Genomic DNA, 54,607 nt, shown 5'->3' with positions numbered 1-54,607 from the left:
GGCCGGCGGGCGCCAGTCGTGCTCGCGCCAGGAATCCTCAAGCAAAGTGTCGGCCGGTTTCGAAGCCGCGGTCGCCGACAGTGCTTCTGCCACGATATTTTCGCGCTCGAATTCCGACCCGCTCATTTCATTCCTCTCACAAAGGCTAAGGGCCTCACCGCATCGTCGGCGCACCATGGACGCTTGCGGCACCCACCGGGCCACCGCTCGTCCGCCGCGAGCCGCAATTTCTTAAATTCAGGCCTGGGCGTTCAACGTCCCTGAGGAACGGCCTTGCCTGCACTGCCCTGACGCTCGTGGCGCCACGGTTTCGTTGCAATCCCCATGCCGGGAAAGCTCCGCAATTGAGACAGTGATACTGTCCTAACTTCGACCATGCCAAATTTTTATCTATCACACAAGCGCGTGAAAGTCCTCGCCCGCATGCGGATTGGCGGCTCGCGGCCGGGGAAAAGCCGCCAGTAGGGCTTTGCGGCAGCAGTGCGCCCCGATCCGGCCCAAGGACTGCCGGATTTCGTAACGAAATTGGCCGCGGGCCGGCAGGCGAGAGAGCGAAATGCTCCCGGTCGGGCCTGGTGGCTGCGGGCTTACAGGAGCTTTCAATAATGAAGTTGTTCACGGGATCTTTGGCGGCGGGATTGATCCTTCTGGCTGCAGGCGCGCAGGCGCAGGTGCCCGGGCCTGATGGACGCTCGCTATACAGGGCGGCGTCGGATTTCGAGGCCCCCTATGCGGTGGCGCCGCAGCCGGCTCCCGGGCCGTATTACGAGCCCGGACCGCGCTACGGCTATGGTCCCGGCCCCGGCCTGTTGCCGTCGACGGAGGTCTATTCCGTGTTGCGCGACAATGGTTTCTCGCCGCTCGGTATCCCGAGGCTCCGCGGCTTTGTCTACACGATCGCGGCGATCGACCGCGGCGGCGAGGGGGGACGGCTGGTGATCGACGCGCGGAACGGCCGGATCATCCGCTTCGTGCCACGCTACGGCATGGGTGACGATTTCTATGAAGAGCATAGTGCGCTGCCTGGAACTCCAGGAGTTCCGCCGCCGCTTGCTCGTGCGACAGTCACGCCGGCCCATGTCCAGGCGGCGCCGGCCAACGTCCAGGCCGAGCCGCGGCCGAAGCCGGCCCCCAAGGTTGCGAGCCGCACGGTGCCGGTGCCGAAGGCCAGCCCGATCGCAGCCAAGCCTGCGGCGGCTCCGGTGCAGCAGCAGGCCACGGCACCCGTGCCGAAGCCGACCGAAGTTCAGGCCGCGGCTTCGCCGACGACGACGGGATCGGTTCCAGCCAAGCCTGCGCCGAAGATTGCGCCGACGCAGGAGATGCCGAAGGCACAGGGGCTGGAGTAGACTAACAATCGCGACGTCATTCCGGGATGGTCCGAAGGACCAGACCCGGAATCTCGAGATTTCACGCTTCGCGTGCCCCGGAATGACGTGCAAGACACAGCAACAAAAAAACGCCCCTGCCTTGCCGGGGCGTTTCCGTTGCGACGGCTATTCATGCTGACCGGCAGCGGCCAGGATCAGGTCGGCGACCTTGTCAGCTTGCGAGACCAATGACAGGTGGCCGGCGTCCAACTCGACCGTCGTCGCGTTCATGCGCTTGGCCAGAAACCGCTCGAGGTCGGGATTAATGGTGTAGTCCTGCTTCGATACTGCGTACCAGCTCGGCTTGCTGTGCCAGGCGGCTGCGGTGGTGCGGCCGGCGAAAATGGAAGCCGCCGTCGGCCACTGCACGGCGTAGAGGACTTCCGCCGTCTTGTGGTCGACGCCATTGGCGAAATATTTCAGGAAAGCGTCCTCGGAAAGTTTGGTGAAGCCGTCATGCTCCTGAACGCCGGCGCGCGCCGGCCCCGCTGGAAATTTCTGCGACAGCGCGACGAAATCCTCGCCTGCGTCGGGCGCGCGCGCCGCGATATAGACCAGCCCCGTGACCTTCGGATCGGTCCCGACTTCGCTGATGACGGTGCCGCCCCAGGAATGCGCCACCAGCACGGTCGGGCCGTCCTGCTGCGCCAGCGCGCGGCGCGTGGCAGCGACCGAATCTGCCAGCGAGGTCAGCGGATTCTGGACCGCGGTGACATGAAGTCCCGCTGCCTGCAGCCGCGGAATGACTTCCGACCAGCTCGATCCGTCAGCCCATGCGCCGTGAACCAGCACGACGTTTTTCACCTTGACCGGTGCGGCGGCCTGCGCCGGCGTGGCGAGTGCGCCGAACGAGCCTGCAAACACACTGGCGGCGAGCGCCGCAACGATCTGTAACTTCGTCATCGATCTCTCCTGGTTTGATATCTCTGTTGAAGTGCGGGGTGCGAAAGTGAGTACGTCGCCGAACTGCAAATGTTACGCGTCTCCGAGCCACCGGTGCCGGTGCGCGCGATGAAATAGTCGTTGCAGGGGCGAACATCATTTAAATTCGCTGTTAATCAGCGGATCGCGCCGTCTCTGTCATGAGCGCAAAAAAACGCCCCGGTCTCCCGGGGCGTTTTCACGTTCGGCCAATATCAGCCGAAATTCTCACTGCTTAAGCGGCGACGGAAGCGTCGACCACCTGCGGAGCCTGTGCGCCGGAGTTGATCGGAATGCTGCGCGGCTTCTTGGCCTCCGGGATCTCGCGGACGAGATCGACGTGGAGCAGGCCGTTCTCGAGCGAGGCGTTCTTCACCTGCACGAAATCGGCAAGCTGGAAGATGCGCTCGAAGGCGCGCGCCGCGATGCCGCGATAGAGCACTTCGGATTTGTCGTTGCCGTTCTCATTGGCCGACTTCTCGCCCTTGATCGTCAGCGTGTTTTCCTTCGCGACGATCGAAAGCTCGCCTTGCGCGAAGCCGGAGACCGCAACGCTGATGCGATAGGCGTTCTCGCCGGTGCGCTCGATGTTGTAGGGCGGATAACCGGGGCTGCCGTCCGAGGTCACCTGATCCAGCAGGTTGAAGAAGCGGTCGAAGCCGACGGTGGAACGATAAAACGGGGTGAGGTCGTAGGTACGCATTAGGGTAGTCCTCCATTGAGCGACTGTTTCAATTAACCCGCCCGCCATCGGGCCGGGCCGTAGTCTCGTGCAGCCTTAGTTTTTGGAGCCGTGGGTTTCGGTTCCGAAACACTGGTAGCGGCCTGCACAGAAGTGATATGGGAGGGGTGAAACGACGTTCAAGAGGGGCGAAACGGGCCCCTTTTTTGCGCCCCCGCCTTGAATTCCAGACCTTTTCACCTAGCCGGTTCCTTCGCATGACGCTCGTCTCGATCCCCGCCAATCCGGTTCCGGAGGATGTCGTCTCGGGCACCATCAAGACGCCCGACGGCGCGGAATTGCGGTTCGCGCGCTGGGCGCCGCCGGCCGGGCGCAAGGGCACCGTCTGCGTCTTCACCGGGCGCAGCGAGCCGATCGAAAAATATTTCGAGACGGTGCGCGACTTGCGGGACCGCGGTTTTGCGGTGGCGATGATCGACTGGCGAGGACAGGGGCATTCCTCGCGCCGCCTGCGCGACCCTCGCAAGGGCTATGTCCGCGATTTCTCCGATTATGAGGTCGATGTCGAAACCTTCGTGCAGCAGGTGGTGCTGCCGGATTGCCCGCCGCCGTTCTTCGCGCTGGCGCATTCGATGGGCGGCGCGGTCATGCTGCGGGTCGCGCATGCGGGAAAGCGCTGGTTCGACCGCATGGTGCTGTCGGCGCCGATGATCGACCTGCCGGGACGCAGGACCTCGTTCCCGACGCGGGCGCTGCTTCGGACCATGCGGTTGATGGGGCAGGGCGGCCGCTACGTGCCCGGCGGCAGCGATGCGCTGACCGGAACGGAATCCTTCATCAACAACCCCTTCACCAGCGATCCCGTGCGCTACGCCCGCAACGCTGCGATCCTGGAAGAAGACCCGACGCTGGGCCTCGGTTCGCCGACGGTGGCCTGGGCCGATACCGCGTTCAGGGCGATGCATACTTTTCGCGGGATGAACTACCCGTCCGAAATCCGCCAGCCGATCCTGATGCTGGCCGCCAGCAACGACAGCATCGTTTCAACGGCCGCGATCGAGGAATTCGCCTATCACCTGCGCGCCGGCTCGCATCTGGTGATCGCAGGCTCCAAGCACGAGATCCTGCAGGAGCAGGATCGCTATCGCTCGCAGTTCTGGGCGGCGTTCGACGCCTTCGTGCCGGGCACGCCGCTGTTCAAGTAGTGCTCAGCGCGAGGCCGGCTTGGGCAGCCGTGCTGTGATCCGTTCCGGCAATCGCCGCTCGACGAACAGTGTCCTGACTTCGGCGACGCTGAGATAGCGCGCCTCGCCTTCGCCCTTGCCGAGGATTTTCAACAGCACCGGCCATTCGCCTTTCATCAGGATCGGGTAGTACCAGCGCGCCGCATCGCCGTCGCGCTTGATATTGGCTGCCATGAAGGTTTCGATCTCCTTCGCCGTCAGCCCGGTCTCGATGCCCCCGGCGGGGTCCTTGCAGTCCTTGCCGAAGGTGGCGAGGCGGTCGATTTGCTCTTCGTGGACCTTGGCCGCGGCATCGAGAATGCGCGAGCCGCCACCGTGCTTGTCGAGCGGGCCGTCGCGCAGTTGATCGAGCACGGCGCCCGAGGTCGCGCTCTTGAATACGCGCCCCGGCCCGAGGCCGTTGGCGATGACGGCGACCATCCAGGTTGCTATCCGCACCTTCTTTTTACCAAAGCCGGTTTGTCCGCTCGCGTCCCCGACGATTTCGGAGAGCTGCGGGAGCGGCACGACGTCGCCGCCGACATAGCCGTTGGCGACCAGCGCGCGCAAAAACGGGCAAGGGTTATTGGGTGAAACGGGAAGCTGCCCGGCGAGCGCAGTGCCCGGGGCGGAGGCAATGGGATGATCCGACATGGTTCAAATCCTCAAAGGCGCCGAATATGAAAAAGGGCCTGTCCCCCGTGCGGATGACAGTTCTGAAAAGGAAATTCGGCGGCGCGCTACTTCAGGGTGTGGGCAAGTCTTGGCGGGATTTGGCGTCGTGTCAACCGACCGCCTTACACTCTCGTTCAGGAATCGGCGGCAAGCTTCGGAGAGGATTCGACGAGAGTCAGTTTGCTGAAGGGGACGCCGGCTTTCATAAGGCCGTCGCGGTAGTGGGCGACGTCGGCCGCCGACTTCCAGTGAAAGTTCCGCAAGTGCCGGTCGACGGTCAGGCTTGGATAGTTGCTCAGCAAGACCTCGGTTGCACTTGCCGCTTCCGCGGTTCGTCCCGATTGCGCGAGGGCTGCCGCCCGTACCGCCAGCGCCTGGAGATGGTTGGGATTCACATAAAGCTGCTCGCGCGCCCAGGACAGCGACGCGTCATATTGGCCGAGCAAATAATGGCTGAACGCGTTCACGGCCGCCCATTGATAGCGGGGATCGTTGCTGCCGCTTTGCGCCGCCATCGTAAACAGTTCGATCGCGTGCCGGTGTTCGCCGGACACCAGATGACACACGCCAAGCACGCCGCGGGCGCCCATGTCGTATGGATTGAGTGAGACCGCACGCTTGGCGGCATCCATCGCCGCCTCGTAGTGCCCTTCCGCCGCGTGCACATAGGCGAGGATCTGAAACGCAAAGGACGAACGAGGATCGAGCCGGACGCTGCTCTCCGCGAGGGTCATCACCGAATCCCAGACTTCGCGCGTGCCCTTGATCCAGCCGAGCTGGATGCCCTGGGCCTGGACGGTGGCGAGATAGGCGCGCGCGATCGACAGCGTCGGATCGAGCGTGATGGCTTCCTTGAACAGCCCGATCGAGGTTTCGACGTCGTCCTTGGTCTGCAAATAATAGTAGGACAGCCCCTTGAGGAAACGATCCCATGCGGTGATGTCGTTCGACGAGGAACGCGGCGGGGCGGAGGCTTCCGCCCGGTAGATTTCGGCTGCGATCGCCGCCGACAGGCTGGTGGTGAGTTCGTCCTGCATCGCGAACAGGTCGCCCATGTCGCGGTCGAACCGGCCGGTCCATAATTGCTCGCCGGTTTCGGGCGCGATCAACTCGGCGGTGACGCGGATCTTGCTCGCCGCGCGGCGCACCGAGCCCTGGATCAGGTAGGTGGCATCGATCTCGCGCGCGATCAGGCGCGTGCTCACGTTCTTGCCCTTGAACGGGAAGGTCGAGTTCCGGGCCAGCACCCGATAGAACGATTGCAGCGAGAGCGCGTGGATCAGGTCCTCGGTCAGCCCGTCGGAAAAATACTCGTCCGCGCTTTCGCTCAAATTCGCGAATGGGAGCACGCCCACGATCGCGGTGCGATATTGGGCAGGCAGGTTTGTGACCGACGTCTCAGACGCGGCCTTGCGCGCGGGGCCGGCGGCGTCAGTGCCACCGGGCTGCCAGCTCCAGACGTGGATCGGTTCCTCGATGTTCTTGAACCGGTAGGGACCGGCATCGACGAAGGTGACGCTGAGGCGCTTGCCCGCCTCATGGCAGGCCTTGCCCGAAACCGCCACGCCGCCGGGGGCGGCGACCGATTCGAGGCGGACGGCAATGTTGACGTCATCACCGAACACCTCGTCCTCGTCGGCCATCACGTCGCCCATGTGAATGCCCATGCGGAACTGCATGGAGCGATCGGCGGGCAGGTGTTCGTTTCGTTCGGCCATCACCATCTGCATGGCGACCGCAGCTTCGATGGCGCCAACGATGGAAGGAAACTCCAGGAGGAAGCCGTCGCCGGTGTTCTTCACCAGGCGGCCGCCGTGATTGAGGATGATCGGGTAGATCGCGCTTCGATGGGCCTTGAACGTGGCGTGCGTCCCCGCTTCGTCGGCCCCCATCATTCGGGAATAGCCGGCGACGTCAGCGCAGACGATGGCTGCCAGGCGTCTCTCCATATCCCCTTATATCCCCAACGGCGCCGGAATTGGCAGGATAACCACTACGCGGTCGGCCAACCAATTCCAATGTTTATAAAATATGCGCAATCTGGTGGAAGGCCGATTTGATCATGATAGTACTGCAATCCTTCCGGATTGGCATTGGTCTCAGGTGCAAGGGAACCCGTTAACGATGGTAAGTGCGCTCGGCATTCACGAACTCTGGCTGTTCATCCTCTCCGGGTTGTTGCTCAACATCACCCCGGGGCCGGACACGGCCTACATCATTGGCCGCAGCATCCAGTTCGGATGGCGAGGCGGAGCGGCGGCGGTGACCGGGATCTGCACCGGCTGCCTCGTTCACGTGTTCGGTGCCTCGATCGGCTTGTCGGCACTGTTAATGGCGTCATCCGCAGCCTTTACTGTCCTGAAATGGGCGGGCGCCGCCTACTTGCTGTTTACGGGCGTGCAGATGCTGCTGTCGCGCTCGCGTCCGCTGGCGGAAGCAGCAGCCACAGGCAATGGCTCGGCAGGCAACGAGACGTCGCTTGCCCGCGTGTTCTGGCAGGGCGCCCTGACCAATGTGCTCAATCCGAAGGTGGCGCTGTTCTTTCTGGCGTTCCTGCCGCAATTCGTGGCGGCGGAGTCTTCCCACAAGACGGTGGCCTTCCTGGTGCTCGGCCTGATCTTCATCACCACCGGCATGTTGTGGTGCTTCGGCATCGCCGCCTTCGCAGCCAGGGCCGCCGGCCGTATCCGGCAATCGACCACCGCGATAGCCTGGGTCAACCGCGCGCTCGGCGGGCTGTTCGTCTATCTTGGTATCCGCGTGGCGATGCTGGAGGCGCGTTGAGGCCCGATTCGCCTATCTGGCGAATTCCCTGGCGAGAAATGAGCGGGTCTCCGGCACGGCTTCCGGGAAAGCTACGACATCAACTTCGCCAGCGCATTGGTGGCGAGGTAGAGGCCGAGCACAATCATGCCGATCTGGAACCAGCGCCGGAAGATCTCCGGCTGGAGCCGCGTCCGCACCGCCTGTCCGATAAACATGCCGGCAAAGGACGCCGCCATGGCGACCGCGCCGGGCAGTGCGGTTGCACCCGTCAGCAGGCCGGCGCCGGTGAGGTTGAGACCAAGCGCCAGGGTCGCGACGGTGAAGAACACGCCCAATGCCTGGATCAGCTCTTCCTTCTCCATGCCGATCGCCTGCAGGAACGGCACGGATGGAATGACCTGAACGCCGGTCGCCGCAGAAATCATGCCGGTGATCACTCCGACGATGCCGCCGACCCATTTTTCGTTTTGGCGGGCGACGGTGAAATCGAATTTGCACAGGCCGATGATGGCATTGATCGCCAGCAACAGGCCGAGCGCGATGGTGGTGTAGCGCGCATAGGGGCCGGTCAGCGACGTCGCGTTCAGCCAGATGCCGGCGGCTGTTCCGGCCAGCAACGGCCATAGCCGTCGGAAAATGTCGCGCAAGTAAGGGCCACCGAAGGTTTGCCAGATGTTGGTGACGATCGCCGGGACGATGACGATGGCGATCGCCTGGGCCGGCGGCATCGACACCGCGAGCAGTCCCATCGACACCGTCGGCAGGCCGAGCCCGAGTGCGCCTTTCACGAAGCCCGCGAGCAGGAAGGTGGCGGTGACGAGGAGAAGCAGGGAATCGAACATGCGGGGGAGATTGACCTATCGGCGTAATCGGCACAATCTGGAGGTTACGGAGGCAGCCTTCGGAGAAAGCGAAGGCATGGGCCTCTCCCGTCATTGCGAGGAGCGTAAGCGACGAAGCAATCCACCTCTCTGCCTGCCGCGCGATGGATTGCTTCGCTTCGCTCGCAATGACGGCTTAGCTGCGGCGGCTATGCCCAAGGAATCCCGATGCGTTTCGATCTGGTCGATCTTCAGCTCTTCGTTGCAGTGGCGGAGACGCGCAGCATCACCAACGGCGCGGCAAAGGTTCACCTTGCACTGGCCTCGGCGAGCGAGCGGATCAAGGGACTGGAAGAAGCGCTTGGCGTTGCGCTGCTGACGCGCGGTCGTCGCGGCGTCGAGCTGACGCCGGCCGGCGAAAGCCTGCTCGATCACGCGAGAATAGTGCTCCACAATGTCGAGGCAATGCGCGGCGATCTCTTAGCCTTTGCCCGTGGCGCAAAGGCCACCGTCCGCTTCCTCGCCAATACATCGGGACTTTCGGAATATCTGCCGAAGGCACTGGCTGCCTTTCTGGCTGCGCATCCTCACATTTCGATCGACGTGGAGGAGCGCGAAAGCGCGGAAATCGCCCGCGCCATCGTCACCGGTTCCGTCGATCTGGGGCTCGCCGCCGAGCACGCGCTGCCTGATAATATCGAGCGGACGCCGTTCAGCGAAGATCGGCTGGTGCTGGTTGCCGGGCGGGACGACGAGCTGGCGAACCGGCGGCAGGTCGATTTCAGCGAAGTGGTGCAGCGCGATTTCGTCGGTCTGATCAGCTCGATCGCGCTGCACACTCATATCAGCGGACACGCGGCGCGTCTCGGCGCGCGTCTGCGCTTTCGCGCGCGGTTGAACAGTTTCGATGCGATCGGCCAGATGGTCGCCGCCGGCATTGGAATCGGCGTGATGCCTGAAGTTGCGGCGAAACGATGTGCGCGATCGATGAAGATCAATGTCATCAGGATCAGGGATTCCTGGGCCAACCGGAAGCTCGTGATCTGCGCGCGGAGTTTTCGGTCGCTGCCCAGGCCCGCGCAGCAACTGGCGGACCACCTCCGCAAATCTGCGCCACGTTGAACATGTGAGGAGAGCGAATGCCGAGGTCTGGGAAGCCCTGCGGTTTCACCTGGCCGAAGCAAGGCCGGCGGCCTTGATGACGCGCGCCCATTTTTGGGTCTCGCTTCCGATGTAGTTGCGGAAATGCCCCGGCGTGTCGCCGGCGACCGTCAAACCCTGATCGGCAAGCTTTTGCCTCACCTGCGGATCGTTCATCGCCTCGTTGGCGAGACGGTTCAGGGTGTTGACGATCGCCTCAGACGTTCCGGCCGGCGCGAGCATGCCGTACCAGTTTTCGATCAGGAGATCGGGCATGCCGACCTCCGCGGTGGTCGGCACGTCGGGCGAGGTGGGCGCGCGTTTCGGCGCGCCGAGCGCTATCGGGCGCAGGCTGCCCGCCTTGATGTGCGGCAACAGCACCGGCAGATCGAGGAACGCCATCTGCACCTGCTGGCCGAGCAGGTCGTTGATGGCGGGTGCGGCGCCGCGGTAGGGCACGTGCACGATGTCGATACTGGCGGTCAGCTTGAGCAGTTCACCGGCAAGATGCGGCATGCCGCCGACGCCGGCGGATGCGAAATTAAGTTTGCCGGGCTGTGCCCTGGCGAGCGCGATCAGTTCCTTCATGTCGCCGGCGGGCACGTTGCTGGCGACGACAAGCATTTCCGGCACCGTCGTCACCAGCGTGACGGGTGCGAAATCCCTCGCCACGTCGTAGGGCACCTTTTCCATCGTCGGGTTGATGACCAGTGCGCTCGCGCTCACGATTCCGATCGTGTAGCCGTCGGGGGCCGCCTTGGCGATCGCGTCGGTGCCGAGCACGCCGGCCTGACCGCCACGATTGTCGATCACAACCGGCTGCTTGGCGATTTCCGACATGCGCTGGCCGACCACGCGCGCGATGATGTCGTTGGGCCCGCCGGCCGGGAATGGCACGATCAGCTTGATCGGTTTTGCGGGGAAATCCTGCGCTGCCGCCAGCGCCGGCAGCAGCACGGACAATCCGATGAGAAGCACGCGAAGAGCCTTCATGGAAGCCTCCGGTCACTTGTCGTGGCCGGGCCAATCCCGGCTGTTCAGTCTTTAAGTGCAGCCATCGTCAGGGATGCGGTCGTCCGTGTCGTAATGCTCACTTCGTCGTCACGACTCCCGCGTCCTTGATCACCTTCGTCCACTTCCTGGTTTCGCTGTCGATAAAGCCGCGGAAATGTTCCGGCGAGTCGCCAACCAGCGTTGCGCCCTGGGCTGCAAGCTTTTCCTTCACGGTCGGGTCGCGCATCGCTTCGGTCGTGATCTTGTGCAGGTGAGCGATGATCGCCGGTGGCGTGGCGGCGGGCGCCACCATGCCATACCAGTTCTCGATGATCATGCCGGGCATGCCGGCCTCGGCGGTGGTCGGTACTTCCGGCGCCGTCGGCGCCCGCTCGGGCGCGCCAACGGCGATCGGCCGCAGCGCACCCGCCTTGATCTGTGGCAGCAGCACCGGCAGGTCGAGGAACGTCATCTGCACCTGCTGTCCCAGCAGGTCGTTCACCGCCGGCGCGGCGCCGCGATAGGGCACGTGCACGATGTCGATATTGGCCGTCAGCTTGAACAATTCGCCCGCCAGATGCGGCAGGCTGCCGGGACCGGACGAGGCGAAATTCAGTTTCCCCGGTTGCGCCTTGGCAAGCGCGATCAGTTCTTTCATGTCCTTGGCGGGGACGTTGGTTGCGACCACCAGCATCTCGGGCACGGTGGCGACCAGCGTCACCGGCGCGAAATCCTTCAGCGTGTCGTAGGCGACCTTTTCCATGCTCGGGCTGATGGCGAGTGCGCCCGCGCTGGAGATCGCGATGGTGTAGCCGTCGGGCGGGGCTTTTGCGACCGCGTCGGTGCCGAGCACGCCGCCCTGACCGCCGCGGTTGTCGATCAGCACAGGCTGCTTGGCAATTTCGGACATGCGCTGGCCGATGACGCGCGCGATGATGTCGTTGGGGCCGCCGGCGGGGAACGGGACGATCAGCTTGATCGGTTTTGCGGGGAAATCCTGCGCCGAGGCCGAGGTTGGTAACAATAAGACTGGCAACGATACGGGCGATAATAGCAGCGTCAGTCCAGCAAGCAGCCTACTCAGCAGTCTCATAAATGCCCCCCGATGGCGCATCTGTCGTGCGCGTTGGCTGCCATCGTACGCAATGAACAGCGCGATGCAAGGTCCCGTCGGTTGCAGCGGGAGCTAGAGCATCGATCCTGATAGAATCAGAACCGAAGCTCTAGATTCTTGTTTTGACGCGTTTTCTTCACGCGAACCGGTATCCACTTCGCTCGAAAACGCTATAGCTGCGTCAGGCAGCAGCTCGTCCGTATGCGCGAGCTACGCGGCTGTATTCTAGCTGTTGAGCAATTTCAGCGTGGCCTCGTGCACGCGGGCGTCGCCGGCGGCGACGATGCGGCCGCCGCTCTGGGCGGGCTTGCCTTCCCAGTTGGTGACGATGCCGCCGGCGCCGGTGACGATCGGGATCAGGGCCGCGATGTCGTAGGGCTTGAGTTCGGTCTCGACCACGAGGTCGAGATGGCCCGCCGCCAGCATGCAGTAGGAGTAGCAGTCGCCGCCATAGCGCGACAGTTTTACTGCACTCTCGACCCGGCCGAAGATTTCGCGGTCGGCCGCGTTCATCAATAGAGGACTCGTGGTGAAAGAAGTCGCCTCCTTCAGCGAGGCGCAGCGGCGCACGGTCAGCCGCCGTTCGCCTGACGGCCCGGAATAATGTGCCGAGCCGCTGTCGCCGGAAAAGCGCTCGCCGATATAGGGCTGATGCATCATGCCGAACACCGGTGTGCCCTTGTGCAACAGCGCGATCAGGGTGCCCCAGATCGGAAATCCCGCGATGAAGGATTTGGTGCCGTCGATCGGATCGAGCACCCAGACATAGTCGGCGTCCTCGCGCTCGTTGCCGAACTCCTCGCCGACGATGCCGTGCTGGGGAAAATTCGCCTTGATCAGGCGTCGCATCACCGCTTCAGCGGCGCGGTCGGCCTCGGTGACCGGGTCGAAATCGCTGGCGCTCTTGTTGTCGATCGAGAGCGAGGTCCGGAAGAACGGCAGGATGGTCTCGCCCGAAGCCGTGGCAAGGCGCCCGATAAACGCTGTGAAATCGATGACCGTCACGGCTGTCCCTTACCGCAATAGAAATGTCGGCCTATTGCCTATCCCAATCCGGGCGGCGGCGCACGACCAACGCTGCGTTATTCCCACCCGTCTTTGAGGGCTGACTTTCGAATCGGCTTTCGAACGGGCTTCGTTTAGGCGTGGATTTTTGGTTAGCCCGGCCATCACAAAGTTGCGAGTTTTGGCATACCAGCACTGCAGTGAACACGGAACTGGTCGCGCTTAACACGTAGGTCTTTGATATTACTTCATTAATTTAAGATGCCGTCGGTGTTGCCGATTCGCCAGACTGGACCCTGTTTGCAACGAAATGGATCCGAAAACTCTTGCCTTTTGTGCAGCGCGGTCGCATATTGTTGCGGTGCGGTAGCGCCTCGCGCTATCGCTGCCCTCCTTGGGCGTTTCCTCCCTAGACTTGGGCCGCTTGTTCATTCAAGCGGCCCTTTTTTCTTTTTGGGCAGAGACGTCATTCCGGACGCCGCGCAGCGGCGATCCGGAATCTCGAGATTCCGGGTCTGGTCCTTCGGACCATCCCGGAATGACGATCCAATCTTTACTCCGCCGCCGCCTGGAACGGGCCGAGATCGCCGAGCGGCACTTGCGCCAGTGCGTCCGCCAGCGCAGCGAAATCGGCGGCTACCTGCGCAAAGCGCGGGCTGCGCTCGCGGCGCCGCTCGTCCATGTAGATCGCGCGGTTGAGTTCGAGCTGCACGGTGTGCAGGCCGCTGGCCGGGTTGCCGTAGTGCTCGGTGATGAAGCCGCCGGCATAGGGCTTGTTGCGCCCGATCGAATAGCCGAGCTTGCTCATGACCTCCTCGACAACGTCGGGCAACAGGCTCGCGCAACTGGTGCCGTAGCGGTCGCCGATGACGATATCGGGCCGCCGCGGCTCGTCGCGGGACACGCCAACCGACGGCATCGAATGGCAATCCACCAGGATCACCGTGCCGAACGCCTGATGGGCCTTGTTGATCAGCCGCCGCAGCGCCCGGTGATAGGGCTTGTAGAGCGCTTCGATCCGCCCCAGCGCCTCGTCGACGGAAAGCCGCTCGCGATAGATTTCCTGCCCGTCGCCGACCACGCGCGGGATCGTGCCGAGGCCGCCGGCGACGCGCATTGAGCGGGAATTGGCGAAGCTCGGCAGGCGCCCGGTGAACATCCGCGGATCGAGCTCATAGGGCTCGCGGTTCACATCGACATAGGAGCGGGGGAAATTGACCCGCACGGTCGGAAAACCCCGCTCGCAGAGGCCGCCGATCAGTTCGTCCATGAACGAATCCTCGGAGCGGCGCAGCGCCGCAAGGTCGATCCGGGAAGCGTTGAGGAATGCCCGGGGATAGACCGAGCCGGAATGGGGGGAGTTGAAGATGATCGGCGCCCGCCAGCTCGCCGGCTCCACGATCTCGAACGGGGGCGACAGCTCGCCATCAAACTGGGTCATCGTCGGGCGCCGTCCCTTGAATGTCCGCATTCCCTTCCGCCGCGATCGATCAAGCAACCGATTCTGCGTGAAGGACAGGGTTTTGTAAGGATGCATTGTCCGTAATCGTAATCATTCTGCCAAGCGAAAAAAGCCGTCATGCTCTCAGAAGGTGTCGCAATTGCCCGAAAAGCGCCGCCTTGATCGCTCCTGATGCGCGCCGCTAAAAAAATAGCTCTGCCTGCTACCGCCAAGAAGCCGTTACCTTTCACCCGAAATTTACCCTCTATCGGGCTTAGTGAGCGGAATGATCCTCCAAGCCGGGTTCGACGACTGACCGCCATGCACAAGATCCTCCTTGCCGAAGACGACAACGACATGCGCCGCTTTCTGGTCAAGGCGCTCGAAAACGCCGGGTTTCAGGTCTCGCCCCACGATAACGGCATGTCGGCCTATCAGCGGCTGCGTGAGGAGCCGTTCGAGATGCTGCTGACCGATATCGTGATGCCCGAAATGGACGGTATCGAGCTGGCGCGCCGCGCCTCGGAACTCGACCCCGACATCAAGATCATGTTCATCACCGGCTTTGCCGCCGTGGCGCTCAATTCCGATTCGGAAGCACCCAAGAACGCCAAGGTGCTGGCCAAGCCGGTTCACCTCCGCGAATTGGTCAGCGAAGTGAACAAGATGCTGGCGGCCTGATTCGGCGGCCATTCCGCGCGAAATCACCTCAGAAATTACTTCCAAGCGTCCTTGCGGGGGCGCTTTGGAGCCGATATACGGACCCCACCCAATACGAATAAAGCTGGAGCGGGATGACTGGTCGTCCCATTCTAGGGCACGTAGCTCAGCGGGAGAGCACTACCTTGACATGGTAGGGGTCACAGGTTCGATCCCTGTCGTGCCCACCAGCCTTCGCTTGCTTCGCAAGCTACGGCTCGGCAAGCCAGCCTCTGTTCCATCGTAGCGAAGCAAGCGAAGGCTGCCTCGCCGAAGCCATTGGCGAAGGCGGGCTCATGCCGCAAGCTACGTTCAGAATGATCATTTAGATCGCTCGCCAACCTCACGCCGGCAATCCCGCCTTGAGCAATCCCGCCTCGTGGCGCGCGCGGTCGGCCGCCTGCTTGTAGTGCTGGGTGGCGAGATAGGTGGCCACCGAGAAACCGGGCTCGAGTTTCACGACCTCGGCGGCATGTGCGGCGGCCGCAACGCCGTCGCCCATCTGCGCGAAGATGGCGGCGAGGAAGGCGTGATGGGTGAAGTCCGGCCGCGTGATCCGCGCGAACGCCTCGGCGGCCTCGGCAAATTTCTCCGCGCAATAATATGCGCGCCCGAGGTGGTTCCAGAAGCGTTCGGGGTGGAACGGGTTGAGGCGCATCGCCTTCCTGATCCAGTCGATGCCTTCTTCCGGCCGTCCCACCCAGGTCAGAAACTCGCCCTGCTGCACCACGACCAGATCGTAGTTCGGGTTGAGTGCGAGCGCCCGCTCCTGGTGATAGGCCGCCCTGTCGTGATCGTCGCGCGTCAGGTTGACCGCGGCGAGGATGCGATGAACGTCGCTGTCATTGTCATCGAGCGCCAGCGCCAGCTGCAACTCGGCCGCCACCTGCCGGAACCTGGCATCGCGATCTTCGCACCATCCGTAGACCCAGGTCTGACCCAGCACGCACGCCTTCCAGGCATGGGCGTGCGCATAGTTCGGATCGAGCGCGATGGCGCGGTCGAGCAGGATCTGCGCCTCCGCATTGTCCTCCCGCCGCGAGCGGTGGTGCAGCACCCTGGCGGCGAGCACGCATTCATAGGCCGCCATGTTGTCCGGTCGCTGGCGCTTCGCGCGTTCCTGCGTGGCGGCCTCGACGCGGCCGGGAAGCGTACTGACGATGGCGCCGGTCACCTCGTCCTGGATCGCGAAGATATCCTCGAGTTTGCGGTCGTAGCGTTCCGCCCAGACATGCCGGTCGGTTTGCGCGTCGATCAGCTGCACGGTGACGCGGACGCGATCGCCGACCTTGCGCACGCTGCCTTCGAGGACGTATTCGACGTCGAGCTCGCGCGCGACCTCCTGCACCTTCACCGCCTTGCCCTTGTGCACGAAAGCGGAGTTGCGCGAGATGATGAGCAGATCGTGGAATCGCGACAGCTCGGTGATGATGTCCTCGGTGAGGCCGTCGGCAAAGAATTCCTGTTCCGGATCGCCGCTCATATTGACGAGCGGCAGCACGACGATGGACGGTTTTCGGGTCGTGCTCGTCGCGGTCGCGCCGGCTTTGCCGCTCATCATGCGAGCCTCGGCGGCATCCTGCTCCAAGCGCACCCGAAAGACGTGGATCGGGCGGGTGATGTTCTTGACGCTCTGGTTGCCGAGATCCTCAAAGGCGATGTCGCCAAGCCGGTCGCCGACCTGATCGCGCACCGCGGCCGAGACGCAGATCCCGCCCGGATCGGCGAGCACTTCGAGACGCGCCGCGACGTTGACGCCATCGCCGAAGATATCGTTCTCCTCGATGATCACGTCGCCCAGATTGATGCCGATGCGGAACTGGATCCATCGCGCCGGCGACACATCGGCATTGCGCCGCGCCATCCGGCGCTGCACCTCTGCAGCGCACGACACCGCGTCCACGACGCTGTGAAACTCCACCAGCATGCCGTCGCCGGTGGTCTTGATGATGCGGCCCCGGTTCTTGGCAATCGAGGGATCGATGAGCTCAAGGCGATGGGTTTTGAGGCGTGCGAGTGTCCCCGCCTCGTCGACCTCCATCAGCCGGCTGTAGCCGACCATGTCGGCGGCAAGGATCGCAGCGAGCCTTCGCTCGGGTCCGGGCGCGTCCATTTTCGCCTCGCTGACAGGCAGTCTAGCAGATCTGCCGCGCCGGCCCAAGGTGAGCAGGTGTCGCCGGCTGGCAGCATCGGGAGTACCCACTCCAAATTGCAGTGATTGGGTCAGGACAGGTGAAGGTGGCGCGATTGCGGCGCGCCGAGGAGGTGGATGCTAGTTCCTCAGCGTGTGACTTATCCGGGTCACCACGCCGTCCCATTGGCGCTTCTCGGCGGCGGGATAATTGATCATCACGCAGTTCATGGCGCCGTTGCCGCGGTTGCAGCGGTTGTACCAGATGCGGTCCTTGCGGATGCTGGAGACGACAAAGAAGTCCGGCGTAATGCGCTTGTAGATGATGCCGGCCGGCGGGTTTTGCTTGGCGAGGAACGTGGCAGGCGAATCGTTCTCGGGATTGGGAACGGACTGCACCGTCAGGTCAGCGCGGCGGTCTTCGGTGAAAAACCGTCGCCCTGTTCCGCCTTCAGGCGGTCCGGCATCGCTGGTGAAGATCGAGACCGGCATCTCGACGCTGGTCCCGGTGCTCGCGATCACATATGGCCGCCACTCCGTATTGGCGGCGATGGCGAGCGTTGGAACGAAGCTCAAGGCGACGAGAGCAGCGTAAAAGTGCGGCGCAGGCATGAAACGATCTCCGGTTCGATTCGAGACAATCGAATCCATCGAGGTTCGTTCCAGCTTGCGGACATTTCTAGGGCGCAGCCGCGTCCGCGATATGCTTCCCCGCGATATACCCAAACGTCAGCGCGGGGCCGAGCGTGATGCCGGCGCCGGGATAGTTGCCGCCCATGATGCTCGCCATGTCGTTGCCGGCGGCATAGAGGCCGGCGATGGGCCGGCCGTGTTCGTCCAGTGCCCGCGCATGCGCGTCGGTTTTGATGCCGGCATAGGTGCCGAGATCGCCGATCACCAGCTTGATCGCATAGAACGGCCCGTCCTTGATCGGCGCGACGCAGGGGTTCGGGCCGTGCAGCGCATCGCCCTGGTAGCGGTTATAGGCGCGCGATCCCTTGCCGAATGATGGATCGCGTCCCTCCGCCGCTGACGCGTTGAACTCGGCGATGGTTGCCTCGAGCCCGTGTCTGTCGATGCCGGTGCGGTCGGCGAGTTCGGCGAGCGTGGTGCCGCGCTTGAGATAGCCGGTGGCGAGATGATGGCGCAGCGGCATCGGAAACGGCGGCACGCATCCGAGGCCGTATTTTCGCAAGGCGTGGTGATCGCAGAGGAGAAACGCCGTGATCTCCTCGCCGGGCTTCGCCGCCTTCGCCATCGCCTGCACGAAGTCGTGGTAGGAGTTGCCTTCATTGGCGAAGCGCTTGCCGTCGCGCATCACGGCGATGACGCCAGGTTTGGCGCGGTCGATGAAATGGGGCATCACGCCCTTGCTGCCATCCTTGCGCTCGGTGATCGACACCGGCACCCAGGCCGCGGCATTCGGCAGCGTATCCTCGATGCGACCGCCCGCGGTCTCCGCCAGTCGCAAACCGTCGCCAGTATTGCCGACGGGACCGGGGGAGAAATGCTCGGTGCCGCCTGGGGCGTGCGGGAACATCGCCTTACGCCGTGCGACGTCGTGCGGGAAGCCGCCGCAGGCCAGCACCACGCCGCGCCTCGCATTGACGCGGATCAGCTTGCCATGGCGTTCGACGACCGCACCGCGCACCGCGCCATCCTCGACGATCAGTTCATGCACCGGCGACGACAGCCACAGCGGTATCTTCAACTCAAACGCGGATTTTGCGAGACGCCCCGCCAGTGCATTGCCGTTGGTCAGCGTCATGCCGCGGCCATGGCGCATCACGTCCATCGCATGCTTTGACAGGCGCTTTGCCACGTAAATCGCCGAGGTCAACGATTTGGTCGCGCGCATGAAATGCACGATGTCCTTGCCGGAGCCCAGCATCATGCCGAACACCGTGAGTTCGGGCAGGGGGCTGCCGATATCCCTGATATGCTCGCCGAGTTCGCGGCCGTCGAAAGGCCGCGCCACCATCGAGCGGCCGCCCTGCGCGCCGCCGGGCGCTTCGGCGTGATAATCCGGAAAAGTCAGCGGCATGTCGAAGCGTACGGCCGTCTTGGTCGTGAAGAAATCGACGGCCTTCGGTCCTTCGCTCAGGAACGCGTCGACGCGTGCGGCATCAAAGCTGTTGCCGGCCTCATGCCGCAGATAGGTCTTTGCCTGGTCTGGACTCTCCTCGATGCCCCACGCTTTCGCCAGCGACGTGCCGGGAATCCACAGCCAGCCGCCGGAGCGCGCGGTGGTGCCGCCAAAGCGCGGCTCCTTCTCGACGACGAGGACATTGAGGCCGTGGTGCCCGGCCGTGACCGCCGCCGACAGGCCGCCGCATCCCGAGCCGACCACCAGCGCATCGCATTCGTAAGTTTCTTGTTCGTTGCCTGCCACGCGATACGTCCCTGTCTATTTTTCGGCGGACATTTGGAGGTGATCGGTTTCGTCTGTCAATCGCGGGTTCCTTCCTTCTCCCACAAGGGGAGAAGGGAAGAGGCAACGTGCCGTAGCGAACGATGCGCTCAATTCCCCGTCTCGAACGAACACATCGCGCCGCCGCCGGTCTTCTGTCTGATCTCGGCTGGATCCAGCGTGCAGTTCAGTTTCGAAAGGCTTTCGTACACGGACCCTGCGGCGCCATCCGATGGCACGCCGGCCATGGCTTCGGTCGCGAAGATCTCGCTGGCGCGCCGTCCGGTGATGGTCTGCTTGGCGCCCTTGAAGGTCAGTTCGCAGGAGCGCGCGGTGATGTCGACATTGCTGACGCGGCAGACGATCTTGTCCGCGGTGACCGAAATCTTCTTGGCGTAGCGCACGCCCGACTGCCCGACGAACAGCGCCGAGACAGCTTCGCGTTCATCCGAGGTCAATAGCGGTGAATAGAGCGCGACTACGCCGGCCAGCGCCAGCGCGGCCTGTCCGTTGGCCGTTGCAGGGGCGGCCGATGCACTGGACGCGCCGCATGCGAGAAGCGAGATGGCGAGAACCGCCAGCCTGCCGAATTTGATCTTCATTTCATCCCCCAATCGCGGCCGCCCGTTGCGCGGACATTTGGATAGGGATGGCTTTGTCTGTCAATCGCGAGGAGGTTTTCCTTCTCCCACAAGGGAGAAGGGAAACCGCTGTGCAACTTGGGCAGGGCCGCCCCTCAAGTTATGCGCTTGCGCAGCCACGGCATCGGCGGCACAGTTGCGGGCGCGGCGCGAAGACCGCCAAGAAATCGGCAAGAAACAGCATCCGAGGAACCTCCATGGCGGCCACGCGGATCGACTGCGATATCCATCCCGCGGTGGGCGGCACCCGCACCACGCTGCTGCCCTATCTCGACGACCACTGGAAGGAACAGGTGGTCAGCCGCGCCATCGACGGCCTCGATCTCAACTCCTATCCGCCCAACATGCCGTTCACCGGTCGCGCCGACTGGCGGCCGGCCAATGGCAAGCCGGGCAGCGACCTCAAGATGGTGCAGCGCGGCGCGTTCGACCAGCTCGGTTCAAGCCACGCGATCTGCAATGTCGTCTACGGCGCGCAGGCCGTATTCGATTCCTATATGGCGGCCGGCTTCTGCAAGGCGATCAACGACTGGATCGCGGCCGAATGGCTTTCGAAGGATCCGCGGTTGAGCGCGTCGATTGTCGTGCCGATACAAGCACCGGATCTCGCGGTGGAGGAAATCGAGCGCAGGGCCGGCGACAATCGCTTCGTCTCCGTGCTGGTGCTGGCGCAGGGCGAGACGCTGCTCGGACGCCGGCATTACTGGCCGGTCTGGCAGGCGGCCGCGAAGCACAAATTGCCGGTCGCGATCCATGCCGGCAGCGCCTATCGCACCGCGCCGAGCTCGATCGGCTGGCCGTCCTATCGCTACGAATATTATCTAGCCGAAGCGCAGGCGTTCCAGGCCCAGCTATTGAGCCTGATCTATGAGGGCGTGTTCGGCAAATTTCCCGATCTGAAGGTCGTGCTGATGGAGTCGGGCGTGAGCTGGCTGCCGGCCTTCATGTGGCGCGCCAACAAGACCTGGCGCGGCGTGCGCGTCGAGGTGCCCTGGGTTGAGCGTGAGCCGGCCGCGATCATTCGCGACCATGTCCGCGTCACCATGCAGCCGTTCGATGGTCCGCCGGATGCCGCAGGCGTCGCCGACGTCATCGAGCAGATCGGCTCCGACAAGATGTTCCTGTTCGCGTCGGACTATCCGCATTGGCAGTTCGACGGCGACGACCCGATGCCGCCGCATCTGCCTGCCAGCATCGCCTCGCGCATGTGCGCCGACAATCCGCTTGAGACCTTTCCGCGGCTGAAGCTCGCTGCATAGTTTTGCAAGGAGGATCGCATGAGTGACGTCATCGACCGCCCCATTCTCGCCGAGGAAGTCGCGGCCCAAAGCCGGCTGCGCATCATCGATTGCGACGTGCATCCGAGCATCCGCGCGCATGCTGATATCGAGCAGTTCTTGCCAAAACGCTGGCAGGAGCATTTGCGCACCTATGGCAGCCATTTGCGCACGCCCTATATCGGCACCACGCCCTATCCGCGCTCCTCGCCCTTGATCGCGCGGCGCGACGCCTGGCCGCCGACCGGTGGGCCTCCGGGCTCCGATCTCGATTTCATGCGCAAGCAGCATCTCGATCCCCTTGATATCGAGTACGGCATCCTGCAGGTGCTCGATCTCTTCATCTTCTCGCAGCAGAACCTGGAATTCGGCGCCGCGATCCAGCGCGCCATCAACGACTGGCAGCTCGCATTCTGGTCCGATCGCGACCCGCGGCTGAAGGCCTCGATCCTCGCCGGGCAGGACGACACGACGTTCGCGATCGCCGAGATCGAGCGCTGCGCGAAAATCGGCCGCTATGTGCAGATCAACGTCTGCCCGCGTGCCAACGAGCCGCTCGGCCGCCGCCGCTACTGGCCGATCTATGCCCGCGCGCAGGAATTGGGTTTGCCGCTCGGCATCCATGTCGGCGGCTATGGCGGGCATGCGCCGACCGGCGGCGGCTGGCCGTCCTATTATGTCGAGGAGCACCAGTCGAACGCGCACACCATGGCGGCGCAGCTGACGAGCCTCGTGCTCGAAGGCGTGCCCGAGCGCTTCCCGAACCTGAAGATCGTGTTCATCGAGGGCGGCTTTGGCTGGATCCCGTCCGCCACCTGGCGCATGGACCGGCACTTCGACGCGTTCCGCAGCGAGGTTCCGCACCTGAAGCGCCGCCCTTCGGAATATGTGAAGCAGCAGTTCTGGTTCACGACGCAGCCGATCGACGAGCCGGATGAGGCAAAGCATCTGCGCTCGCTGATCGAATGGGTCGGCGCCGATCGCCTGCTGTTCTCGTCGGATTATCCGCACTGGGATTTCGACGATCCGCGTTACGCCTTCAAGACGCCGCTGACGGAGACCGAGCGCCGAAAGATCTTCAACGGCAATGCGCGTGCGCTCTACAAGCTCTGACAGGATCACATGGCCCGCCACATCGTCGCCCGCACGTCAGACATTCCCCTCGGTGGCAACAAGGTGTTCGGCGTCGAGGGCCGCGACATCGTCGTGTTCCATGTCAACGGCGAGTTCTTCGCGCTGCTCAATCGCTGTCCGCACGAGGGCGCGCCGCTGGAGAAAGCCGCCTGCGTGGCGCGGCTGACCTCGCCGGAGCCGGGTGTCTACCAGCGCTCGCGCGTCGGCGAGTTGTTGCGCTGTCCGTGGCACGGTTGGGAATTCGACATGCGCAACGGGCAGTCGTATTTCGATCCGAAGCGGGTGAAGGTGCGTTCGTATCCGGTCGCGGTCGAAAGCGGCGAGGAGTTGCAGAAGGGGCCATACGTGGCCGAGACGTTCCCGGTGCGCGTCGAGGACAGCTACGTGATCGTAGAGGTGTAGTCCGTAGGGTGGGCAAAGGCGCATTTGCGCCGTGCCCACCGTTGAACACTCCGCTCGTAATGGTGGGCACGCTTCGCTTTGCCCACCCTACGACTGAACTCCTTTAGCGGGACGTGATATGACCCATCGCATGTTGTGCCGGCCGCCCTTGAAGGTTCTCGCCTGGCTCGTCGGGTTGCTGTGTCTGTCGGCGACGGGTGCCGACGTCGCGCATGCCTGCACGTGCGATTCAATCTCTCCCGCCCAGGGTTTTGCACGCACCCAATACGTCTTCACCGGCAAGGTGCTGGAAGTGAAGGACCACACCTGGACCGTGGATGTCGATCGCGTCTGGAAGGGCGCCGACAAACTGGCTTCCCGTGTCAGGCTGCTGGACGTCTACAAGGACATGGATTGCGAATTTTACTTCGAGCCGGGCCGCGCCTACCTCTTCTTCGCGATCGTGGCGAAGAGCAGCCGCTATGTGTTCTATCAACCCGAGGTCTGCAACTTGACCAGCGCATTGCGCTCGAAGCGCGCCGCCGGCCCGAACGGCCAGGTCTGGCTTGAAGATTTGATCGTGGAGAATTACGGCCCCGGCGAGCCGCCGAGAGCCGAAGATCCCTGGAAACGCCTGCAGGATCACGACCGCGATACTCGAGACTGACCGTTATCTTCTGTAGGGTGGGCAAAGGCGCACTTGCGCCGTGCCCACCATCTTTCCGCGTCCTCGGCTTGAATGGTGGGCACGCTGGCGCTTTGCCCACCCTGCAACTCTAATCAAACTTCCCGGTCAGCCCATCGACCATCGCGCGCACGATGGCTGCGATCTCTTCGCGCAACGCCTCGACCGGCACCGCGATCAGTTTCTGTTCGAGGCCGAGCAGCACCATGCCATGCACCGCGGAGAACAGGCTGCGCGCCGTGACGCCGAGTTCGGCCGGCGTTCGCGTTGGAAACAGTTCGGCGAGCGGGTGATAGATGTGGCGGAACAGATTCATCTGCTCGCTGATCGCCCATTCCGGCACCGGCTTGCCCGGCGCCATCCGGTGTTCGAACAGCGCGCGCCACAGTTCGAGATTTTCGGCGGCGAAGTCGCAATAGGCGACGGCGATGCGCACCAGCGTTTCGCGAGGCGAGGCGGGGCCGTCGCCTTCGGCCGATGTGAGCGCGGCGTCGAGCCGCGCCAGCGTGCGCGATCCGACCCGCAGGATCAGTTCGTCCACGTCCTCGACGAGGTTGTAGACCGCGCCGTTGGCGACGCCGATGTCCCGGGCCAGATCGCGGGTTTTTAGGCCGGCCAATCCCCCTGCGGCAATCCGTTGCTCCCCCGCCAGAATCAGGGATTCTCGATTAATGGCTCGTCTTTCCAATGCTTTAGACATTTTTCACCTGCTTTGAGCGATGCTCAAAATAATTCTTGAGCAATGCTCAAGATGTGCTACAAGTAGCTCATGAGCAGTGCTCATAACACAGGGAGCTACCGATGTTCAAAACTGTTTTGACGCTTTTCCGGGGCAGCGTGGCTGTCGCGGGGGAAGAATTGGAGGACCGCGCGGCGCTGCTCATTCTCGATCAGCAGATGCGCGACGCAGCCGCCGCCGTCGAACGATCCAAGCGCTCGCTGGCGCTGGCGATCGCAGGCGACCAGCAGGAAGGCCGTCGCCTCGACGCCACCAATGCCCGGATCGCCGATCTCGAAGTTCGCGCCACCGCCGCCCTCGATGGCGGAAGGGAAGATCTCGCCCGCGAGGCGGCGCAGGCGATCGCCAATCTCGAAGCCGATCGTGATGCCGCGATGACCGCGCGGACGCTGTTCGCGACTGAAATCGCGCGCATGAAGCGCCAGGTCAGCACTGCCGAGGCGCGGATCACCGAGCTCGAGCGCGGCCGTCGCATCGCCCGTGCGGCCGAAGCCGTTCGCAATCTTCGCAGGGGCGGCATCGAAGCGGCACGTCCTTACGAATCCACGCTGCCGGAAGCGGAGAACACGCTCAAGCGCCTGCGCGAACGACAGATCGAAGCCCAGGCCGCCGCCGACGCCCTGGTCGAACTCGACGCCGCCAGCGGTCCGCTGGCGACCGCCGAAAAGCTCGCCGAACAGGGCTTTGGTCCTCGGCTCAAATCAACCGCGGACGACGTGCTCGCGCGGCTGAACGCCAAACGCACGCAAGCTGCCTGACACTGAACCCGATCGATCAAAGCCCATATCAACAGGAGATTATCATGAACCAGAACGTCCAACCCCACAGCGGTGCCTGGGTTACCTTCACCTACGCTTCGTTCTCTGCCTCCGCCTTCATGGTCGCCGTTGGCGTGTTCTTCCTGCCGCTCGATCTCTGGATCAAGGGCTACCTCGCGATGGGCATCGTCATGCTGGTGCAGACCTGCGTCACCCTGACCAAGACGGTGCGCGACATGCACGAGAGCGGCAAGCTGGTGAACCGCATCGAAGACGCCAAGGCCGAGCGGCTGCTGATGGAAGTCTCCAAGGCTGCCTGATTTCAAAGGCCGCTTGATTGGCTCCCTGATCTACAAGGCCGCGTAACCTGTGACGCGGTGCTGGCGAGGGCGAGCGGCGGGTGCCTTTCGCATCCGCCGTCCGTTCCTGGCGGCACCTTAAGGAAGGATCGATTCCAATGAAGCGAATTCCGCTGTTTCTGCTGCTGGGTCCCGCGCTGGTCGCGATCGAGGTCCTGATGTTCGTTGCCTCCATGGGAGGGGGCGATCGCGGCTTCGCTGGATTCTGCGCAATGCTTTCCTTCTTGCTCACCATGCCTGTGTCGGCGATTACCGGAATCGTGGACAGGTATCTTGCAGGGGGCTTGCCGACGCTGCTGAGGGCACCCATGACTGCAATCATCGGTATGATGATCGTCATCGGTATCGCTCTCGTCCTTTACGCGGTGGCATTCTGGCAGACCGTGCCGCCGGAGGTCATGAATGCCGCACGCTGGGCCGGCACTTTCTTGCTGCTGCCGATGGGCTTGTGCTCGCTGTTGTCGAGCGATTACGGCAACCGGCCGGTCAAGCCGGCCGGCGACTGCGGTGCGCTGTCATGAAACAGATGTCGGTGTTTTCTGATCCGGCAATGTCAGCCGTTCCTGTCATGGATCATTTGATGCGGCCGCTCAATGTATCGTTTACCCTCATACAACCTGAAGCTGCTTGAATTAGGGCTTGTTAACCGGCGCGGGCGCAGAAGTGCCGGGTGGATGAGGTTGCGGCGTGGATTGTGAAACGCATGCAACCCGTCTGAGGCCGATATTTCATCGCATAATCTCATTTGCAGGATGGCGCCATGAATCAGAATTCCCCGCATCACAGCAATGCCTGGGTCACCTTCACCTACGCTTCGTTCGGCGCTTCAGCCTTCCTGGTTGCGATCGGCGTCTACTTTCTCCCCGTCGACCTCTGGATCAAGGGCTATCTCGCGATGGGCATCGTGATGCTCATTCAGTCCTGTGTCACCCTGACCAAGACGGTCCGCGACGTTCACGAAAGCAGCCGGATGGTCAACCGCATCGAGGACGCCAAGGCCGAGCGGCTCCTGATGGAAGTTTCCAAAGCTTCCTGAATCAAGGCTTCCTAAATCCAGGCCGCGTGTCCTGTGGCGCGGTCCTGGCGAAGGCAGGCGGCGGATGTTTGCGCATCCGCCGTTTGCGTATCTTGCGCGGCGTTCGACGCATTCAACACATCGTTTACCTTGCTGCAGCCGCAACTCGCCGCAATCATGGATTCCTTAACGGGCAGGGCGCACAAGTCCGGCCCCGATGCAGGCGGATCGCATGGCGTTTTTCTGGAGCGATAATTCGGCGATACGTCGCGGTCTGGTGCAGGTCGGGTCCACCGCCGGGCGCCTGCGCGGTTACGCCGCCTTCTGGCTCAAGGCGCTGCGCCAGCCCACCATCGATCTTGCCCTGCGCACCCATTCCGGGCTGGTCACGCGCATTGTCGAAGCCCCCGGCCTGTCGCTTTCCGAAGCCGAACTCGACGCGCTGGTATCGCAACTGCGCGTCGTCGCCGCCAAGACGCTGCCGGAGGAGAGCCTTACCTACGGCATATTCTCGGGGGACCGCGAGCGGCTGTCGCGCGCCATCGTCACGCTGATCTCCGAGGAAACGACGGGGCGGCCGATCGCCTTCAATGCGCTGTCGGTCATGGAAGTCGGGCTCGACGGTGAGCCGGTGGAGGTCACGCATCTCGGCCTTGTCATGGTTGATCCCGATGAGCGCGGGCAGGGGCTTTCCTGGGTGCTGTATGGCCTGACAGCGCTGGTTCTCTTTGTCCGTGACGGCCTGCGTCCGAAATGGATCTCGAACGTCACCCAGGTGCCGTCGGTCGTCGGCATGGTCAGCCAGACCTTCTCCGATGTCTTTCCGTCGCCGCATCCAGACGCACGCCAGAGTTTTGCGCATCTGCAACTGGCCCGCGGCATCATGTCCCGTCATCGCGCCGTGTTCGGCGTGGGGGAGGAGGCAGGCTTCGACGAGGCGCGGTTTGTCATCACCAATGCCTATACCGGCGGATCGGACGCGCTGAAGAAAACCTTCGAAGTCGCGCCCAAACATCGCGACGAGCAATATAACGCCTGGTGCGCGCGCGAGCTCGATTACGCCAGGGGCGACGACGTCCTTCAGATCGGCCGCATCGATCTCGCCGGCGCCCGCCGCTATATCCAGCAGGACGTGCCGGCCGGCTCAATGCCGGCGCTGCTCGCGGCCTCTGCCGTGCTGGCGCTGCAGCGGCTGATACTGCCGGTGGTCTACTGGTTCGACGATACGCGTCCGTTCGGCAGCTTGCGTCCATGGACGGGGAACGGCCGATGACGCCGGGCATGATCGCCGATTCCATCGTCAATCTCTGCGGCGCGATCGGCCTTGGCGTCGCCATGGTCACGCTCCACCGGCGCGACCCCAAGGGCCCGCTGACCCGGCGACTTCTGATCGCGCTTGGCATTATCGCGTCGTTGTTCCTGGTGCGTGGCACGGCGTGGTGGAGCGGCAGCGTCCTGCTCAATAACCTGTCGGCGATTCCGGCAGCGCTGATCCCGCTCGGCGGATTGATCGTCACCGAGGGCATCCTGCGGCGCCATGCCCCGCGCCCGGCCAAGATCGCGATTCTGACTGGCGGCATCGTGCTCGGTCTTGCCGGTGCGGCCGGACTGGAAACCCTCGCGGTGCCGGCCGCCATGCTGCTTGCGTTGTTTCAGCTTGTCGGATTTGCCGTCTGCGCCTGGCTGCTGGCGACACGTGACCGGACCACGCTGTTGGCGTCGGAAAATCGCAGCATCGCGCGCCTCGCCGTCGGCGCCATCCTTGTGATTCCCTTCATCATCACCGATTTCAGGGTGCTGGTGCCGGATATCCCGGTCAGGCTCGGGTCGCTGGGGGCACTGCTCGTCGTGACCGCGATCCTGATTGCGGAACGCGGCGCGGAAACGCAGCGTCAGGCGCTGGCGATGACGGCGCTGCGGCTGTCGAGTTCGGCGCTGCTTGGCATTGCCGCGGCGTTTGTCGCGCCGGATGCCGATGCGGCGCAGGTCATGCGATTCTGCGCCATTGCCATCGCGGGCGTTCTCACCATCGGGCTGATGGTGGACGCGCTGCGCGCCCACTTCGAAGCGCAGGTGCCCGGCGTTCTGAATTCCGTTGCGGCCTCGCCGGCCCGGACGCGCGACGCGCTGATTGCGGAACTCGCGCGTCACCCGATCTTCGAGAGCGCGCGGCGTTATCGGGAGAGCGAGCTCTCGGCCTACGATCCGCAATTGCTGCGCGATTTCCTGTCGACCCGGCGGGTGCTGCGCCGTCCTGACGCGCCGTGGGGCCTGACGTCGTCCGATCCCGCCGTCGAGCGCGTGGTCTCGCTGCTGGCGGCCAACAGCGCGACGCATCTCATCGTCCTCTCGCACGATCCGATCGACGTTATCGCGCTCGCGGTTCCCGTGATTTCGGCCGATCCGGCCACAGAAACCGCGCTGGCGCTGGTGCGGCGCCTGCTGGCGCTGACGCCGGAGACGACGTGACATTCGGTCACGAGATTTTTTTAGCGCGACTTACGAAATGCATCGTGATTGTGATAAGACCGCGGCCGTAGCGTTCATGATGGGGCAGGCCAATGTCGAAGCAAGCAATGCGCGAGGAGGCCGAGCGCCTGATCCGCGAGACGATGGCAAAGAAGGCCATCGTCGTTAAACAAGGCAACACAAGGATCGAGGCGGTGTGCGGCAAATGCGGCGCGCCCAACCGCGTCCAGGCGGAAAAGGGCGAAACCCGCGTCAAATACACCTGCAAGCAGTGCGGCGACAAGCAGGTGACGTTGTAGGTGATCTTGTAGGGTGGGCAAAGCGAAGCGTGCCCACCATTGCTTGCGGAGTGCGTAATGGTGGCACGGCGCAAGCGCGCCTTTGCCCACCCTCATATGAGGCGTTTTGAGTCAAGCGTCCGGACCGGGGCTTGGATGTGATTTTTACGTTCGGTGGAGCGGCGGCGCGCGGAGCCATGCGTAGCGCAGCGTGCCGCCGCGGTCGGTGCGCTCTGGGACTGGCTTCCGGCGATTTATGCAGTTGCTCACTGCATCACCTCATATCCGGTCGGACCGTTGTCCGTACCCACATTCCGCATGCATGCGGCGAGGAAGCCACGAGGATGAGACCCATCTACGAAACAGCCTGTTTGCTGGCCCAAGGGTGGCACGGTCACCATCCATCCCGCGCTGACCGCGGCAGATGCCGCGACGCTGACGCGTTCGTTGAAGTGGTTAGATCTTTACGGCCTTGAGCACCGCGCCTTCCGGCACGAGACCGGTCGTGAGGTAGCGCCACAGCGCCACCATCAGCTTGCGCGCCAGGGCGACGATGGCGACGCGCTTGATGCGCTTGCCGGCATCGAGCGTGCGCTTGCGGTACTCCAAGGTCAGCTTGCTGTCCGGCTGATGCCGCAGCCACAGCCAGGCCAGTTCGATCGCGGCACAGCGGGCGCGCGGGTTGCCCGCCTTGCTGATGCCCTGGTCGCGGTCGATGCCGCCGCTCCGCCACGGACTGGGCGTCAGCCCGAAATAGCTCCCGACCTCGCGCCGGTTGCGGAAGTCCTTGTAGAACACCTCGCTGGTCAGCGTCGTCGCGAACGCCGGGCCGAGACATTTGAGCCGGCGCAGGAGTTCGCTGCGCCGGCTCATCTCGGCTTCCGCAGGCATTGGCTCCGCTGCGGCCGCCTCCTGCGCGAGCGCATCGAGCCGATCGCGCACCAGCATCAGCCGCGCGTGCTCGTGTCGGATCTCGCTCAGCATCCGCGGCGGCACCGCCTGGCCTTGCCAATCCCGCTGCGTTGCCAGCCAGCTCAGCCAGTCGCGCCGCCGCGGGTTCCCGACCGCCATGCCCCGCAGCCGCAGCAGTGCCTTGATCCGGTTGGTGTGAGCGGTTTGCTCCTTGATCAGCCGGTCGCGTTCGCGGCTGCCGCGGCGCGCGTCCTCCTGTTCGGCTGCAGGCACCCGGACGATCCGCACCACCCGCGGCTCGCCGCGCAGATACGCCATCAGCGTGCGCAGCATCCGCTCGCCATCGATCCGGTCGGTCTTCACCCGCCGCGCCCGCTGGTCCACCGCAATGCTGGCGGGATCAAACACGTAGTTCGTGATGCCGGCCGCCAGCAGCAGCCGGTGCAGCCAGAACCCGTCGTAGCCCGCCTCGTAGCAGCTCGCCACCGCCGGAACGCCTCCCAGCGCTCGAGCCGCCCGCTCCCGAACCCGACCCACCAACGCCAACAGCTCGGCATGATCGCCACCCTCCAGCTTGTGGTGCGATATCTTGTCCTTGTCCGGGCTGTGCAGCGCGACCCGCCAGCTCCGCTGGCTCAGTTCGATTGCAACGAAAATTGTGCCAATATGCCCGGCGGTGGGCGCGGCTACGGTGGATGCTTGCATCTGACTCTCCGAGGGGTTCGAGTGTGGAAACCCAAACCTTATCGGAAAGGCCACGCTCACCGCCTCATGGAATCTACGAACTACGCGCCCTTCACGAACTTCGCGAACGCTTCCGCATAATCCGGATGCCAGCGCGATAGTGCAGGGCGATTTTCGACGATGTCGCCGGCGGCCCACAGCATGCGCCGTTCGTCGAGTTGTCGTGGCACGTCATTGTCCGGGCACAGGATGTAGAAATCGCCGGCGTCGATGCGCGCGATCATGAAATCGACGGTCTGCTCCGGCGTCCAGGCGCCAGGCGGCTTCTCGGTGCGGCCGCGGGCGGTCAGGGCCGTGAAAACGTGACCGGGGATCATCAGATGCGCGCTGATCTGGCAGCCCGGCAGGTTCCGCAATTCGTGCTGCAGCGCCTCCGTCTGCGCCTTCACGCCGGCCTTTGAGACGTTGTAGGCGGGATTGCCGGGCGGCGTCGTGATGCCCTGTTTGGATCCGGTATTGATCACGAGGCCGGGGCGCCCGCGTTCGACCATGTAAGGTACAAAAGCCTGCGTGCCGTGAATGACGCCCCACAGGTTGACGGCGAGAATGCGCTGCCAGTTCTCCAGCGGACCAAAGCTGTTGCTGTCGGGGCCGATGCCGGCATTGTTCATCAGGATGTCGGTACCGCCGAACCGCTTTTGCACCGCGGTTTCAAGTCCAGCGACGTCATCGAAGCGGCTGACGTCGACCGATACCGTCATGATATCAGCCGCGCCGCCTTTGGCGACAGACGCCACTTTTGCCGCGGCCTCGGCAAGGCGGTCGGCGCCGATATCGGCGATGCACACCTTCATGCCGAAGCCGGCGAAACGCATCGCGGCAGCGAGCCCGATACCGGAGGCGCCCCCGGTGATCACGGCAACATGATTTGGCGACATCGCGGGGTGGGGCATCGTCATTCTCCGGACATATCTGAGGTATGGTTTCGTTGGGTGGATACCCCAGACTACCATGGACGAACGGGCATGGGAGGTCTTCGCGCGGGGCGCTTTCGGCAAGCGTTCGGCTGCGTTACGGTTTCCCGCCATCGTTATAGATGGTCAAATATAGCGACCACAAGAAATCCTGACTGACTTCAAGGGAGTGTAGACATGGCTGTCACCCAGGCAATTCCGATCACCCGTCATCCCTATGCGGACGGCTCCTACAAGAAGATGCTGATCGACGGCCAATGGGTCGATGCCGCCTCCGGCAAGCGGTTCGAGACGCATAATCCGGCGACCGGCGAATTGCTCGCAACCGTCGCCGAGGGCGACGCGGAAGACATCAACCGCGCCGTGGCGGCCGCCCGCCGCGCCTTCGAGGGGTCGTGGAGCAAGGTCAAGCCGTATGAGCGGCAGGGCCTGTTGTTGAAGCTCGCCGATCTCGTCGAGAAGAACTTCGAGGAGCTTTCGCAGCTCGACACGCTGGACATGGGCGCACCGATCAGCCGCACCCGCGGCAACAAGCTGCGCGTGCTCGGCATGCTCCGCTATTACGCGGGGCAGGCGACCGCGCTGCACGGCGAAACCATCGAGAACTCGCTGCCCGGCGAGATCTTCTCCTACACGCTGAAGGAGCCGATCGGCGTCGTCGGCGCAATCATCCCCTGGAACGGGCCGCTCGCCGCGACCGTCTGGAAGATCGGTCCCGCGATCGCGACCGGCTGCACCGTCGTGCTGAAGCCGGCCGAGGAAGCGCCGCTGACCTCGCTGCGGCTGGCCGAGCTCTGCATGGAAGCCGGCGTTCCGCCCGGCGTCGTCAACGTCGTGCCCGGCTATGGCGAGACCGCGGGCGCCACGCTGGCGTCGCATCCGGATGTCGACAAGGTTGCGTTCACCGGCTCGCACGTCACCGGGCAATCGATCATTCGCGCCTCCGCCGGGAATCTGAAGAGGGTCTCGCTCGAACTCGGCGGCAAGTCGCCCGACATCGTATTCGCGGATGCCGATCTCGACGCCGCGGTGCCGGGTGCCGCGATGGCGGTGTTCGCCAATTCAGGGCAGATCTGCAGCGCCGGGACGCGGCTGTTCGTCGAACAGAAGGTCTATGACGAGTTCGTCGGCCGTGTCGCCGAATTCGGCAAGAAGCTGCAGGTCGGCAATGGCATCGATCCGAATACGCAGATCGGACCCCTCGTGTCGAAGGACCAGCTAGAGCGCGTCACCGGCTATCTCGACATCGGCCAGAAGGAAGGCGCCAAGGCGATGGTCGGCGGCGGCCGATTGACCGAAGGCGCGCTCTCGAAGGGCTTTTTCGTACAGCCGACCGTGTTCGCCAATGTCCGGGACAATATGCGGATCGCGCAGGAGGAGATCTTTGGGCCCGTGATCTCGGCGATCTCGTTCAAGGACACCGACGAACTGGTCAAGCGCGCCAATGCCACCACCTTCGGCCTTGGCAGCGGCGTCTGGACCACCAATGTCAGCAAGGCGCATCAGGTTGCGAAGGCGCTGCGCGCCGGCTCGGTCTGGGTGAACTGCTATCAGGCGATGGACCCGGCGGTGCCGTTCGGCGGCTACAAGATGAGCGGTTATGGCCGCGAGTCCGGCAAGCAGCACGTCGAGGAATATCTCAACGTCAAGGCGGTCTGGATCAAGACCGGCTAGCGCCGCGTAGGGACTGCGCTCCCTCTCCCGCTTGCGGGGGAGGGCTGGGGTGGGGCTCTCTCCACGAGTCATAAGGTGGAGAGAGCCCCCACCCGGATCGCATCATCCGATGCGATCCGGGTGCCCCCGCAAGCGGGAGAGGTGAAGAGAGTCTGCGACGGCTTCGAGCCATCGCTTTCTCTTTTACCGGCTGGCGGCCTTCTTCGGCCGCCCGATCTCCTTGCTCAGCGCTTCCAATTCCTTGCGCGCGGCATTGGCGGCGTTGCGTTCGATCTTGCGGTAGCGCGCGATCAACGACGTGCCGAACGGCGTCAGTACCGCGCCGCCGCCGTTCTTGCCGCCGGTTTGCCGTTCGACCGCGGCCTGGCGGCAGATCCGGTTGATCTCGTCGACCAGGTCCCAGGCACGCTTGTAGGACATATCCATCGCGCGGCCGGCGGCCGAGATGGAGCCGCAGGCCCCGATACTCTCCAGCAACTGAATCTTGCCGGGTCCGATGCGTGCCTCGTCGGCCAGGTCGATCCGGACGCTCAGCGAAGGCAGCGATCTGGCGTTCGTTTTCGGCATGGGCGACCTGCTCACTTGCATCGCGTGGCGAGATTGCCACCGGAGCCTTTTACGAACAAGCTGAAGCGGTTACATATCCGTATCAACACGGGGTTCTGGAATAGACATGAAATATCCATCTCTGTTTTCGCCGCTCAAGGTCGGTCCCTATCAGCTCCAGCATCGTCTCGCGTTGGCGCCGCTGACGCGGATGCGGGCGGCAAAACCCTCGCTGGCGCCGCGGCCGCTGAATGCGGAGTATTACGCGCAGCGCGCGACGCCGAGCGGATTGCTGATCGCCGAAGCCTCGCCCGTGATGGCGACGGGTTTTGGCAGCCCCGGCGTTCCCGGCATCTATACGCAAGCGCAGATCGCAGGTTGGCGCGAGGTGGTCGATGCGGTTCACGCGAGGGGCGGAATTATTTTCCTGCAGCTTTGGCACGTCGGGCGGGTCTCGCATTCCTCGTTCCAGCCTGATGGCGTGCTGCCGGTCGCGCCATCGGCGGTGCCGATCGCCGATCTGAAGACTGGAACAGCCGATGGCAAGGCGGTCCCTTACGAGACGCCGCGCGCGCTCGAGACTTCGGAGATTCCCGGTGTGGTCGATGCTTATCGCCAGGCCGCGAAGAACGCGCTTGCCGCCGGCTTTGACGGCGTCGAGGTGCATGGCGCAAACGGCTATCTGATCGAGCAGTTTCTGCAGTCGCACACCAATCTGCGCACCGATCAATATGGCGGCTCTATACCGAACCGCGTGCGCTTCCTGATGGAGGTGACGCAGGCCGTGGTCGAGGTCTGGGGTGCCGACCGCGTCGGCGTGCGGCTGTCGCCCTATGGCGTCGCCAATGGCAGCGGCGAACCGGACCCGATGCCGCTCTACACCTATGCGGTCGAGCAGCTCAACCCGCTTGGCCTGGCGTACCTGCATTTCATCGAGCCGCGCTCCTCCGGCGCCGGCCGAGCCGAGGTCAACCATCAGAACGTGCCGTCCGCGATGGTGCTGTTCCGCCCGATCTGGAAGGGCGTGTTGATCACCGCCGGAGGTTTCACCGGCGAGACCGCCGATGCGGCGGTCCGGGATGGCCATGCCGATGCAGTCGCGTTCGGCCGCATCTTCATTTCGAATCCGGACTTGCCGCGGCGTTTGCAGCGCGGCTTCCCGCTGACGCCCTACAACCGCGCGACTTTCTACGGCGGCGACGTAGCGGGCTACACGGATTATCCGGAGCACGATGCGCTGGAGCAGGCGTGATCGCTTCGCCGTCATTGCGAGCGAAGCGGAGTGAGTATCCGTCATTCCGGGGCGATGCAAAGCATCGAACTACGGTGCGCAATTGCGCACCTGAGAATCTCGAGATTCCGGGTCTGGTGCTAACGCACCATCCCGGAATGACGGCGTATCCGCCGCCCGCTCCTCGCAATGACGAAACGTAGGACAGGGACCTGAAAATGTTTCCCGAACCGGAGCTGGAAGAGAAAAAGAAAACCAAGGCCGTCGCGCTCGGAAAACCTGCCACCGGCCAATGCCTGTGCGGCAAGGTCGCCTTCGAGATCGACGTGCCGGCGCGCTGGGCCTGGCACGATCATTCACCGTCGAGCCGCCGCGCGCATGGTGCGGCGTATGCGACCTATGTCGGAAGCTGGCGGAAACGCTTCCGCATCACCAGGGGCAAGACCAGCCTCGCGCGCTACGAAGACGAGGCCACCAAGACCGTACGCAGCTTTTGCTCGAACTGCGGCACGCCGATTGCCTATGAACGCCCGCGCTCGCCGCACATGGTCAACATTCCACGTGCGCTGTTCTCGGGGCGCACCGGCCGCCAGCCGCTCTATCACATCGCCATCGAAGAGCTGCAGGAATGGGCCTACACCGGCGAGCCGCTGGTGCCGCTGAAAGGATATCCCGGCGTGGTCTGGCAGCGCTCGAAAAAGAAGAAGCGCGCCGACCGTGAAGGGATGGTCTAGGGCAGCATGAGATCAGGTTGGGCCGTGACGACGTGACCATCTCGTGCCCCCGACGCAAGCGGCCTGAGGGCTGCGAGCCACGGCCCATTCTACTTTGCATGGGGTTGTTTTCGCGATTTTGTGTCCGGGTCCTCCGGTTCACCGCACCGGGACGCGAAGTGTCCGCGCAGGGCAGCCATGACCTCGCTCCATTGCACACAACCCTCAAGTTTGGTCATCTGCCTTCGTCCCGCACGTCCACGAAGCGGCGGGCGGGAGGAAAAATGAAGAACAAGATCACCGGCCGCTCCGCATTCCTTGCGCTGCTGAAAGACGAAGGCGTCACGCATCTGTTCGGCAATCCCGGCACCACCGAATTGCCGATCATGCACGCGCTGAAGGACCACCCCGACCTCACCTATGTGATGGCAATGCAGGAAAGCCTGGTCGTTGCCATGGCCGATGGCTTCAGCCGCGCCTCGGGCAAGCTCGTCGCCTGCAACGTCCATGTCGCGCCCGGCCTCGGCAATGCGATGGGCTCGCTCTACAACGCCAGTTTCACCGGCACGCCCCTGATCCTCACCGCCGGCCAGCAGGAGCAGGGCCACGGCCTGACGGAGCCGGTGCTCTACGGCCCGCTGGTGCAGATGGCGCAGCCTTTGGTGAAATGGGCGGTGGAAGTGACGCGGCTGGAGGATCTGCCGCGGATCGGGCGCCGCGCCGCCAAGATCGCGACCACGCCCCCGACGGGACCGGTCTTTATCTCGCTGCCGGGCGATATCCTCAATTCCGAAGCCGGCATCGAGCTCGGCCGCTCGACCCGCGTCGATACAAGCGTCAAGCCCTCGGACGACTCGCTGCAGGCGCTGACCGCACGCATTCTCAAGGCGGAGCGGCCCGTGATCATCGTCGGCGACGAGATCGTCAAGAGCGACGCGTTGCAGGAGGCAGCGCAACTGGCGGAAACGCTGGGTTGCCCGGCATTTCAGTCGTCGACGCCCTACGGCGCGCAGTTCCTCTCCGAAAGCCCGTGCTTCATGGGCGCGATCGCGCGCATCCAGAAGATCGCCCGTGAGACGCTCGCGCCCTACGATCTCCTCATCGCGCTTGGCGGCGATCCGCTGCGCATGTCGGTCTACAGCGAGACCGATCCACTGCCGGAAGGGCTGTCGATCGTTCAGGTCGGCCTGGTCGATAACGACCTCGCCAGGAATTACGGCGCGGACATCGCGCTGAAAGCCGACGTGAAAGAGACGCTGCGGGCGCTGGTGCCGGCACTAAAGGCCGGTGGCGGCAGCGCGCTTCAGGCGCGCGCGAGCCGGGGATTGGACGCACTCGCATCAAAGAACTGGACGGCCCGGCGCAAGCCGCTGATCGAGCAGATTTCAAAGCATGCCAACACCTCGCCGATCGATCCGGACTGGCTGGCGCTGCAGGTGGTCGAGGCGATGCCTGATAACGCGATCCTGGTCGACGAGGGGCTGACGTCGTCGCGGCAGATAATCGCGCTGCGTCCGCATCGCGACCGCTACGGCTATCACGCACTGGCTTCGGGCGGCATCGGCTGGGGATTGCCGGCGTCCGTCGGCGTCAGCCTCGCCAATCCGCAGCGGCCGGTCGTCTGCTACTCCGGCGACGGCAGCTCGATGTATTCGATCCAGTCGCTGTGGACCGCGGCGAGCCACAAGCTGCCGCTGACATTCGTGATCGTCAACAATGGCGGCTACCGTATCATCAAGCAGCGGCTGCTCGCCTTCCATGGCGACGATCATTACGTCGGCATGGATTTTGTCGATCCGCCGGTGGATTTTACGGGAGTTGCCAGATCGCTGGGGCTGGAGGCGACCAAGGTGACCGATCCCGGTGAGTTGAAGTCCGTGTTGTCGTCAGCCTTCAGCCGCCCCGGCGCGAAGCTGATCGAGGTGGTGGTGAGCAATTCGGTGAATTGATTATCCGCGAAATCGTAGGGTGGGCAAAGCGAAGCGTGCCCACCATTCGGAATCGCGATGCGGATAGGCGGTGGGCACGGCGCTTGCGCGCCTTTGCCCACCCTACGAGTCACTGCGCGGCCGCTACCTTCGGTCCAACACGATACCGTGCCGCCGGATGTTGCTCCGTCAACCGCGCACGGCCCTTGCCGAACAGCTTCTCCCGCAACGTCCCCTCCGCATACGCGCTCTTGTACCTCCCGCGCTTCGTCAGCTCCGGCACCAGCATATCGGCGATATCCTCGAAATCGCCGGGCGAGGTGGCGAACGCAACGTTGAGGCCATCGACGTCGGTCTGCTCGAACCACGCCTCGATATCGTCGGCGACCTTCTCGGGCGTGCCGACCACGACCGGGCCGGCGCCGCCGATGCCGACATGCTCGACGACCTCGCGCACGGTCCAGACCCTGTCAGGATCGGCGCGGGTGACATTGTCGAGTGCGGTGCGGCCGGCGTCGTTCTGGACGTGGCGCACCTGCTGCTCGAGATCGTAATTCGAGAAATCGACGCCCATCCAGCCCGACATCAGCGCGAGCGCGCCTTCGGGCGCGATGTGCTTGCGGTAGTCGGCGTATTTCGCCTTTGCCTCGGCCTCGGTGCGGCCGAGGATGATCGTCATCATCGAGAACATCAGGATTTCGGCGGAGGTGCGCCCGATCTCCTGGGCGAGCGCCCGGATCGCCGCGACGCGCGGGCCGATGATCTTGGCCGATGGTCCCGACATGAACACGCATTCGGCATGCTGGGCCGCGAACTGCCGGCCGCGCGGCGAGGTGCCAGCCTGGTATAGCACCGGCGTCCGCTGCGGCGACGGCTCGCTCAAATGAATCGCGTTGAGCCGGTAGTTGCTGCCCTCATGCTGGATGCGATGCACCTTCGACGGATCGGCAAAGATGCCGCGCGCGCGGTCGCGCAGCACGGCGTTGTCCTCCCAGCTTCCTTCCCAGAGCTTGTAGACCAACTCCATATATTCGTCCGCGATCTCGTAGCGGTCGTCATGCGCGGTCTGCTTGTCCTTGCCGGCGCCGCGGGCGGCGCTGTCGAGATAGCCGGTCACCACGTTCCAGCCGACGCGGCCTTCGGTCAGGTGATCGAGCGTCGACATGCGCCGCGCAAACGGGTAGGGCGGCTCGAAGGAGAGATTGCTGGTGACGCCGAAGCCGAGATTTTGCGTCACCGCCGCCATCGCCGGGATCAGCATCAGGGGTTCGTTGGCCGGGGTCTGCGCGGCATTGCGCAGTGCGGCGTCCGGGCTGTTGCCGAACACGTCGTAGACGCCGAGCACGTCGGCGAGAAACAGCCCGTCGAATCGGCCGCGCTCCAGCGTTTTCGCCAGATCGAGCCAATAGGGCAGGCGATTGTAGCCGAGGGTGCGGTCGCGCGGATGGGTCCAGAGTCCCGGTGATTGATGCGCCACGCAGTTCATGGCGAAGGCGTTGAGCCGGATTTGCTTTGTCATGACGCGAACCTCGAATGTGCGCGAGGGTTCCCTCGTGCGTCCGCCCGGTTAAACGCCGGACTGTTGCACGAAATTGTTGCATCCTCGCTGGGTTTGGCAAGGCCTCCATTCGGCAGGCCCTGCCACTTCCAGCGGGCGGCTTATCCCGATAGGTTGCGGCCCAACACGGCAACGAACAAAGGAAGAAAATATGGCTGATCGAGCCGACGCGGTGGCGCGGGCACGCGAGTATCTCCATTCCGGCGCGTTTCTCGCCGAACTCGGCCGCAGGGTTGGGTACAAGACCGAAAGCCAGAATCCCGGCCGCGAGGACGCGTTGCGGGCCTATCTCGTCGAGGACCTTCAGCCTGCTTTCGCCGCGCTCGACTTCTCCACCCGCCTGATTGAATCGCCGACCGGAAAGGGACCCTATCTGCTGGCGGATTACCGCGAGGATGCCTCGCTGCCGACAGTGCTCACCTATGGGCATGGCGACGTCGTCGATGGCATGGAGGGCGAGTGGCGCGACAATCTCGATCCCTGGAAAACCACGACCAAAGGCGAGCGCGTCTATGGCCGTGGTACCGCCGACAACAAGGGCCAGCACAGCATCAACCTCGCGGCACTCCGTGCCGTGCGCGAGACCCGCGGCGGCAAGCTCGGCTTCAACGCCAAGTTCATCATCGAGACCGGCGAAGAGATCGGCTCGCCCGATCTGCGGCAGGTGTGCGAGGCCCATCGCGAGGAGCTGAAGGCCGATCTGTTCCTGGCGTCCGACGGGCCGCGCCTGTCGGTAGAACGTCCGACCATTTTTCTGGGCTGCCGCGGCGGCAACCGCATCCATCTCGACGTCAACTTACGCGAAGGCGGCAACCATTCCGGCAATTGGGGCGGCGTACTCGCCAATCCCGCGACGATCCTTTGCAATGCCGTCGCGAGCCTCGTCGATGGCAAGGGGCGGATGAAGCTCGATGCGCTGAAGCCGCCGCGGATATCGAACGCCGTTCGCGTGGCGCTAGCGGACGTGAAGATCGAGCCGACCGCGGACGAGCCGGCGCTGGCGCCCGACTGGGGCGAGGAGGGACTAACGCCGGCCGAACGGCTGTTCGCCTGGAATACGCTGGAAGTGCTGGCGATGTCGTCAGGCAATGTCGAGAAACCGGCGAACGCGATTCCCGGGCACGCCAATGCCGTGCTGCAGCTTCGCTTCGTTGTCGGCACCCGATACGAAGAAGTCGTCGACGCCGTGCGCGCGCATCTGCATGCCAACGGCTTTCCGATGGTGCAGGTCAGCGGCACGCAGCGCTTCGCCGCCTCGCGCACCGATGTCGACAGCCCCTGGGTGAACTGGACCGCGAATTCGATCCTGAAGACGACAGGCAAGGCGCCCGCGATCCTGCCGAATTTCGGCGGCTCGCTGCCCAACGACGTGTTCGCCGAAGGCCTGGGGCTACCGACGATCTGGGTGCCGCATTCCTATCCCGGCTGCTCGCAGCATGCGCCGGACGAGCACATCCTGCTGCCGGTGACGGAGGAGGCGCTTGCCATCATGGCGGGGATCTTCTGGGATCTCGGCGAGAAGAAGCGGGCGTTCTAGCTGCAGCTCACACCCCTTCATCCAGCGCAACCATCTCGCGCTTCTTGCGCAGCGCGGGCAGCAGCGGCGCAACGAGCAGCACCAAGGCGAACAACAGGCAGGCGGCCGAGATCGGCCGCTGCACGAAAGTCATGAGATCGCCCTGCGACAGGATCAATGATTTGCGCAGATTGTTCTCCAGCATCGGCCCCAGCACGAAGGCCAGCACCAATGGCGCCGGCTCATAGCCGAGCTTGCGCATGAAATAGCCGATCACGCCGAACGCGATCATCACATAGACATCGAACACGTTGTTGCTGGAGCAATAGACGCCGATGATCGTGAACAGGATGATCAGCGGGAACAGGATGTTGTAGGGCAATTTCAGCAACTGCACCCACATGCCGATCATCGGCAGGTTCAGCACCAGCAGCATCAGATTGCCGATATACATGCTGGCGACGATGCCCCAGAACAGGCCCGGGTTCTGCGTGATCATCAGCGGACCGGGCTGCAGCCCGTGAATGACGAAGGCGCCGAGCAGCAGCGCCATCACCACATTCGGTGGAATGCCGAGCGTCATCAGCGGAATGAAGGCGCCGCCGGCGGCTGCGTTGTTGGCGGCTTCGGGACCTGCGACGCCCTCGATCGCGCCGTGGCCGAACTGTTCGGGCGTCTTGGACAGCCGCTTCTCAAGCGCGTAGGACGCGAACGAGGAGATCACCGCACCGCCGCCGGGTAAAATGCCGAGGAAAAATCCGAGGATCGTACCGCGCGACATCGGGCCGGTCGTAGCTTTCCAATCCTCCCTGCTCGGAAACAGGTGCGTGATCTTGGTGTTGATGATGTCGCGCTTGATGACCTGCTCGGTGTTGATCAGTACTTCGGCAATGCCGAACAGGCCCATGACCACGGGGACGAGGCCGATGCCGTCGATCAGCTCCACCCGGCCGAAGGTCAGGCGCGGCTGCGCGGTGATGCTGTCGAGTCCGACCACGCCGAGCACGACGCCGATGCAGGCCATCAGCAGCGCCTTTGCCATCGAGCCCTGCGTCAGGAAGGTCAGGACGACGAGGCCGAGCACCATCAGGCTGAAATATTCGGCCGGTCCGAACGCGATCGCGACGCTGGCGAGCTTGGGCGCTACCAGCATCAGCGCGATCAGCGCGAAGGTGCCGGCGAAGAACGAGCCGAACGCGGCGATGCCCAGCGCCGGACCAGCGCGGCCCTTCTTGGCCATCTGATGGCCATCGATGCAGGTGACGACGGATGCTGCCTCGCCGGGAATGTTGACCAGGATCGAGGTGGTGGAGCCGCCATACATCGAGCCGTAATAGATGCCGGCCATCATGATGATGCCGGATTCCGGCGTTCCCGACAGCGTGATCGGCAATAGCAGCGACATCGCCGAGATCGGGCCGATGCCGGGCAGCACGCCGACCAGCGTCCCGATGAACACGCCGATGAAGCAGTAGATCAGATTGATAGGCTGAAGGGCGACGCCGAAGCCATGGGCGACATTGACGAGTGTATCCATGGTGCGATCAGCCGATTTCGAACGTGCCGGAAGGCAGTTGGATCAGGAGCAGGCGTTTGAGGATCCACCACATGCCAAGCGGAACCAGAACCGCGATGGGAACGGCCAGCGACCAGCGGACGGGATCGACCACGCGCAACAGCAGCAACATCAACGGAATCGAGGACAGGAGAAAGCCGAGTGGATTGAGTGCGAAGGAAAACGCAACGAGGCAGATGATTACGAGCAGCGGCTTGGTCCAGCGCGTGTTCACCCAGCGCGAGCCAAAGGTCGGCCCGCCCTCGGTCACCGCAGCGATGATGATCGAGGTAGCGAACAGGCACATCAGGATGCCGGTATAGAACAGCACGAACCCTGCGCCAGGATCATTGATGGTGCCGAGCTTCAGCTTGAGCCCGGACCAGACTACAAAGCCGCCGAGCGCGAGCCCGATCAGGCCGCCCCACAGTTCGGAATTGTTGAGGCGAAATTTGACGTTGGATTGATCGCTCATTGACGCACTCTTTCAACCATTCCCCGGACGCAGCGCATCGCCATCAGCGCGTTTGCGCGCGTCTTGACGCGCTATGGTGATGCGCTGCAGAGCCGGGGCCGTGTAGTTTGCATGTGCAGTGGGTCCGGGTTCTGCGAAGCAGCGCTTGCGCGCTGCATCGCGCCCGGGACACGGCGGGGTTCAGTTGGTCTTCTTCGCCAGACCGAGCTTCTCGACCACCTTGCGCTCTGACTCGGTAACCTCGACGACGAACTTCTTGTAGTCCTCGGTGTTCTTGTAGTTCGGCACCATGTCGAATTTGGCGAGCGTGGCGATCACCGCTGGGTCATCGAGAGCCTTCTTGAAGGCGTCGTGCAGCTTGGCGACGATCTTCGGGTCCATGCCCTTCGGTCCGGCGATGCCGAACGGGGAATCATAGACCATGGGATAGCCGAGCTCCTTCAGCGTCGGCACCTCAGGGTAGTTCGGCGAACGCGCCGAGGTCCACACCATCAGAAGCCGCAACTTGCCGGCGTCGACCAGCGGCCGCCAGCCGGTCGAATCCGCCTGCAACATGGTGTGCTGTCCGAGCACCGCGGCGTTGGTTTCCGCACCACCCTTGAAAGGAACCTGCGTCAGCTTGATGCCGGCCATGGACGCCATCTGCTCCATGCCGATATGCAGCGACGTGCCGGCGCCCGGCGTCGCATAGGTCACCTTGCCGGGATTCTGCTTGGCGTAATCGACGACATCCTTCCAGGTTTTGAATTGCGACTCGGCGCTGGTGGTGACGCCGAACGTGTAGCCAGTGAGGTGGATGATATAGGTGAAGTCCTTGTCCGGATTCCAGGAGACCTCCTGCATCAAGGGCAGGCGGAACACGGTGATCGGAATCTGTGCGATGGTGTAGCCGTCGGGCTTGCCGCCTGCCGCCATGGTGGCAGGGCCGACGGTGCCGCTGCCGCCCGCCTTGTTGTCGATGGCGATCGGCTGCCCGAGCACCTTGGATGCGCTTTCGGCGATCGCCCGCATCGAGATGTCGGTCGATCCGCCCGCCGGCCACGGGACGATCAGCGTGATCGGTTTGGTGGGATAGTCCTGCGCGCCGGCGGCGGCTGAAATCAGCATACCGACGGCAGCGACGGCGATCGTCAGGCGGCCAAGCGGAAATACACGTGGAAACGAAACTCGAAACATATGCAACACTCCCCTTGCGGCTTCCCTTGATACCGGAGCCGCTTGTCCTTCTTTCCCGGGCGCGATCTTCCCTGAAATCGTCCTGGAAGAAAAGCATGTTGGTCGCGGCGGCTTGCGCCGCCCGCGCCGCAACAGGCCGGAAATGATGCATGCGACAATTGGTCTGCAGCGGCATCCCGGACTACGGAATTTGGCCAAGCGGACCGACCCCGGACGGTCGGTTCCACTAAGGTCAGGCGGCGCGGCGCAGGGCGAAGGCCCCGGCTGCGGTGCCCGAGCGCTTGCACGCGATCATATCAGCCGTCAGCCGTGCGCTGCCGCATGCCAGCGTCCAGCCGAGCATGCCGTGGCCTGAATTGACGAAGAGGCCGTCGAGCGGCGACCAGCCGATGATAGGGCGGCTGTCGGGCGTCATCGGACGCAGCCCGCACCAGGGCTCGATGTCGTCGGCTGCGTCGATTCCAAGCAGTTCGGCCGAGGCGCGGCGCAGCACTTCGATGCGTTCTTTATCGATCGTGGTGTCGCGTTCGAGATCGGCGATGCCGGCAACCCTGATGGCGGTGCGGCCATCGCGCGCGAGCGGGGCAAATACCAACTTGCGCTCCATATCCGTGACGCTGTGCCGAAGCACGCGCGCCTCCGGCGCCGGTGAAAGGGTGATGCTGTAGCCTTTGAGCGGATAGATCGGCAGATGGAATCCGCACGCCCTTGCAAAAGCAGTCGACGCCGCGCCCATGCACAAAACGAAATGATCCGCCTGCACATGGCCCTTGTCCGTGTCGATGGCCACCAGCCGGCCGCCGGATCGAACCGGCCCGCGAACTTCCGTGCCGAGCACCCATTCGACGTTGTGTTGCCGTTTCAGTCGGGTCGTGAGGCCTGCACAAAATGCCGCGCAATCCCCGACCTGCTCGGAGGCCGTGAAGATGCCGCCCGCGAGTTCGCCGGCGTCGAGCCTGAGCGCAGGCTCCAGCGCCAGACATTCAGCCGGCGTCAGGACCCGTTGTCCGCCATCTTCGCCGGTCGCAACGACGGCGCGGCGAGCCGCGTCGAACTCCGCCTTACTCCTGAACACCACCAGCTTGCCGGCGGTTCGCAATCCGAACGAGAGCGTCAGGCTTTGTGTCAGCCGCGCCAGTTCGCTCCGGCTCAAGGCGGCGAGCGCGAGCTGCGCAGCTATCGTCTCGCGCACGGCGGCCGGCCGACAGGCGAGCAGGAAGCGCTGGCCCCAGGAGATCAAGGCGGGATCGAGGCCGGCGCGGATGCGCATCGGCGATTCCGGCGACAGCAGCAGCGACGGCAGTTTCTTGAGGGTTGCCGGCGACGCCAGCGGCGCCACGAACGCGTAAGAGAGCTGGGCGCCATTGGCGGCGCTGGCATCTTTGGCGGTGGAAGCATGCCGGTCGACGATGACGACGTCGTGTCCGGCCTCGGCAAGGCACCATGCGGTCGTCAGTCCGATGACGCCGGCGCCCAGTATGCAGATTTTCATCTCTGGTCTCATCCTGATGATCGCCCGATCGAAACGCGCGGGGCCGATTGGGCGGAGGGTTGTCACCCACCGGGTTTAAGGTGTCCGAACGCCGCCATTGATGCCAAGTCTGCAAGATGCAAAATTTGCATAACCTGCCGGCGGCGTGGCAGGCTAATGAAGGCGAGGACATCGGAGGCGGATGCGGAACGGTTGATATGAGTGGGCAAGGAATCAGGGAAATTGCCGCAGAGATGGCGGCGAGAGGGGGCGATGCAAAGCTTGCATTGGTCATGCCGCATCCCGATCCGCTACGTTTGCCGGCATGGGGCATCACATTTCCTATTCAGAACCAGCGCCGGTTGGCGTCCGCTTCCATGGGCCGCCCCAAGGCGGCCATCGTGGCGCCGGCGCTGCGATCGCCTGCAAAGCGGGGAGCGTGATGGAGCTTCGCTGGCTGCAGGATTTTCTGATGGTGGCCGAGACCGGCAATTTCACGCGCGCGGCGGAAAGGCGGAATACGTCGCAGGCCGCATTCAGCCGCCGCATCAAGTCGCTGGAGGCCTGGCTCGGCTTCGACCTGATCGACCGCAGCGTCTACCCGACGCAGCTCACGCCGCAAGGCGAGCGCTTCCGCGAGCATGCCGGCGAGCTGCTGCGGCAGATGCTCGACAGCCGTCTCGAGCTTGGCGGCAAGCCGCTTCACCGCAACGAGCATATCCGCATCGCCCTGCCGTTCGCGATGGCGACCGCACGGCTGCCGCATTGGTGGCAGGCCTGGTCGCAGGAGCGGCGGCTGAGCTGCTCGGTGGTCGTGGGCAACATCCACGACCTCGTCACGTCACTTGTCTCTGACAATGCGGACCTGATGATCTGCTACCACCACGCGCAGCAGCCAATCCATCTCGATCCGGACCGCTACGAACGTGTGCTCCTCGGCACAGAGTTCCTGCGCCCCTGTGCCAGCGAAGCGTTGGTGGCAAAGGGCGGCGCGTCGCTGCCGGGGCGGGCGTCGCATCCGGTGCCGCTTTTGATGTATTCGCCCGGCGTCTATTTCGCGCGGCTGGTCGATCTGATCCTGGAGAATGCCCCGATTACCGGCGTCCGGGTCATCGAAAGCGACATGTCGGACGTTCTGTGCGGGATGGCGCTCGGCGGACGCGGCGTGGCTTGGTTAACGGAGGGCACCGCGGCGGCTTCGGGGCGGAAGCGGCTGGTCCCGATCGGCGGCGACAAGTGGGCCTTGCCTTTATCCTTAGTCGCATTCCGCGATCGGATGAATAGCCAGCGGGCGCTAAATCTGTTTTGGTCCGAATTGTGCAGGTATAGTGCCGGGCACGCCGGGGGCGGTCTTGCCAAGGGTCTTGCCAAGAATGTTGCCAAGACAGGTTCGAGACCGCCGGCCAAACGGCCCGGCAAGTTGTTGAGTTAGGGTGGATGAGCCATCATCCGAAACCTTGTAGAGGAGAAGTTACGTGAAACACCGTCAGATTATCGGCTGTCTGCTCGCGGGTGCGTTGTGCACCACCCCGGCAATGGCCCAGGAACTCACCGGGACGCTGAAGAACATCAAGGACACCGGCGCGATCACGCTCGGCTTCCGCGACTCGTCGATTCCGTTCTCCTATCTCGACGACAACCAGAAGCCGATCGGCTACGCCATGGACATCTGTTACAAGATCGTCGATGCCGTGAAGAAGGAGTTGAAGCTCGACAAGCTCGAGGTCAAGCTCAATCCGGTGACGTCGTCGACCCGTATTCCGCTGCTCGCCAACGGCACCATCGATCTCGAATGCGGCTCGACCACCAACAATACCGAGCGTCAGAAGCAGATTTCCTACACCAACACCCACTTCCTGACCGCGAGCCGCTACGTCACCAAGAAGGCGAGCAAGATCAACTCAATCGATGAGCTCAAGGGCAAGTCGGTGGTCTCCACCGCCGGCACTACCAATATCAAGCAGCTCACCGAAGCCAATGCGGCGCGCAGCCTCAACATCAACATCATCCCGGCCAAGGATCATGCCGAGGCGTTCCTGATGGTCGAGACCGACCGCGCGGTGGCCTTCGTGATGGACGACATCCTGCTGGCGAGCCTGGTTGCCGGCTCGAAAGGGCCGGGTGACTACGTGATCTCCAAGGACGCGTTCTCCAAGCCGGAGCCCTACGGAATCATGCTGCGCAAGGACGATCCGGCCTTCAAGAAGGTGGTCGATGCCGCAACCGCGGCGCTCTACACCGGCGGCGAGGGCCAGAAGATCTACGACAAGTGGTTCACGCAGAAGATCCCGCCCAAGGGGCTGAACCTCAACACGCCGATCAGCGCTGAACTGAAGAACGAATTCGCCAAGCCGTCGGACTCGCCGGACCCGGATTCGTACAAGTAAGTGGCAAACCTCATGGCGCGAGGCGGCGCGTTAGCGCCGTCTCGAACCGGGATGCCACAGTTGAGCCTCCAATCAGAAAAGTCCGGCCATTTTGCAGTGACGAATGGCCGGACTTTTGCATAGGCGCTAGAGATCAAGCGCGTTAGTGACCAAGGGCTTTACCGGCATTTTCTGTAGGGTGCTTCGTGAACTACAATTGGAACTGGCACATCTTCTTCGAGCCGAACCCGACCGGGGCGGGCACCTATCTCGACTTGCTGGTGTCGGGGCTGTGGCTGACCATCAAGACGGCGCTGCTGGCCTGGGTCATCGCGCTGATCTTCGGCACGATCATCGGCATCCTGCGTTCGCTGCCGTCGAAGACCGTGTCCTGGATCGGCTTCGCTTACGTCGAATTCTTCCGCAACATGCCGCTGCTGGTGCAGCTATTCCTCTGGTTCTTCGTGCTGCCGGAACTGTTGCCGCGCACCGCGGGGCTGTGGCTGAAGCAGCTTCCCAATGCGCCGTTCTGGACGGCGGCGATCGGGGTGGGGCTGTTCATGTCGGCGCGCGTCGCCGTGCAGCTTGCGGCCGGCATCGCTTCGCTGCCGCGCGGGCAGAAGCAGGCCGCGACTGCGCTCGGGCTGACGACGACGCAGGGCTACCGCTACGTGCTGCTGCCGATGGCATTCCGCATCATCATGCCGCCGCTCACCTCCGAATTTCTCAACACCGTCAAGAACACCTCCGTCGCCATCACCATCGGCCTGATCGAACTGACCGGCCAGGCGCGGGCGATGCAGGAATTTTCGTTCCAGGTGTTCGAGGCCTTCACCGCCGCGACCATCATGTATCTCGCGATCAACATCATCGTCGTCACCGGCATGCGCTTTCTCGAACGCAGCCTAGCGATCCCCGGCTACATCACGGGGAAATGACGATGTTCGGCAATCTCGATTTCGACGTCATCCGCCGCTCGCTGCCCTACCTGTTCCTCGACGGCATGAGCTTTACGCTGATGCTGACCGGATTGTCGGCGCTGGGCGGCCTGATCTTCGGCACGCTGATCGCCCTGATGCGACTGTCCAGCTACAAGCTGCTCGGCCGCATCGCCGGGCTTTATGTCGACTTCATGCGCTCGCTGCCGCTGGTGCTTGTCATCTTCTGGTTCTATTTCCTGGTGCCCTATATCGGCCAGTGGCTGACGGGTGCGTCGCGTCCGATTCGCGTCGGCGCGTTCACCTCGTCGCTCGTCACCTTCATCATGTTCGAGGCGGCGTATTTCTCCGAGATCATGCGCGCCGGCATCCAGTCTATCTCAAAGGGGCAGCCAGCGGCGGCAAGCGCGCTCGGCCTGACCTATAGCCAGTCCATGCGCTACATCGTGCTGCCGCAGGCGTTCCGGAACATGCTGCCGGTGCTGCTGACGCAAACCATCGTGCTGTTCCAGGACACCTCGCTGGTCTACGTGCTGTCGATCCCGGATTTTCTCGGTGCCGCCAGCAAGGTGGCGCAGCGCGACGGCCGGCTGGTCGAGATGTACCTGTTCGCGGCGCTGGTCTATTTCGTGATTTCCTGTCTCGCGTCCTATGGCGTCCGGCGCCTGCAGGCACGCATTGCTATTGTCCGGTGACGAGCATGATCCGGAAAAGTGGAAACCGGTTTTCCGAAAAGATCATGCTCAAAAGGATAGCTTCATGATCGAAATCAGCCACGTCAATAAATGGTACGGGCCGAGCTTTCAGGTGCTGAAGGAATGCACCACCAGCGTCGCCAAGGGCGAGGTGGTGGTGGTCTGCGGCCCCTCCGGCTCGGGCAAGTCGACGCTGATCAAATGCGTCAACGCGCTGGAGCCGTTCCAGGAGGGCCAGATCATCCTCGACGGCATCAAGGTCAACGATCCCAAGACCGATCTGCCAAAACTGCGCGCACGCGTCGGCATGGTGTTCCAGCACTTTGAACTATTTCCGCATCTGCGCATCATTGAGAACCTGTGCCTGGCGCAGGAGAAGGTGCTGGGCCGCTCGCATGACGAGGCCGTCGCCAAGGCCGACAAGCTGCTCGAGCGCGTCGGCATGAAGGCGCATGCAAACAAATACCCGGCTGAACTCTCCGGCGGCCAGCAGCAGCGCGTCGCGATTGCCCGCGCGCTCGCCATGGACCCGATCGCGATGCTGTTCGACGAGCCGACCTCGGCGCTCGACCCGGAAATGATCAGCGAAGTGCTCGATGTCATGGTCGATCTCGCCCATGAGGGCATGACCATGATGGTCGTCACCCACGAAATGGGCTTTGCCAGCAAGGTCGCCAATCGCGTGATCTTCATGGACAAGGGCGAGATCGTCGAGGACGCGCAGAAGACCGATTTCTTCGGCAGTCCGCGCAGCGAACGCGCGCAGAAGTTTCTGTCGAAGATTCTGTCGCATTAGGGTGCTCCCGTCATTCCGGGATGGTCCGAAGGACCAGACCCGGAATCTCGAGATTCCGGGTTCGATGCTGCGCATCGCCCCGGAATGACGCTCCAAGACTTTAGCCGCGTCAACAAATGCGTATAGGAATGCCGCCACCGGCTTCGCTACTCCAGGAGACTCTACTTTGGAACAGATCGCTTACGTCAACGGCTCTTTCGTCCCCCTGTCAGAGGCGAAGGTCTCAATTCTCGATCGCGGATTCCTGTTTGCCGACGGCATTTATGAAGTCGCCGCCGTGCTGGATGGCAAGCTGATCGACAACGCCTCGCACCTGGCGCGGCTGGAGCGTTCGGTCGGCGAGATCCAGCTGGCGCTGCCGGAGACGACGGCGCGCATCCAGGAGATCCAGCAGGAACTGGTCAAGCGCAACAATCTCGTCAACGGCATGGTCTATCTGGAGGTGACGCGCGGCGCCGACACCGGGCGCGACTTTGCGTTTCCCAAGGGCGTCAAGCCGACGCTGATCATGTTCACCTCGACCAAGGACATCGTCAACGCGCCCTCGGCCAAGACCGGCATCAACGTGATCACGGTGCCCGACCTGCGTTGGACCCGCCGTGACATCAAGAGCGTGGCGCTGCTGGCGCAGGTGCTGGCCAAGCAGGCGGCGGCTGCGGCCGGCGCCGGCGAGGCCTGGATGATCGAGGACGGCAAGGTGACCGAGGGCGGCTCGTCCTCCTGCTTCATCCTCACGCAGGACGACGTGATCGTGACGCGGCAGAACGGCAGCGAAATCCTGCCCGGCTGCACCCGCAAGGCCGTGGTCGCGCTTGCCGAGGAGCGCCAGCTTCGTGTCGAGGAGCGGGCATTTTCCGTCGAGGAGGCGCTCGCTGCCAAGGAAGCCTTCATCACCAGCGCCAGCCTGTTCGTGCAGGCGGTGGTGTCGATCGACGGCAAGAAGGTCGCTGACGGCAAGCCCGGCCCGATGACCAACCGGCTCCGCGAGATCTATGTCGAGTTCGCCAAGGCGACGGCGGTCTAGCGAAGTGTCGTCGCCCGCGAAAGCGGGCGACCCAGTATCCCAGAGAAGGTGCGCTTAGGCCGAGAGGCCGCGGCGTACTGGGTGCCCCGCCTGAAGCGGGGCATGACAGCGGAGTGTGTGGCGCGGCCGGTGTAACGCCAGACTCTCACTTCTTCCCGAACGTCGTCAGTTGCGCGCCATCATCGGCGACGAAGATCGCGAGCAGGCTCGCCGGCTCCGTCGTGCTCGCATTCTCGCTGACGAGATGCTCGCTGCCGGGCGGCTCGAAGAAGGCCTCGCCGGCCTTGTAGACCTTGGCCGGTCCGGTCGCCGAATTCTCCGAACGGATGCTGCCCGTCAGCACATAGGCCATCACGCTGCCGGCGTGATGATGGCTCGCCGATTTGCCGCCGGGTGCGTAGTTCACCAGCACGGTGGTTATGCTCTTGCCGGGAACATTCGGCAGCTTTTCCGAACGCACGGGCGTCACCTTGTCGCCCTCGGCACGGGCTGCCGGCATGGTGCCTGTGACCAGCGCGAGCAGGGCGATTGCCGTAATGCCGCAAATCGATCGTGTCATCTCAGCCTCCTCGCTCTACGCCACCGCCGCCTTTGCCTTCACCGGGTGAACCGCGCGGAAGGAGATCGCGATCCTGTTCCAGGCATTGATGGCTCCGATCAGCACGGTCAGGTTGACCATCTCCACTTCCGAGAAATGGGCGCGGAGCACTTCGTAGAGGTCGTCAGGGGCATGCGTCTCGGCGATCAGCGTCAACGCGTCGGTCCATGCCAGCGCGGCGCGTTCGCGGTCGGTATAGAGCGGCGATTCATGCCAGGCGCTCAGTAAATAGAGCCGCTGTTCGGTCTCGCCGAGCTTGCGGGCATCCTGGGTGTGCATGTTGATGCAATAGGCGCAGCCGTTGATCTGCGAGGCGCGCGTCTTCACCAGTTCGATCAGCGACTTTTCGAGCCCTGAGGCGACGATCTGGGCTTCCACCGCGACGAGCGCTTTGATGGTGTCGGGCGCGGCCTGGTAATAGTTCATCCGGGGCTTCATGCTCGCTCTCCTCTCTGGACGCTTTCAATTTGAACAATTGCCGAAGTCTATCCCGATCAGGTGGATAGTCACGGTCTGGATCGATGCCGTCGGATACAATAAAGTGATCTGAAGAAAAGCAGGGGAGGCGACGGATGTTCACACGCGAGCGGGTGTCGGCGGGAAGCCGTGCGATGCCACTGACTACCGTCGATCGATACCGCATCGCCTTGTTCGCGTTCACGGCGCTATCGTTGTTCCTGCTCAGCCATACGGCTTTCGCCGCCTATCCGGAGCGCGTCATCAAGATCATCGTGCCCTTTGCGCCGGGCGGCGGCACCGACGCCATCGCGCGCGTGCTGGCGCAGGAGATGGCGAAGGACCTCGGCGCCAGCATCATCATCGAGAACAAGCCGGGCGCAGGCACCATCATCGGCGCGCAGGCGGTCGCTGTCGCCGAAGCCGACGGCTACACGTTGCTGATGGGATCATTTGCCCATGCGGTCAATCCGAGCCTGTATGCGAAACTGCCGTTCGATCCGAACAAGGACTTTGCGCCGGTCGCGTTCATCGCGCGTTCCCCCAACATCGTCGTCGTCAACCCGAAGTCGTCGTTTCGTTCCGTCGGCGATCTGATCGCGGCGGCGAAAGCCGAGCCCGACAAGATCTCCTACGGCACGTTCGGCACCGGTACCTCGGCGCACCTCGCGGGCGAAATGTTCAAGCGCATGGCCGGCGTCAACATGACGATGGTGCCCTACAAGGGCTCCGCACCTGCGATCACCGATCTGATCGGCGGGCAGACCCAGGTGATGTTCACGACGGTGGCAAGCGCCGCAGCCCTGATCGAGGGCGGCCAGTTGCGCGCGCTGGCGGTGACATCATCAGAGCGTTCGCCCGCCTTTCCGCAATTGCCGACAGTCGCCGAGACCGGTCTTGCCGGCTTCGAAGCCGAAACCTGGTACGGCCTGTTTGCGCCGGCGAAAACGCCACCTGACATCATCGACCGCCTCAACAGGTCGGCGGCAAAGGCCGTGCAGGCGGATGTCTTCAAGAAGCTCAGCGTCAACGAGGGCCTCGTTCTGATCGCGGCGCCGCCGGAGGAGTTCGGCCGCTACTACCGCAGCGAGGTGGAGCGCTGGCGCAAAGTGATCGAGCAAGCCGGCATCAAGGCCGAATAGGGCGGCAAGGCGGCGCCAAGCCGGTTCCCCCGGTCGTGGTTCCCCGCTAGGATGCCCCGCATGTATGTGAGCGCTTCCGAGAGCCGGGTGCTGGCGCGCATCTTCGGGCTGTTGTCCGAAGACCTCAGCGAGCGCGACGTGCGCGAGGCGGTGGGCCATCACCTGCTGGAATTGCTGGAAGCCGACTACTACGCCTCCTTCGTCTGGCAGGAGGCGACCGGCCGTTTCGAAAAGGCCGTGTACCTGAACATGGACCCCGCCAACATCGCGGCCTACGATCGCTATTTTCAGCAGTGCGATCCGATCACGTTGAAGCTGCAGGCCCGTCGCGAGGCGACGCTGGTTACGCAGGTGATGCCGCAACGCGATCTGATGCGAACCGAGTTCTTCAACGATTTTCTTGCCCGCGACGGACTGCATTGGGGTGTCAATGCCTATAGTTTCGCCGGCGGCCGCAACATCGGCGACGTCAGGATCTGGCGCGGCCGGCGGCGCGAGAATTTCGATGGCCATACGCTGGAGCTGCTGCGGCTGATCGAGCCGGCCTTCACCGGCGCGCTGGTCCGCGCGGCCGGTGGTGCGGCAGCTATCGCGGTGGACGGTTCACCGATCCTGAAACTCTCCGTGCGCGAGTTCGAGATCGCGCGGATGATCTCGGACGATCTCAGCGACAAGGAGATCGCGCACCGGCTGCAGGTCGAGGTCTCCACCGTCCGCACCCATATCGAGCGCATCTTCGCCAAGCTCGGCGTCCGCCGCCGCAGCGGCGTCGCCAGCCTGTTTGCACGGCATTAGCGGCGTGAGCCTCTAGCGTGACGGCGGCGGTAACCGGCCGAACAGCTTTTCCATGGCCATGCCGATCGCGAGCAGTTTGCGATCGCTTCCCGCGGGGCCATCGAGTTCGAGCCCGACGGGCAATTTGCTCGACGCGCCCAGCGCGATCGGAAGCTGGATGCCGGGAACGCCGGCATTGCTGCCGGGATCGGTGTTCTGGATGAACAGCATGAAGTTGGCGAGGCTCGATGAGTCCGCATTCGACGCAATCGCGACCT

General features: G+C 63.6%; 56 protein-coding genes and 1 tRNA gene (2 of these 57 only partly in view). 31 read left to right on the top strand and 26 right to left on the bottom strand.

The window, feature by feature from the left end; genetic code table 11:
* Window positions 1-126, bottom strand: partial view of a glutamate synthase large subunit gene (gene gltB, locus LMTR21_RS33645; protein ID WP_065751849.1) — the start only. 4,623 nt of this gene lie to the left of the window's left edge; 126 of the gene's 4,749 nt are visible here — the first part of the coding sequence; it begins with the start codon at window positions 124-126; the stop codon falls past the left edge of the window.
* 479 nt (window positions 127-605) lie between these two features.
* Between gltB and LMTR21_RS33640 the strand changes: the two genes are divergently transcribed.
* Complete coding sequence (locus LMTR21_RS33640) at window positions 606-1,349, top strand: hypothetical protein (protein WP_065751848.1); 744 nt, start codon at window positions 606-608, stop codon at window positions 1,347-1,349.
* A 147-nt stretch (window positions 1,350-1,496) separates the two neighbouring features.
* Here LMTR21_RS33640 and LMTR21_RS33635 read toward each other — a convergent pair whose 3' ends face one another.
* Both LMTR21_RS33635 and LMTR21_RS33630 read right to left on the bottom strand, forming a co-directional pair.
* Entirely contained in the window at window positions 1,497-2,273 is a 777-nt protein-coding gene (locus LMTR21_RS33635) for an alpha/beta fold hydrolase (RefSeq protein WP_065751847.1), read from the bottom strand.
* Between the two features lie 253 nt (window positions 2,274-2,526).
* Window positions 2,527-2,994, bottom strand: a complete 468-nt coding sequence (locus tag LMTR21_RS33630; protein WP_065751846.1) for an Hsp20 family protein — start codon at window positions 2,992-2,994, stop codon at window positions 2,527-2,529.
* Between the two features lie 236 nt (window positions 2,995-3,230).
* Here LMTR21_RS33630 and LMTR21_RS33625 point away from each other — a divergent pair, with 236 nt between their 5' ends.
* Complete coding sequence (locus tag LMTR21_RS33625) at window positions 3,231-4,178, top strand: alpha/beta hydrolase (protein WP_065751845.1); 948 nt, start codon at window positions 3,231-3,233, stop codon at window positions 4,176-4,178.
* Window positions 4,179-4,181: 3 nt separating this feature from the next.
* Here the strand turns inward: LMTR21_RS33625 and LMTR21_RS33620 are convergent, their stop codons facing one another.
* Window positions 4,182-4,850 carry a hypothetical protein gene (locus LMTR21_RS33620; protein ID WP_065751844.1) on the bottom strand — a complete coding sequence of 223 codons (669 nt, stop codon included), beginning with the start codon at window positions 4,848-4,850 and terminating at the stop codon, window positions 4,182-4,184.
* Window positions 4,851-5,005: 155 nt separating this feature from the next.
* Window positions 5,006-6,820: an adenylate/guanylate cyclase domain-containing protein gene (locus LMTR21_RS33615; protein ID WP_065751843.1), complete on the bottom strand. Its 1,815-nt coding sequence runs from the start codon at window positions 6,818-6,820 to the stop codon at window positions 5,006-5,008.
* A 175-nt stretch (window positions 6,821-6,995) separates the two neighbouring features.
* Here LMTR21_RS33615 and LMTR21_RS33610 point away from each other — a divergent pair, with 175 nt between their 5' ends.
* Window positions 6,996-7,655 carry a LysE family translocator gene (locus LMTR21_RS33610; protein WP_065751842.1) on the top strand — a complete coding sequence of 220 codons (660 nt, stop codon included), beginning with the start codon at window positions 6,996-6,998 and terminating at the stop codon, window positions 7,653-7,655.
* 71 nt (window positions 7,656-7,726) lie between these two features.
* Here the strand turns inward: LMTR21_RS33610 and LMTR21_RS33605 are convergent, their stop codons facing one another.
* The gene (locus tag LMTR21_RS33605; RefSeq protein WP_065751841.1) at window positions 7,727-8,479 is read right to left on the bottom strand and encodes a sulfite exporter TauE/SafE family protein; all 753 of its coding nucleotides are present in this window, start codon (window positions 8,477-8,479) and stop codon (window positions 7,727-7,729) included.
* 207 nt (window positions 8,480-8,686) lie between these two features.
* On the opposite strand from LMTR21_RS33605, the gene LMTR21_RS33600 reads away from it, so the two are divergent.
* Entirely contained in the window at window positions 8,687-9,580 is an 894-nt protein-coding gene (locus tag LMTR21_RS33600) for a LysR family transcriptional regulator (protein ID WP_065751840.1), read from the top strand.
* A gap of 45 nt (window positions 9,581-9,625) precedes the next feature.
* Here LMTR21_RS33600 and LMTR21_RS33595 read toward each other — a convergent pair whose 3' ends face one another.
* From LMTR21_RS33595 to LMTR21_RS33580, 4 genes are all read right to left on the bottom strand, one after another.
* Window positions 9,626-10,591 (bottom strand): Bug family tripartite tricarboxylate transporter substrate binding protein, encoded by a 966-nt coding sequence (locus LMTR21_RS33595; RefSeq protein ID WP_065751839.1) that lies wholly within the window; start codon window positions 10,589-10,591, stop codon window positions 9,626-9,628.
* A 97-nt stretch (window positions 10,592-10,688) separates the two neighbouring features.
* Window positions 10,689-11,684, bottom strand: a complete 996-nt coding sequence (locus LMTR21_RS33590) for a Bug family tripartite tricarboxylate transporter substrate binding protein (RefSeq protein ID WP_065751838.1) — start codon at window positions 11,682-11,684, stop codon at window positions 10,689-10,691.
* A 246-nt stretch (window positions 11,685-11,930) separates the two neighbouring features.
* Window positions 11,931-12,710 (bottom strand): histidinol-phosphatase, encoded by a 780-nt coding sequence (gene hisN / locus LMTR21_RS33585; RefSeq protein WP_065751837.1) that lies wholly within the window; start codon window positions 12,708-12,710, stop codon window positions 11,931-11,933.
* Between the two features lie 553 nt (window positions 12,711-13,263).
* Window positions 13,264-14,151, bottom strand: coding sequence for an N-formylglutamate amidohydrolase (locus tag LMTR21_RS33580; RefSeq protein ID WP_065752235.1), 888 nt, complete (start codon window positions 14,149-14,151; stop codon window positions 13,264-13,266).
* A gap of 321 nt (window positions 14,152-14,472) precedes the next feature.
* Here LMTR21_RS33580 and cpdR point away from each other — a divergent pair, with 321 nt between their 5' ends.
* Window positions 14,473-14,832 carry a cell cycle two-component system response regulator CpdR gene (cpdR, locus tag LMTR21_RS33575; RefSeq protein ID WP_027539837.1) on the top strand — a complete coding sequence of 120 codons (360 nt, stop codon included), beginning with the start codon at window positions 14,473-14,475 and terminating at the stop codon, window positions 14,830-14,832.
* Between the two features lie 134 nt (window positions 14,833-14,966).
* Window positions 14,967-15,041 (top strand) — tRNA-Val (locus tag LMTR21_RS33570).
* A gap of 152 nt (window positions 15,042-15,193) precedes the next feature.
* Here the strand turns inward: LMTR21_RS33570 and LMTR21_RS33565 are convergent.
* From LMTR21_RS33565 to LMTR21_RS33550, 4 genes are all read right to left on the bottom strand, one after another.
* On the bottom strand, window positions 15,194-16,963 hold the full coding sequence (locus LMTR21_RS33565; protein ID WP_065751836.1) for an adenylate/guanylate cyclase domain-containing protein: 1,770 nt from the start codon (window positions 16,961-16,963) through the stop codon (window positions 15,194-15,196).
* Between the two features lie 159 nt (window positions 16,964-17,122).
* Complete coding sequence (locus LMTR21_RS33560) at window positions 17,123-17,593, bottom strand: hypothetical protein (protein WP_065752234.1); 471 nt, start codon at window positions 17,591-17,593, stop codon at window positions 17,123-17,125.
* Between the two features lie 67 nt (window positions 17,594-17,660).
* Window positions 17,661-19,373, bottom strand: coding sequence for an FAD-dependent oxidoreductase (locus LMTR21_RS33555; RefSeq protein WP_065751835.1), 1,713 nt, complete (start codon window positions 19,371-19,373; stop codon window positions 17,661-17,663).
* Window positions 19,374-19,501: 128 nt separating this feature from the next.
* A complete protein-coding gene (locus tag LMTR21_RS33550) occupies window positions 19,502-19,993 on the bottom strand; it encodes a hypothetical protein (RefSeq protein WP_347339141.1) in 492 nt (163 codons plus the stop codon).
* A 236-nt stretch (window positions 19,994-20,229) separates the two neighbouring features.
* Here LMTR21_RS33550 and LMTR21_RS33545 point away from each other — a divergent pair, with 236 nt between their 5' ends.
* The 4 genes from LMTR21_RS33545 to LMTR21_RS33525 all read left to right on the top strand — a co-directional run bounded on the left by LMTR21_RS33545 (window position 20,230) and on the right by LMTR21_RS33525 (window position 23,491).
* Window positions 20,230-21,291, top strand: coding sequence for an amidohydrolase family protein (locus tag LMTR21_RS33545; protein ID WP_065751834.1), 1,062 nt, complete (start codon window positions 20,230-20,232; stop codon window positions 21,289-21,291).
* 18 nt (window positions 21,292-21,309) lie between these two features.
* Window positions 21,310-22,422, top strand: coding sequence for an amidohydrolase family protein (locus LMTR21_RS33540; RefSeq protein WP_065751833.1), 1,113 nt, complete (start codon window positions 21,310-21,312; stop codon window positions 22,420-22,422).
* A 9-nt stretch (window positions 22,423-22,431) separates the two neighbouring features.
* The gene (locus LMTR21_RS33535) at window positions 22,432-22,845 is read left to right on the top strand and encodes a Rieske (2Fe-2S) protein (protein ID WP_065751832.1); all 414 of its coding nucleotides are present in this window, start codon (window positions 22,432-22,434) and stop codon (window positions 22,843-22,845) included.
* Window positions 22,846-22,963: 118 nt separating this feature from the next.
* Window positions 22,964-23,491 (top strand): hypothetical protein, encoded by a 528-nt coding sequence (locus LMTR21_RS33525; protein WP_065751831.1) that lies wholly within the window; start codon window positions 22,964-22,966, stop codon window positions 23,489-23,491.
* A 109-nt stretch (window positions 23,492-23,600) separates the two neighbouring features.
* Here LMTR21_RS33525 and LMTR21_RS33520 read toward each other — a convergent pair whose 3' ends face one another.
* Window positions 23,601-24,209: a TetR/AcrR family transcriptional regulator gene (locus LMTR21_RS33520; RefSeq protein WP_084030505.1), complete on the bottom strand. Its 609-nt coding sequence runs from the start codon at window positions 24,207-24,209 to the stop codon at window positions 23,601-23,603.
* Window positions 24,210-24,310: 101 nt separating this feature from the next.
* On the opposite strand from LMTR21_RS33520, the gene LMTR21_RS33515 reads away from it, so the two are divergent.
* The 7 genes from LMTR21_RS33515 to LMTR21_RS33485 all read left to right on the top strand — a co-directional run bounded on the left by LMTR21_RS33515 (window position 24,311) and on the right by LMTR21_RS33485 (window position 29,148).
* A complete protein-coding gene (locus LMTR21_RS33515) occupies window positions 24,311-25,006 on the top strand; it encodes a PspA/IM30 family protein (RefSeq protein ID WP_065751830.1) in 696 nt (231 codons plus the stop codon).
* Between the two features lie 44 nt (window positions 25,007-25,050).
* The gene (locus LMTR21_RS33510; protein WP_065751829.1) at window positions 25,051-25,326 is read left to right on the top strand and encodes a YiaA/YiaB family inner membrane protein; all 276 of its coding nucleotides are present in this window, start codon (window positions 25,051-25,053) and stop codon (window positions 25,324-25,326) included.
* Between the two features lie 137 nt (window positions 25,327-25,463).
* Window positions 25,464-25,886, top strand: coding sequence for a hypothetical protein (locus tag LMTR21_RS33505; protein WP_065751828.1), 423 nt, complete (start codon window positions 25,464-25,466; stop codon window positions 25,884-25,886).
* 239 nt (window positions 25,887-26,125) lie between these two features.
* Window positions 26,126-26,401 (top strand): YiaA/YiaB family inner membrane protein, encoded by a 276-nt coding sequence (locus LMTR21_RS33500; protein WP_065751827.1) that lies wholly within the window; start codon window positions 26,126-26,128, stop codon window positions 26,399-26,401.
* Between the two features lie 211 nt (window positions 26,402-26,612).
* On the top strand, window positions 26,613-27,653 hold the full coding sequence (locus LMTR21_RS33495) for a hypothetical protein (RefSeq protein ID WP_430642497.1): 1,041 nt from the start codon (window positions 26,613-26,615) through the stop codon (window positions 27,651-27,653).
* Window positions 27,650-28,849, top strand: a complete 1,200-nt coding sequence (locus LMTR21_RS33490) for a hypothetical protein (protein ID WP_065752231.1) — start codon at window positions 27,650-27,652, stop codon at window positions 28,847-28,849. The genes LMTR21_RS33495 and LMTR21_RS33490 overlap by 4 nt, the downstream gene beginning before the upstream one ends.
* Window positions 28,850-28,941: 92 nt before the next feature.
* A complete protein-coding gene (locus LMTR21_RS33485; RefSeq protein ID WP_057838027.1) occupies window positions 28,942-29,148 on the top strand; it encodes a hypothetical protein in 207 nt (68 codons plus the stop codon).
* A gap of 435 nt (window positions 29,149-29,583) precedes the next feature.
* Here the strand turns inward: LMTR21_RS33485 and LMTR21_RS33480 are convergent, their stop codons facing one another.
* Window positions 29,584-30,744, bottom strand: a complete 1,161-nt coding sequence (locus LMTR21_RS33480) for an IS110 family RNA-guided transposase (RefSeq protein ID WP_148636037.1) — start codon at window positions 30,742-30,744, stop codon at window positions 29,584-29,586.
* Window positions 30,745-30,824: 80 nt separating this feature from the next.
* Window positions 30,825-31,676 (bottom strand): SDR family NAD(P)-dependent oxidoreductase, encoded by an 852-nt coding sequence (locus LMTR21_RS33475; RefSeq protein ID WP_065753569.1) that lies wholly within the window; start codon window positions 31,674-31,676, stop codon window positions 30,825-30,827.
* Between the two features lie 198 nt (window positions 31,677-31,874).
* Between LMTR21_RS33475 and LMTR21_RS33470 the strand changes: the two genes are divergently transcribed.
* Window positions 31,875-33,371 carry an aldehyde dehydrogenase family protein gene (locus LMTR21_RS33470; protein WP_065753568.1) on the top strand — a complete coding sequence of 499 codons (1,497 nt, stop codon included), beginning with the start codon at window positions 31,875-31,877 and terminating at the stop codon, window positions 33,369-33,371.
* A 183-nt stretch (window positions 33,372-33,554) separates the two neighbouring features.
* Here LMTR21_RS33470 and LMTR21_RS33465 read toward each other — a convergent pair whose 3' ends face one another.
* Window positions 33,555-33,938, bottom strand: coding sequence for a winged helix-turn-helix domain-containing protein (locus tag LMTR21_RS33465; protein ID WP_065753567.1), 384 nt, complete (start codon window positions 33,936-33,938; stop codon window positions 33,555-33,557).
* A 106-nt stretch (window positions 33,939-34,044) separates the two neighbouring features.
* Between LMTR21_RS33465 and LMTR21_RS33460 the strand changes: the two genes are divergently transcribed.
* The 3 genes from LMTR21_RS33460 (at window position 34,045) to LMTR21_RS33450 (ending at window position 37,810) form a co-directional block, all read left to right on the top strand.
* The gene (locus LMTR21_RS33460; RefSeq protein WP_065753566.1) at window positions 34,045-35,169 is read left to right on the top strand and encodes an alkene reductase; all 1,125 of its coding nucleotides are present in this window, start codon (window positions 34,045-34,047) and stop codon (window positions 35,167-35,169) included.
* 197 nt (window positions 35,170-35,366) lie between these two features.
* On the top strand, window positions 35,367-35,882 hold the full coding sequence (locus LMTR21_RS33455) for a GFA family protein (RefSeq protein ID WP_246174681.1): 516 nt from the start codon (window positions 35,367-35,369) through the stop codon (window positions 35,880-35,882).
* Between the two features lie 263 nt (window positions 35,883-36,145).
* Window positions 36,146-37,810, top strand: a complete 1,665-nt coding sequence (locus tag LMTR21_RS33450; RefSeq protein ID WP_065753565.1) for a thiamine pyrophosphate-binding protein — start codon at window positions 36,146-36,148, stop codon at window positions 37,808-37,810.
* A gap of 109 nt (window positions 37,811-37,919) precedes the next feature.
* Here LMTR21_RS33450 and LMTR21_RS33445 read toward each other — a convergent pair whose 3' ends face one another.
* The gene (locus LMTR21_RS33445; RefSeq protein WP_065753564.1) at window positions 37,920-39,308 is read right to left on the bottom strand and encodes an LLM class flavin-dependent oxidoreductase; all 1,389 of its coding nucleotides are present in this window, start codon (window positions 39,306-39,308) and stop codon (window positions 37,920-37,922) included.
* A gap of 190 nt (window positions 39,309-39,498) precedes the next feature.
* Here LMTR21_RS33445 and LMTR21_RS33440 point away from each other — a divergent pair, with 190 nt between their 5' ends.
* Window positions 39,499-40,884 (top strand): M20 family metallopeptidase, encoded by a 1,386-nt coding sequence (locus LMTR21_RS33440; protein WP_065753563.1) that lies wholly within the window; start codon window positions 39,499-39,501, stop codon window positions 40,882-40,884.
* A gap of 7 nt (window positions 40,885-40,891) precedes the next feature.
* Here the strand turns inward: LMTR21_RS33440 and LMTR21_RS33435 are convergent, their stop codons facing one another.
* The 4 genes from LMTR21_RS33435 to LMTR21_RS33420 all read right to left on the bottom strand — a co-directional run bounded on the left by LMTR21_RS33435 (window position 40,892) and on the right by LMTR21_RS33420 (window position 45,561).
* Entirely contained in the window at window positions 40,892-42,400 is a 1,509-nt protein-coding gene (locus tag LMTR21_RS33435; protein ID WP_065753562.1) for a tripartite tricarboxylate transporter permease, read from the bottom strand.
* 7 nt (window positions 42,401-42,407) lie between these two features.
* A complete protein-coding gene (locus LMTR21_RS33430; protein ID WP_065753561.1) occupies window positions 42,408-42,893 on the bottom strand; it encodes a tripartite tricarboxylate transporter TctB family protein in 486 nt (161 codons plus the stop codon).
* A gap of 180 nt (window positions 42,894-43,073) precedes the next feature.
* The gene (locus LMTR21_RS33425; protein WP_246175948.1) at window positions 43,074-44,000 is read right to left on the bottom strand and encodes a tripartite tricarboxylate transporter substrate binding protein; all 927 of its coding nucleotides are present in this window, start codon (window positions 43,998-44,000) and stop codon (window positions 43,074-43,076) included.
* A 301-nt stretch (window positions 44,001-44,301) separates the two neighbouring features.
* Entirely contained in the window at window positions 44,302-45,561 is a 1,260-nt protein-coding gene (locus LMTR21_RS33420; RefSeq protein ID WP_065753559.1) for a D-amino acid dehydrogenase, read from the bottom strand.
* A 116-nt stretch (window positions 45,562-45,677) separates the two neighbouring features.
* On the opposite strand from LMTR21_RS33420, the gene LMTR21_RS33415 reads away from it, so the two are divergent.
* The 7 genes from LMTR21_RS33415 (at window position 45,678) to LMTR21_RS33385 (ending at window position 51,359) form a co-directional block, all read left to right on the top strand.
* Window positions 45,678-45,983 (top strand): hypothetical protein, encoded by a 306-nt coding sequence (locus tag LMTR21_RS33415; protein ID WP_065753558.1) that lies wholly within the window; start codon window positions 45,678-45,680, stop codon window positions 45,981-45,983.
* Between the two features lie 29 nt (window positions 45,984-46,012).
* Entirely contained in the window at window positions 46,013-46,972 is a 960-nt protein-coding gene (locus LMTR21_RS33410) for a LysR family transcriptional regulator (protein WP_246174668.1), read from the top strand.
* A gap of 103 nt (window positions 46,973-47,075) precedes the next feature.
* Complete coding sequence (locus LMTR21_RS33405; protein WP_246175946.1) at window positions 47,076-47,927, top strand: amino acid ABC transporter substrate-binding protein; 852 nt, start codon at window positions 47,076-47,078, stop codon at window positions 47,925-47,927.
* Between the two features lie 185 nt (window positions 47,928-48,112).
* Window positions 48,113-48,844 (top strand): amino acid ABC transporter permease, encoded by a 732-nt coding sequence (locus tag LMTR21_RS33400; RefSeq protein ID WP_065753555.1) that lies wholly within the window; start codon window positions 48,113-48,115, stop codon window positions 48,842-48,844.
* A gap of 2 nt (window positions 48,845-48,846) precedes the next feature.
* The gene (locus LMTR21_RS33395; RefSeq protein ID WP_057838104.1) at window positions 48,847-49,539 is read left to right on the top strand and encodes an amino acid ABC transporter permease; all 693 of its coding nucleotides are present in this window, start codon (window positions 48,847-48,849) and stop codon (window positions 49,537-49,539) included.
* A 64-nt stretch (window positions 49,540-49,603) separates the two neighbouring features.
* Window positions 49,604-50,335, top strand: a complete 732-nt coding sequence (locus LMTR21_RS33390; RefSeq protein WP_065753554.1) for an amino acid ABC transporter ATP-binding protein — start codon at window positions 49,604-49,606, stop codon at window positions 50,333-50,335.
* A 166-nt stretch (window positions 50,336-50,501) separates the two neighbouring features.
* On the top strand, window positions 50,502-51,359 hold the full coding sequence (locus LMTR21_RS33385) for a D-amino-acid transaminase (protein WP_065753553.1): 858 nt from the start codon (window positions 50,502-50,504) through the stop codon (window positions 51,357-51,359).
* A gap of 145 nt (window positions 51,360-51,504) precedes the next feature.
* Here the strand turns inward: LMTR21_RS33385 and LMTR21_RS33380 are convergent, their stop codons facing one another.
* Together LMTR21_RS33380 and LMTR21_RS33375 are read right to left on the bottom strand one after the other, a co-directional pair.
* Window positions 51,505-51,918, bottom strand: a complete 414-nt coding sequence (locus LMTR21_RS33380; RefSeq protein ID WP_065753552.1) for a cupin domain-containing protein — start codon at window positions 51,916-51,918, stop codon at window positions 51,505-51,507.
* Between the two features lie 15 nt (window positions 51,919-51,933).
* A complete protein-coding gene (locus LMTR21_RS33375; protein WP_065753551.1) occupies window positions 51,934-52,395 on the bottom strand; it encodes a carboxymuconolactone decarboxylase family protein in 462 nt (153 codons plus the stop codon).
* Between the two features lie 173 nt (window positions 52,396-52,568).
* On the opposite strand from LMTR21_RS33375, the gene LMTR21_RS33370 reads away from it, so the two are divergent.
* Window positions 52,569-53,555, top strand: a complete 987-nt coding sequence (locus LMTR21_RS33370; RefSeq protein ID WP_065753620.1) for a tripartite tricarboxylate transporter substrate binding protein — start codon at window positions 52,569-52,571, stop codon at window positions 53,553-53,555.
* Window positions 53,556-53,615: 60 nt separating this feature from the next.
* The gene (locus tag LMTR21_RS33365) at window positions 53,616-54,350 is read left to right on the top strand and encodes a helix-turn-helix transcriptional regulator (RefSeq protein WP_065753550.1); all 735 of its coding nucleotides are present in this window, start codon (window positions 53,616-53,618) and stop codon (window positions 54,348-54,350) included.
* A 12-nt stretch (window positions 54,351-54,362) separates the two neighbouring features.
* On the opposite strand, the gene iaaH is transcribed toward LMTR21_RS33365, so the two are convergent.
* On the bottom strand, window positions 54,363-54,607 hold the 3' end of the coding sequence (gene iaaH, locus LMTR21_RS33360) for an indoleacetamide hydrolase (RefSeq protein WP_065753619.1). It continues 1,183 nt past the right edge of the window; the window shows 245 of its 1,428 coding nt (coding positions 1,184-1,428); the start codon falls outside the window, past its right edge; its stop codon occupies window positions 54,363-54,365.

The organism is Bradyrhizobium paxllaeri, from assembly GCF_001693515.2.
GTDB lineage: Bacteria > Pseudomonadota > Alphaproteobacteria > Rhizobiales > Xanthobacteraceae > Bradyrhizobium > Bradyrhizobium paxllaeri.
The sequence above is the reverse complement of the archived record's forward strand: the minus strand, read 5'-3'. Positions and strand labels throughout refer to the sequence as shown.

What these genes read in the sequence shown, in the direction of transcription:
- LMTR21_RS33505 (WP_065751828.1), top strand. Translation starts at nt 25,464, where the DNA reads ATGAAGCGAATTCCGCTGTTTCTGCTGCTGGGTCCCGCGCTGGTCGCG.
- LMTR21_RS33425 (WP_246175948.1), bottom strand. Translation starts at nt 44,000, where the DNA reads ATGCTGATTTCAGCCGCCGCCGGCGCGCAGGACTATCCCACCAAACCG.
- LMTR21_RS33535 (WP_065751832.1), top strand. Translation starts at nt 22,432, where the DNA reads ATGGCCCGCCACATCGTCGCCCGCACGTCAGACATTCCCCTCGGTGGC.
- LMTR21_RS33455 (WP_246174681.1), top strand. Translation starts at nt 35,367, where the DNA reads ATGTTTCCCGAACCGGAGCTGGAAGAGAAAAAGAAAACCAAGGCCGTC.
- LMTR21_RS33375 (WP_065753551.1), bottom strand. Translation starts at nt 52,395, where the DNA reads ATGAAGCCCCGGATGAACTATTACCAGGCCGCGCCCGACACCATCAAA.
- LMTR21_RS33445 (WP_065753564.1), bottom strand. Translation starts at nt 39,308, where the DNA reads ATGACAAAGCAAATCCGGCTCAACGCCTTCGCCATGAACTGCGTGGCG.
- LMTR21_RS33625 (WP_065751845.1), top strand. Translation starts at nt 3,231, where the DNA reads ATGACGCTCGTCTCGATCCCCGCCAATCCGGTTCCGGAGGATGTCGTC.
- LMTR21_RS33635 (WP_065751847.1), bottom strand. Translation starts at nt 2,273, where the DNA reads ATGACGAAGTTACAGATCGTTGCGGCGCTCGCCGCCAGTGTGTTTGCA.
- LMTR21_RS33595 (WP_065751839.1), bottom strand. Translation starts at nt 10,591, where the DNA reads ATGAAGGCTCTTCGCGTGCTTCTCATCGGATTGTCCGTGCTGCTGCCG.
- LMTR21_RS33630 (WP_065751846.1), bottom strand. Translation starts at nt 2,994, where the DNA reads ATGCGTACCTACGACCTCACCCCGTTTTATCGTTCCACCGTCGGCTTC.
- LMTR21_RS33405 (WP_246175946.1), top strand. Translation starts at nt 47,076, where the DNA reads ATGGCCCAGGAACTCACCGGGACGCTGAAGAACATCAAGGACACCGGC.
- LMTR21_RS33410 (WP_246174668.1), top strand. Translation starts at nt 46,013, where the DNA reads ATGGTGGCCGAGACCGGCAATTTCACGCGCGCGGCGGAAAGGCGGAAT.
- LMTR21_RS33560 (WP_065752234.1), bottom strand. Translation starts at nt 17,593, where the DNA reads ATGCCTGCGCCGCACTTTTACGCTGCTCTCGTCGCCTTGAGCTTCGTT.
- LMTR21_RS33565 (WP_065751836.1), bottom strand. Translation starts at nt 16,963, where the DNA reads ATGGACGCGCCCGGACCCGAGCGAAGGCTCGCTGCGATCCTTGCCGCC.
- LMTR21_RS33495 (WP_430642497.1), top strand. Translation starts at nt 26,613, where the DNA reads ATGGCGTTTTTCTGGAGCGATAATTCGGCGATACGTCGCGGTCTGGTG.
- LMTR21_RS33520 (WP_084030505.1), bottom strand. Translation starts at nt 24,209, where the DNA reads ATGTCTAAAGCATTGGAAAGACGAGCCATTAATCGAGAATCCCTGATT.
- LMTR21_RS33380 (WP_065753552.1), bottom strand. Translation starts at nt 51,918, where the DNA reads ATGACACGATCGATTTGCGGCATTACGGCAATCGCCCTGCTCGCGCTG.
- LMTR21_RS33525 (WP_065751831.1), top strand. Translation starts at nt 22,964, where the DNA reads ATGACCCATCGCATGTTGTGCCGGCCGCCCTTGAAGGTTCTCGCCTGG.
- LMTR21_RS33605 (WP_065751841.1), bottom strand. Translation starts at nt 8,479, where the DNA reads ATGTTCGATTCCCTGCTTCTCCTCGTCACCGCCACCTTCCTGCTCGCG.
- LMTR21_RS33465 (WP_065753567.1), bottom strand. Translation starts at nt 33,938, where the DNA reads ATGCCGAAAACGAACGCCAGATCGCTGCCTTCGCTGAGCGTCCGGATC.
- LMTR21_RS33485 (WP_057838027.1), top strand. Translation starts at nt 28,942, where the DNA reads ATGTCGAAGCAAGCAATGCGCGAGGAGGCCGAGCGCCTGATCCGCGAG.
- LMTR21_RS33590 (WP_065751838.1), bottom strand. Translation starts at nt 11,684, where the DNA reads ATGAGACTGCTGAGTAGGCTGCTTGCTGGACTGACGCTGCTATTATCG.
- LMTR21_RS33435 (WP_065753562.1), bottom strand. Translation starts at nt 42,400, where the DNA reads ATGGATACACTCGTCAATGTCGCCCATGGCTTCGGCGTCGCCCTTCAG.
- LMTR21_RS33550 (WP_347339141.1), bottom strand. Translation starts at nt 19,993, where the DNA reads ATGAAGATCAAATTCGGCAGGCTGGCGGTTCTCGCCATCTCGCTTCTC.
- LMTR21_RS33440 (WP_065753563.1), top strand. Translation starts at nt 39,499, where the DNA reads ATGGCTGATCGAGCCGACGCGGTGGCGCGGGCACGCGAGTATCTCCAT.
- LMTR21_RS33640 (WP_065751848.1), top strand. Translation starts at nt 606, where the DNA reads ATGAAGTTGTTCACGGGATCTTTGGCGGCGGGATTGATCCTTCTGGCT.
- LMTR21_RS33370 (WP_065753620.1), top strand. Translation starts at nt 52,569, where the DNA reads ATGCCACTGACTACCGTCGATCGATACCGCATCGCCTTGTTCGCGTTC.
- LMTR21_RS33460 (WP_065753566.1), top strand. Translation starts at nt 34,045, where the DNA reads ATGAAATATCCATCTCTGTTTTCGCCGCTCAAGGTCGGTCCCTATCAG.
- LMTR21_RS33365 (WP_065753550.1), top strand. Translation starts at nt 53,616, where the DNA reads ATGTATGTGAGCGCTTCCGAGAGCCGGGTGCTGGCGCGCATCTTCGGG.
- LMTR21_RS33450 (WP_065753565.1), top strand. Translation starts at nt 36,146, where the DNA reads ATGAAGAACAAGATCACCGGCCGCTCCGCATTCCTTGCGCTGCTGAAA.
- LMTR21_RS33475 (WP_065753569.1), bottom strand. Translation starts at nt 31,676, where the DNA reads ATGCCCCACCCCGCGATGTCGCCAAATCATGTTGCCGTGATCACCGGG.
- LMTR21_RS33510 (WP_065751829.1), top strand. Translation starts at nt 25,051, where the DNA reads ATGAACCAGAACGTCCAACCCCACAGCGGTGCCTGGGTTACCTTCACC.
- LMTR21_RS33395 (WP_057838104.1), top strand. Translation starts at nt 48,847, where the DNA reads ATGTTCGGCAATCTCGATTTCGACGTCATCCGCCGCTCGCTGCCCTAC.
- LMTR21_RS33390 (WP_065753554.1), top strand. Translation starts at nt 49,604, where the DNA reads ATGATCGAAATCAGCCACGTCAATAAATGGTACGGGCCGAGCTTTCAG.
- LMTR21_RS33490 (WP_065752231.1), top strand. Translation starts at nt 27,650, where the DNA reads ATGACGCCGGGCATGATCGCCGATTCCATCGTCAATCTCTGCGGCGCG.
- LMTR21_RS33415 (WP_065753558.1), top strand. Translation starts at nt 45,678, where the DNA reads ATGCAAAATTTGCATAACCTGCCGGCGGCGTGGCAGGCTAATGAAGGC.
- LMTR21_RS33430 (WP_065753561.1), bottom strand. Translation starts at nt 42,893, where the DNA reads ATGAGCGATCAATCCAACGTCAAATTTCGCCTCAACAATTCCGAACTG.
- LMTR21_RS33480 (WP_148636037.1), bottom strand. Translation starts at nt 30,744, where the DNA reads ATGCAAGCATCCACCGTAGCCGCGCCCACCGCCGGGCATATTGGCACA.
- LMTR21_RS33515 (WP_065751830.1), top strand. Translation starts at nt 24,311, where the DNA reads ATGTTCAAAACTGTTTTGACGCTTTTCCGGGGCAGCGTGGCTGTCGCG.
- LMTR21_RS33420 (WP_065753559.1), bottom strand. Translation starts at nt 45,561, where the DNA reads ATGAAAATCTGCATACTGGGCGCCGGCGTCATCGGACTGACGACCGCA.
- LMTR21_RS33580 (WP_065752235.1), bottom strand. Translation starts at nt 14,151, where the DNA reads ATGACCCAGTTTGATGGCGAGCTGTCGCCCCCGTTCGAGATCGTGGAG.
- LMTR21_RS33540 (WP_065751833.1), top strand. Translation starts at nt 21,310, where the DNA reads ATGAGTGACGTCATCGACCGCCCCATTCTCGCCGAGGAAGTCGCGGCC.
- LMTR21_RS33545 (WP_065751834.1), top strand. Translation starts at nt 20,230, where the DNA reads ATGGCGGCCACGCGGATCGACTGCGATATCCATCCCGCGGTGGGCGGC.
- cpdR (WP_027539837.1), top strand. Translation starts at nt 14,473, where the DNA reads ATGCACAAGATCCTCCTTGCCGAAGACGACAACGACATGCGCCGCTTT.
- LMTR21_RS33600 (WP_065751840.1), top strand. Translation starts at nt 8,687, where the DNA reads ATGCGTTTCGATCTGGTCGATCTTCAGCTCTTCGTTGCAGTGGCGGAG.
- LMTR21_RS33610 (WP_065751842.1), top strand. Translation starts at nt 6,996, where the DNA reads ATGGTAAGTGCGCTCGGCATTCACGAACTCTGGCTGTTCATCCTCTCC.
- LMTR21_RS33470 (WP_065753568.1), top strand. Translation starts at nt 31,875, where the DNA reads ATGGCTGTCACCCAGGCAATTCCGATCACCCGTCATCCCTATGCGGAC.
- LMTR21_RS33620 (WP_065751844.1), bottom strand. Translation starts at nt 4,850, where the DNA reads ATGTCGGATCATCCCATTGCCTCCGCCCCGGGCACTGCGCTCGCCGGG.
- LMTR21_RS33615 (WP_065751843.1), bottom strand. Translation starts at nt 6,820, where the DNA reads ATGGAGAGACGCCTGGCAGCCATCGTCTGCGCTGACGTCGCCGGCTAT.
- LMTR21_RS33500 (WP_065751827.1), top strand. Translation starts at nt 26,126, where the DNA reads ATGAATCAGAATTCCCCGCATCACAGCAATGCCTGGGTCACCTTCACC.